Consider the following 57,671-nt stretch of genomic DNA (forward strand, 5'->3'; position numbering starts at 1 on the left):
CACCGTGCGGCATTGGCACGCCTCGCCTCGTTCAGCGGCTGGTTTTTTGGCACACGCTGCCACGCTAGACACCGACCGTTTAGAAAACCGGCGCGCGCTGAACCTGCCGGGAATCAGCTGTACCGTGGGCGAACAGATCGAAGCTTTGCGCGATGTGGCAGGCAACAACGTGGTGGCACTGATCAAGCCGCAACCGGACGAGGCGATCATGAAGATCGTCGCGGGCTGGCCGCGCAACTTTGCACCTGAACGTGCCACGGCATTGGGGTTCAAGGCCGAAACGTCCTTCCGCGAAATCGTAGACGTCTACGTAGAAGAAGAATTGCCGGGGCGGTAACCGTCAGGACGGGTTGCGGCGTATCCATTCCGCCGCGACCTCTCCCATCGTTTTTGGCTGACCGTCTTTGATCCAGGCCATGAACGCACGATCAAATTTGAACGCCGCGCCACATTCGGCGGACAAAAAACGGCGGACGTTTTGGGTGTTTTTGTACTGGAGATTAATGGGCGTGTCGTGGGTGATCGGGTCGGAATGCCAGTCAAAATCCATAGTTACCTCACACGAATTCCGGTTAGACCGTGGGCGTCATATGGCGCGCCAAATGGTCGTGTACTTTTTGGCGCGTCAGCGCTTCGTCCCCTGCCATGGCAGCATCTAGAATCTCTTGGTGATGTTGGATGTTGTCAGAGATAAAATCAAAAGCGCGATCCTCAACCATGAGTTGCTGGCGGAAGCGGCAATACAGCTGGTGGTGCGTTTCGCGAAGGGTGTCTGATTGGCAGGCGGAGATCAAAGTTTCGTGAAAATGTCGCTCTGCATCGAACCAAAGATCGACGAATGGGGCCGTTTCGTCGGCAGATTGCAGGCGTGTCTCAAGGTGACTGAGTTGATGATGCGCAGCCGTGAGGCGCGCCTCCCAAGCGACGCCTCCGAAGCGAATCGATAGCACCGTACCTTCGGCTTCTAACAGCACGCGCAGGTGGGTCAATTGGTTCAAAACTGCGCGCGATTTTTCAGGTACGCGAAAGCCGCGTTGTTCGCGAAACTCCACTAAACCGAGGGTCGAAAGGCGAAACAACACCTCGCGAATCGTGCTGGCAGAGCAGTAAAATTCTTGGCGCAAATGTTCTGCGCGCATCTTTTGACCGTGCTCAAACCCGCAGGTCATAAGACGATGGCGCAGGGTTTCGAAGATGTCTTTGTTTTGCATCATGAAGGGGCAAGACCAACTTGGGAACGTCCGTACGGTAAGCTAAAAAATTTGGAAATTCCACGAGAATCTCGAAATTTTCCGAAATTTCATTTTATTTGTTGTCGTCTGGAGAAACTCCGCTTAGCCTCGTCTTACAGTGCGCTATACGAGGCCTAAGAGTCTTGCAGTGCGCAATGCAAAATTGTCTGGGAGGATAACATGACATTCATCAAGAAGGCGGCAAGCGTCGCAGCAGTTGCAGCACTTGCAGCAACAACAGCGCTGACGGCGAACGCTCAGCAAACCAACCTGCGCATTCAAACGCACCACGCGCCTGAAACCACAGCCGGTAAATTGTACACGGGTCTGTTTGAAAACATCGAAGCAATGTCCGGTGGTCAAATCACCATCGAAGCATTCTATTCGTCTTCTGTTGTGAAGTCGGTTGAAACCTTTGACGCTGCTGCAACCGGTATTCTGGATTGCGACGCGACAGGTGGTGCTTACCAAACGGGTAAAAACCCTGCCTTCCAATTCGTTGGCGACATCATGGGCGGCTATGCCACACCAACGCAACAGCTGTCATGGTTGTACTTCGGTGGCGGTCTGGACGCAGCTCAAGAGCTTTACAACACCTATGACATGCAGCTGGTTGGCTGGATGGTTTATGGCCAAGAAAGCTTTGCCTCGACAAAACCAATCGCTGCGATCTCTGATCTGAAAGACTGGAAATTCCGTTCGCCTCCGGGCATGGAAACCAAAATCTTTGAAAAACTCGGCGCAAAGCCAGTTGTGATGGATTTTACCGAAATCTTTACAGCGCTTGAAACCGGCATCATCGATGGTGCCGATGCGTCCAACATCGCGACAAACAAAGGTCTTGGCCTTTATGACATCGCGAAATACGCAAACTTCCCCGGCTTCCACTCGATGCCATCTGACCACTTGGCTTGTAACAAAGCCGTTTGGGATGCAATGCCCGACCACCACCGCGCAATCATGGAAGGCGCAATGGCCGATGCGGCAATGAAAGCCGCATTGTTTGTTGAAAAGCAGAACTCTGAAGCTGTTGCTGCTCTGCGCGCCGAAGGCGTCACCATCAACGAATGGAGCGCAGATGATCTGCAAGCGTTCCGCAACGTTGCTCAGGAAACATGGCCTGAGTTCGCGACAACGCCAGAAGCCAAAGCACTTGTGGCAAGCCACATCACTTACCTGAAAGAGCTGGGTCTCGTTCAAGAGTAAGTTATTGCTCAGAACGCGGGGCCTTAACGTATAGGCCCCGCGTTTTTTTGACTTTGCTGTCAGGCGACACCCCCCCGAGTTGATGAAAATGACCCACTTCATGTGGTCAACCGGCCGACCTTTCCGGGGTCGTGCAAGGGTAACTTGTCGGACCGTGAATTGATCGAATTTATGGCCGTAGCTAGATGATGCAGCAATCGAGAGGAGACGACGTGGAACAGAAATCGGGAACGCTGATTGAGTGGCTCATGCCGTTGGCTTTCATCTTTTGTGCGGGCTGGGTCACTTGGCATATGCCTGCATTTATTCTGGACTGGGGTGGCGAAAGCCAACAGTTGTCAGAACAGTTTAAACGCCTTGATGTGGCGCCCAACCTGCCAGTGGTGATGGGCCAGTACATCGATATCTTAGACCTTCTTGCCCTGATTGGGGTTTTGGTTTTCGCTGTTTTCGGCGTCTTAACGGTGCGCCGCGCACCGATGGAATTTGAACGTTGGAGCAATCTGGACAAACTGTCGGTTTTTATTGGCCGGGTCACCATGTTGCTGGTTGTTCTGCTGACTTCTGTGATGCTGTACGAAGTGTTTGTGCGTTACCTGCTGAATGCGGGCACCCTTTGGGCGAATGAACTATCGCTTTGGCTGGCGAGCTTTGTGTTTTTGTGCGCCGGGCTTTACGCCATGCAACAACGCAGCCACATTCGCATCTTTCTGATCTATGATCTTATGCCACGGTTTTTCCAACGCGTGTGCGATTGCATTTCGACACTGTTGATCGTCTCGTTTGCCTTTTTCCTTGTCTATGGCGGATACGGCGAAGCCTTTGCCAAGTTCGGCCGTTGGGAGACATTCGGAACTGCGTTTGACCCCCCGATTCCGGCGACGATCAAGCCTATGGTTCTGTTCATTGTATCGCTTGTGGCGGCACAAGCCGTGTTGAACCTAATTACAGATTGGAATGACGAACCCGTTGTTCACTCCGCAGCGGACGACATCGACGCTGACGAAATCGAACGTTTGAAAAAAACGGTGGGGGCCGACTAAAATGGATATTGGAACGATCTCACTGGTCCTGCTTTTGGGCCTCATGGTGCTGCTTGTGATCGGCATGCCGCTTGGTTTTGCATCGGCAATTCTGGCTGTTCTTGTGCTGGTCATGAAATTCGAACCACAGTTGCTTTATGCGCCTTGGACCTTTGGGGATGGCATTTTGACCGGTAGGCCCGGATCGGGGCCGCTCAATATTTTAGCCCAGAAAATATACGGGCTCTTAACGGATTACGTCCTTATATCCATTCCGCTGTTCATCTTTATGGCGTCATTGCTGGAACGTTCCGGCATCGCCAAGGACATGTACACGTCGCTGAATATCTGGCTGAACCGAACCCGTGGCGGTATTGCCGTAGTGACCTCGATCATGGCCGTGATTATGGCCGCGATGTCGGGCATCATCGGGGGCGAAGTCGTTCTGTTGGGCCTGATTGCTTTGCCGCAAATGCTGCGCTTGGGATACAACCAGAACCTTGCCGTTGGGGTGATTTGTGCCTCTGGTTCTTTGGGGACGATGATTCCGCCGTCGATTGTTCTGATTATCTACGGTCTGATCACTGAAACCTCGATCAAGGCTTTGTTCACGGCATCATTCCTTCCGGGGTTCATGTTGGCGTCGTTCTTTATCATCTACATTTTGGTACGCACACGCTTGCGCCCCGAGGACGCGCCGCTTCCGGAACCGATTCCGGGTGAGCCCGAAGGCCGCGAGAAATGGATGCTCTTTGGTGGTTTCTTTTCCCTCGTGATCGCAGGCGCCTGGAGCTTCTTTGCTGCGCGTGTGCTGTTCTTTGAACTGTCCGGTCAAAATGCATCAAACACTGGTGATCCGATCCGTTTTGGGACGATAGATTACCTGCCTTGGTTTGTCGGTACGGTCGTGATTGCGTTGGCGCTGGTCTTCTTTGTCTTTGGCGTGGAGCGCACCAAAAAAGGCTGGGCGATGGGTAAGGGCCTTGTGCCACCAACCATTATTATCGGCGTTGTTCTGGGGTCCATTTACATGGGTATCACAGGCATCACCGAAGCTGCTGGTATGGGCGCTTTTGCCGTGTTGGTGATGGCGGCGATGCGGGGCGAAGCGTCCTTTGATCTGGTTTGGGATTCGCTGTTGCGGACGCTCAAGTCGACGGGCACGATTATTTGGGTGACCCTTGGTGCTGCGGCTTTAGCTGGTGCTTATACAATCGCGGGTGGTCCTGTGTTTGTCGCCGACTTGGTGGTTGGTCTTGATGTACCACCAATGGGGATCATTCTTGTTATGATGCTGATCCTGTTGTTCATGGGCGCGTTCATGGACTGGGTCGGTATCGTGTTGCTGATCATTCCGGTCTTCTTGCCAATCGTGTTGAAGCTACCAATCGATCAGATTGGCCTGTTCGGGGAACTTGACCCTCGCCATGTCGCGATCTGGTTCGGGGTGGTGTTCTGTATGAACATGCAGGTCAGCTTCCTGTCGCCACCCTTTGGGCCCGCCGCTTTCTATCTGAAATCAGTGGCCCCGGCGCACATCTCGTTGACAGATATCTTTAAGGGGTTCCTGCCCTTTATCGGTATCCAACTGGTCGCCTTGTCGGTGTTGTTGATTTACCCGCCGATCATCTCGTTGCTGCTGTAAGGGCATACCATGCTAACTGCCGCCCAAGTCGCACAGTTCAACACAGACGGCTATGTGGTTGTGGACGATATTCTGCCTGCGCTCGTTTTGGAAAACGTGCGGGCAGAATATGGCGATCTGATGGATTCGTTATACGCTGCTTGGCAGGCCGAAAGGCGCGTGCCGGACGGTGCGGGTATGGATTTTTGGGGCAAGTTGAGTGCTGCCTATGCCGCAGGTTGCGAATGGTTTCAGCCTATGGATATCAGCTTGCCCGGTGGGGAAATAACGCCAGATTGCCCGATGCACTTTGGGCCGGCGATCTTTGATCTGGTGATGCACGCGCGTATCCTTGATTTGGCCGAGGCATTGATTGGATCCGAGTTGACCCTCAATCCTATCCAGCACGTGCGCATCAAGCCGCCGACACCTGACTTGCACGCGGATGAGGTCCGCGCGCACATCACGCGCACCGATTGGCATCAGGACCGCGCTGTCGGTTTAGAAAAGGCGGACAGCACAGATATGGTGACGGTCTGGGTGGCTGTCACTGATGCCACTGTTGAAAACGGATGCCTGCAAGTCATCCCCGGCATCGACGCTGGTATTTTGCCACATTGCCCACAGGTGCAAACATCCATCGCGCCCAGTCACCTCGACACCAGCCGTGCTGTGCCATTGCCCGTCAAGGCGGGGGGCGTGGTGCTGTTTCATCCTTTGGTGCCACATGCTTCGTTGCCCAATACGTCGGATGGTTTTCGCTGGTCCTTTGATTTGCGGTTCTCCAAAACGGGTCAGAACACTGGACGCGACCACTTTCCTGACTTTGTCGCGCGCAGCCGTCACGCGCCCGAAACCGAATTGCGCGATTGGCACGTTTGGCGCGATGGGTGGTTTGACGCCCGCAAACGGCTTGCCACGACGCCGCACATTCCGATCCACCGGTGGGCCTCTGATGCGCCCTTTTGTGCCTAGAGGGCTTCATGAACTTCATCCGTCTTGATTCAACAGATTCCGTGGTTACGGCGACCCGCGCTCTCGAAGTGGGTGTTGCCATCGAACACGTGGCCACCCGCGTGCTGATCCCATCAGGGCACAAGATCGCTACGCGCGATTTGGCCAAAGGCGACGCGATCCGCAAATATGCCCAAGTGATCGGATACGCGGCGCAGGACATCCAAGCCGGTGATCATGTGCACACCCACAACGTCGAATTCCGCGCCACGGATGTGGATTATGAATTTGGTACCAACCTGCGCCCCGCAACACCCGCGACCGGCGATACGTTCATGGGGTACAAACGCGGCAATGGTCAGGTTGGCACGCGCAACTACATCGCCATTGTCACGTCTGTAAATTGCTCGGCCACCGCGGCGCGGATGATCGCCGCACATTTCACACCCGAGATCCTTGCAGACTATCCAAACGTTGATGGTGTCGTGGCCTTTGTGCATGGCACGGGGTGCGGCATGGCGGGCGATGGCGATGGGTTCGAAGCGTTGCAACGCGTCATGTGGGGCTATGCGGCCCATCCCAACCACGCGGCTGTGCTGATGGTGGGTTTGGGGTGCGAAATGAACCAAATCGATTGGTTGCTTGAGGCATGGGGTCTGAAACAAGGGCCAACCTTTCAGACAATGAACATCCAGTCCGTCGCGGGGCTGCGCCAGACCATCGAAAAGGGCATCGAAAAGGTAACCGCGATGCTGCCCATCGCCAATCAGGCGACGCGCACGCCCTGCCCGGTGTCTGAGTTGAAAGTTGCCCTGCAGTGTGGCGGTTCGGATGCGTGGTCTGGGATCACGGCCAATCCGGCGCTTGGCTATGCGACTGACCTGTTGGTTGCCCAAGGTGGTACTGGTGTATTGGCCGAGACGCCCGAAATCTATGGCGCCGAACATCTGTTGACGGCACGCGCCACCGACCGTGCAACTGGGGATCGCCTGATTGGTCTGATCAAATGGTGGGAGGATTACACCGCCCGCAACAAGGGCAGCATGGACAACAACCCAAGCCCTGGAAACAAGGCAGGCGGCTTGACCACGATCCTTGAAAAATCGCTGGGTGCGGCGGCCAAGGGCGGCACCACGCCTCTGACGGGCGTTTATAAATATGCCGAAATTGTACGTGCGCGCGGCTTTACCTTTATGGACAGCCCCGGTTATGACCCGGCCAGCGTGACTGGACAAATTGCAGGTGGTTGCAACCTTGTGTGCTTTACCACTGGTCGCGGGTCGGCGTTTGGGTCAAAACCTGCGCCGACAATCAAGGTGGCCACCAACACCGAGATGTTCGATCGCATGACTGAAGACATGGATGTGAACGCAGGCGCGATGCTTAGCGACGGCGTGTCGCTTGAGGACAAAGGACGCGAGATTTACGAACTGTTCTTGCGCGTGGCCTCGGGCGAGATGTCGAAATCCGAAGCCCAAGGGCTTGGTGACTACGAATTTGTGCCATGGCAGATCGGCGCGGTGATGTGACGCGCCATGCAGCCCCTTCCAAACCCGGACACACCAACCGGGATGAACAACAGATACAAGGCGCTAAAATTCAGCGCTTTTTAACATTCTACGAAACAGGAGACTTATTATGAGCAAACCAACAATTGGATTTATCGGTCTTGGCCTGATGGGCGGGGCTATGGTTGGTCGTTTGCAGGATCAAGGGTACGCCCTGACTGTGGTCGCAAACCGCACGCGCACCTATGTGGATCAGGCCATCGCCCGCGGCGCGACCGAGGTTTCCACCGCTAAAGATGTCGCTGCGGCGTCTGATATCGTGATGCTGTGTATGGACACGTCCGTAAATGTCGAAGCGCGCATGCGCGGCGCTGAAGGTGTCATCGCAGGGCTGAAACCGGGTGCGGTTGTGGTTGACTTTGGCACCTCGCTGCCGGGATCGACGCGGACTTTGGGCGACGAAGTCGCCGCAGCCGGTGGTCATTATCTTGACGCGCCATTGGGGCGCACACCGGCACACGCGGTTGATGGATTGCTAAACATCATGTGTGCAGGCGATCAGGCTGCGTTTGATAAGGTGCAGCCGGTGCTCAAGGAATTGGGCGAGAACGTTTTTCACCTTGGCGCATTGGGGTCGGGGCACACGATCAAACTGCTGAACAACTTCTTTGGTATGACTGTTGCGAACGCCATGTGCGAAGTCTTTGCGATGGCTGATGTCATGGGGGTCGAACGCCAAAGCGTCTATGACGTGATCGCGGCTGGGCCGCTGAAATCTGGCATGATGGATTTTGTCAAAGGGTATGCTGTCGACAGCGATCCGAACCAACTGGCCTTTGCGATTAAAAACGCAGCCAAGGATGTGGGGTACTACTCACAAATGGCATCGGATGCCGGCGCAGAATCGATCATGTCGAAATGCGCGCTTTCAGCACTGAATGACGCACGGGATTCCGGTCGCGGAGACGACATGGTGTCGCAAATGGTCGATTTTTACGCTGACCGTTTCAAAGGCTAAGGCTATGGCGATTGCGGCACGCGCCAACCAAGATCGCGCTGCCCTTGGCATCATGATGACGCTGGGGGCATATGCGTTCTTTTCGTTGATCGATACGTCGGTCAAGTGGTTGGTGCTGGCTGGATTGCCTGCGTTCCAGCTGGCGTTCATGCGCTATCTGCCGCATTTCATTATCTCGACGCTGTTGATTTTGCGGCAAGGGGCCAGTTGGTCTAATTTTCAAACAGACCACCTTGGCCTTGTGTTGTTGCGCGCCTTTTTGTTGGCTTCGGCCACTTTGTTCAACTTCATCACGCTGAAATACCTGTCATTGACGGTGACGGGTTCGATCATGTTTTCGGCACCCATCATCGTGTGCGCGCTGTCTTGGCCGTTGTTGGGTGAACGCGTCGGTCCGTGGCGCTGGGGTGCGATCACGTTGGGATTTGTCGGCGTTTTGGTGGTGATCCGCCCGTTTAACGCGGACTTTCACTGGATTGCGTTGCTGAACGTTTACAACGCCATTTCGTTGGCGCTGTATTCGATTATCACGCGCAAAATTTCCGGCGTGGTGGCGGCGGAAACGATGCAGTTCTATATGGGCGCATTCGGAGCGATCATACTAGCTCCGTTTGCCATTAATGTCTGGGTTAGTCCTGAAACACCTTTGCAATGGGCCTTGATGATCGGTTTAGGGCTGTGGGGCTGGGCGGGGCACGAGATCTTTTCTCGGGCGCATTCCTATGCACCGGCAAATACATTGATGCCATATACTTACAGCTTCTTGCTCTACCTCGCGCTGGCCAGCTATGTGGTGTTCAAAGATGTGCCAGACGGTTGGACCCTTTTGGGGGCAGCCATCATCGTATGTTCAGGATTTGTTGTCTGGTGGCGGACAGCGCGAAAGGAAAAACTATGAAGATCGCAGCGATTGGCGAGGCGATGATTGAATTGTCTATGGGCGGGAATACCGCGGCTGTTGGTGTGGCTGGGGACACGCTAAATACCGCGATTTATCTCAAGCGCAGCGCGCCGTCTTTGGAAGTGGACTACATCACGCGGGTGGGCACGGATGCCTTTTCGAACCGGATCGTAGACTTCATCGAAGCCGAAGATATCGGCACCAAACACATCGAACGTGACCCCAATGGCACGCCGGGCTTATATGCGATTACGACTGACGACACGGGCGAGCGGTCGTTCACGTATTGGCGCGATAGCGCGGCGGCCCGTTGGACTTTCATCACCGATCAGGGCCCGGATTTTACCCAACTTGCACGCTATGATGTGATCTATTTGTCGGGCATCACCATTGCGATCATGACGCCATCGGTGCGCAACGCGCTGTTGTTGTTTTTGCAGGGGTTCCGTCGTTCCGGTGGGTTGGTTTGCTATGACAGTAACTACCGTCCGCGCCTGTGGGCTGACGTTGAAACAGCACGCGCTGCGAACAATGCCATGTGGTCGATCACTGATATCGCCTTGCCATCAATTGATGACGAAATGGAAATGACCAGCGAAACCCCTGACACCATTGCAAAACGGTTTTTGGCTGCTGGGCGCACTGGCGCGCTGAAACGTGGCCATGAAGGGCCGCTCTGCCTCAAGACGGGTGCGACCTATGATTTTCCGCAGGCTACGACAGTGGTTGATACCACGGCGGCGGGCGACAGTTTCAATGGCGGGTATCTTGCATCTTCGTTAACGGGTGCGTCTCAGGCCAATGCGTTGCGAAGCGGTCATGACCTTGCCGCGCACGTCATTGGGCACAAAGGCGCGATCCTGCCCAAAGACGCCGGATGAACTTAAAGGCGTGCGTATGAAGGTTCTACTGATCGGTTCAGGCATGGTGGCAGACACGCATGTGCTGGCGCTGCGGGACAATACGGTGGGCGCGCGTTTGGTGGGCGTTCTGGGGCGCGACGACCGGCGAACAGCCGATTTTTGTGACCGCGCGTCTGGCACGCTTGGGTACCCCGTTTCTGCGTTCATAGACATTGACACGGCGCTTGCGGTGTCACCCGACATGGCCATCGTGATCACACCGCCCAACGCACGCGCACCTTTTGCATCGGCGCTCGCAAAGGCGTCCATCCCCACTTTGATGGAAAAGCCGATCGAACGCACGCTTGGCGCGGCGCGCGCTATTGTCGACACCTTTACGCGGGCCGAAACGCCACTTGGGCTGTGCTTTCAACATCGCATGCGAGATGCGGCGCAGGCGCTGAAAGCGCCGCTTTTGGCGGGTGATCTGGGTGACATTTTGCATGTCGAAATCCGTATCCCATGGTGGCGTGATCAGGCGTATTACGACGCACCGGGTCGCGGCAGCTATGACCGTGATGGCGGCGGCGTGATGATAAGCCAGGCGATCCATACGCTTGACCTTGCGCTTTGGCTGGCCGGACCTGTCGCCAACCTTCAGGCGCAGATGCAAACGACGTCGCTGCACCTGATGGAGGCCGAAGACATAGCTTCGGCTTTGTTGACGTTTCAGTCTGGCGCATCTGGCGTGCTAAGCGCCAGCACCGCGGCGTACCCCGGCACGACAGAAAGCATCGCGCTGACGACAACCCGTGCGCAAGTTCTGCTCGAGGGCGACACACTGCGCATCGATTGGCACGACGGCAGACAAGACCGCCATACGCCTGAAACCGAAACAGGCACTGGTGGTGGCGCGGATCCGATGGCCTTTTCGCACGGCTGGCATCAGTCGGTGATCGAGGATTTTGTAGATGCTGTGCGGGACAACAGACCCCCCGTCGCCCCACCGGATCAAGCGCTGCACGTTCATGCGGTGATTGACGCGATGGAACGCGCGGCCCGCAGTGGAACCGTGACAGAGGTCGCAGAATGACGTTCGTTTGCATCGCCTGTGGTCATCGCCCCTTACGCGACATGGCCGAAAGTTTGGCACATATTGATGCACGTTCGCTGTATGGCCGGGGGCACCCATGACCCGGATCGGAGTGGCAGGTGCCGGCCTTATCGGCAAGCAACACATCGCCGCGATTGAACGCACGCCGGGCGTGACCCTGTCAGCGATCTTTGACCCTGTTTTGACGGACAGCCCTTGGCCCTCGGCGCGTGACCTTGCCGACCTTGCCAAGCAGTCCGATGGCATTATCCTTGCTGTTCCCAACGCGCTACACGCCCCCATGGCGCAGGAATTGATCGCGTTGGGCTGCCCCGTGCTGATCGAAAAACCGCTGACGGGCACCGCAGTCGAAGGTGCCACTCTTGTCGCCGCTGCGATCGACGCCAACGTTCCGATCCTTGTCGGCCATCATCGCCGCCACAACCCGCTGGTTGCCAAAGCCAAAGAAGTGATCGAGGCAGGCACCCTTGGCACCCTCACAACTGTTCATGGGCAGTGCTGGTTGCCCAAACCCGACCATTATTACCAAGCGGCATGGCGGCAAGGCGCGGGCGCGGGGCCACTGTTTATCAACCTGATCCACGACGTGGATGTCTTGATGCACCTGTGCGGTCCGATTGTCGAAGTGCAAGCCTATCAAGCCAATACAATCCGGGGCGCGCAGGCCGAAGAAGTCAGCGTTGCAATTCTGCGTTTCGCCAATGGAGCGCTAGGCACGCTGAACCTGTCGGATGTTGCGCTGGGTCCGTGGAGCTGGGAATTGACTGCAGGCGAAAACCCCGCCTATCCCAAGACCGATCAATCGGCCTATCTTATCGGTGGCACGCAGGGGTCGCTTTCGCTGCCCAATCTAACAGTTTGGAGCCAGAAGGACGGCCCGGATTGGTGGGCCCCCATGGATCAGACAAAGTTGCCGATCCCATTGGCGGATTCCCTATCGACCCAAGTCGCACATTTTGCAGATGTCATCGCCGGGCGCGCAACACCGTTGGTAAGCGCAACAGATGGCCTGCGTGCTGTGCAGGTGATCGAAGCGATCAAACAAGCTGCAGATACGGGTGGGCCGATCAAGATCAATCACTAGCGTTTGTTTCGACATATTCCCGCGTAACGACGCGCAAACATGGGTCGTGATAGGGTCGGATCACATCAATCGTTCACCCCGACGATGTACTTCTTAGGTCGCACACGGCTCGCCGAAGCGGGTGATCGAACAGGCAGGCGGCGCTGGCATCACTTTGGTGATGGGAACCCGCAATGATAGTTTTGATGCGGGCTTTCACGCTTGTTCTGTCCAGTTCCAAGCGCTTTTTGTGTCGTGATGTTGCGTGCGGTTGCACCAAACAGCGCACCCCGCTAGGCAGAAGGTAGCAACCAAAAGGCATCGCCCATGACCCAAGCCGCCCTTCCGCAACTGTCTGATATCCGCGTGGCGGTGATTGGGCTTGGTTATGTTGGTTTGCCGCTGGCTGTCGCCTTTGGACAGCAACGCACGACTGTTGGCTATGATTTGAACGCCGCGCGTATCACCGCCTTGCAACAAGGGACTGACAGCACAGGCGAGGTTGATGATCTGGCAAGTGCCACCGATTTGACCTTTACCGCTGACATCAAAGACATCGCCGATTGTAATGTCTTTATTGTCGCCGTCCCGACCCCAATCGACAATCAACGTCAGCCCAACCTTGGGCCGTTGTTTGCGGCCTCTCGTGCCATTGGGTCGGTGATCAAGCGTGGCGACATCGTGATCTATGAAAGTACGGTCTATCCCGGTGCCACGGAAGACGACTGCCTGCCGCTGGTCGAGGAGCGATCGAACCTGACCCTCAACACAGATTTTTACGCAGGCTATAGCCCCGAGCGGATCAACCCCGGCGATAAAACGCGGCCCCTGACAAAAATCACCAAGGTCACATCCGGATCGACGCCACAAGCGGCCCAGTTGATCGATGCACTTTATGGCACAATCATTACGGCGGGCACCCATCTTGCGCCCAGTATCCGCGTGGCCGAGGCCTCAAAAGTGATCGAAAACACGCAACGCGATGTGTCGATTGCGCTGATCAATGAACTCTCGATTATCTTTTCGCATCTGGGTCTTGATACAGCGGCTGTGTTGGACGCGGCGGCGACTAAATGGAACTTTAACCGTCTGTCACCCGGGCTTGTGGGCGGACACTGTATTGGGGTCGATCCCTATTATCTTGTGCACAAATCCATCGCTGCGGGGCACATCCCAGACATCATCCGCATGGCACGCGAGATCAACGATGGCATGGCGCGCCATGCTGTCAGCCTGTTGATCAAAAGGATGATCCAACACGAGGCTCGCGTGCATGGCGGGCGTGTTCTGGTGCTTGGCATCACGTTCAAGGAAAACTGCGCCGACATGCGTAACACCAAAGTGGTCGATATGTTAAGCGAGCTGGAAAGCTATGGGCTGACTGTTGATTTGCATGACCCCTGGGCGGATGCAACCGAAGTGCACAGTTGTCACCGCATCGACATGTTGCCCAAGATGCCCGACGCAAAGGGGGTGTATGACGCGGTGATCCTTGCTGTGGCGCACGACAGCCTGACAACTCAAGGGCCGAAGGCCCTGCGTGCACAGCTGAAACCCAGTGGCGTGTTCTTTGATATGAAGTCAGTCTTTGATCAAAGCGATAGCGATTTGCGGCTTTAACCCAGTTTCGTCAGGGCCGTTGCCGCCAATGCAGCGGTGCGCGTGCCTGTTTCAATTGCGCCTTCGATCAAACCGCCATTGCGGACGGATACTTCAGCCCCGGCAAAGAACAATCGTTCGGCAATAGGTTGCGACAATTCCGGCGCGCCATAGGGCGGATGCCCAGCCGGAGGGACACGGTCCGCAGGGGTCGCGGTGTATGGTTCTTGGGCCCAATCCATGAGGTGAAAGGCTTTTGGTTCTGCAGCTTCTGCGCCGAATAAGCGGGTTAGCTGGGCCAACGCGGCTGCTTTTAATGCATCCGTGTCTTGGCGCGCGTCAAAGGGTACGCCGACAAAACCAAACAGGCCGAAAACCCCAGCCTCAGGGTCACTTTGATCTGCGATTTCAACCAAAGGACCGATATGGCTGACGGCACCGCCAGACAGGCCAGCTTCGCGCCAAAAGGGGCGATCATAGAATGCGACAACTTTTGCATGGGCCGCCATCCAAGTGGGCCAGCGAATTAGGGCGTCTGCGACCTTTGAGGGCCAAGTCGGCGTCAGTTTCCATTGGGCTGCAATGGGGCCGGGCACCGCGCAGATCACCGCATTTGCGGCCCATGTGGTGCCATCCGACGTGATCACCATTGGCGAACCTGTTAGGTCCACGGTCGAAACTTCCTGTTCGAACTGTACAATCCCTTCCGGAAGCAGGTTCGCCAATGCTTGCGCTAAGGCTTGCACGCCACCACGCACCCTTGCAGCATCGCCGTAGCGTTGGGGAAAGGCACCGCGTTGCGTCTGTGCGCCAGCTTCATAGATGAAATCGCCAGTTTCGAACTGCGGCAATGACTTCAGTCCCAGCTCGGCCAACAGGTCCACCACCTGTGGTTGCGTCGCAGGCCATATCCAAGCAGGCCCAAGGTCAATGCCACCTGTACCTTGCATCACACTCAAGGCGCGGCCTCCAACGCGGTTGCGGGCCTCAAGTACGCAGACCTTATGACCTGCTTGATGCAACCGATAAGCCGCAGTCAAGCCAGCCAAACCCGCCCCCAAAATAAGTACGCTTGGCTCACAATCCACGTCTTGTTCCATTGTCATTGTTACGTACCGCTTTGTCTTTTGGGGCCGACGGGGGGTGCATCAGGATGCACCTTACCAGTGTAAGGCGGAGGTGCCCTCCGCCATGCTTGCTTAAAAGGTTCAGCCCGTGCGCCCGTCAAACGCTCGTACAGCGATACCTGCATCCTCAAGCATGCGCCGCACGTTAGCTGCGATTTCGACGGCTTCTGGCGTGTCGCCGTGGCAACAAATACTGTCGATTGGCGTTGCGATGTGCGTTCCGTCATCGGTGATAATCGCTTGGGCCTTAACCATTTCGACCATGCGTTTCCCCGCAAGATCGGCATCGTGGATCACAGCACCCGGCTTGCGTCGGTCCACAAGTGTCGCATCCGCATTATAGGCCCGGTCCGCAAAAATCTCGCACGCAAAACGTGCACCCAATTTTCGTACTGCCCGTTCTTGTGCGGTGGCCGCCAGAACCATAACGATCGCATCCGGATGCGCCGACAATGCGGCTTCGTAGCAGCCAAGGGCCATTGCTTCATCTTCGGACGTCATGTTCCCAAGTGCGCCGTGCAATTTGATGTGGCGTACCTCTGCCCCAAGCGCACGTGCCATGCCAAGGCTTGCCCCAACTTGACAGCGGATCGAATTTTGCAGTGATGCCAGAGGCATATCAATGCGCCGCCGCCCAAATCCTTGAATGTCCGCAAAACCGGGATGTGATCCGATGCCAACGCCTTTTTCCAGCGCAATTCCCATAGTCGAGGCCATGACATCTGCGTCCCCCGCATGTGCGCCACAGGCGATATTGGCTGAGGTTACAGTGTTCAAAAGGGCTGAATCATCGCCCATGGTCCAAGGGCCAAAACTCTCGCCCATATCTGCGTTTAGGTCGACTTGCATATTCCGTTTATCCTTCATCCAATGGCGAATGCATGGCAGAGACCACGCCGCCAACCAGTTGATAGCTCAGTAAATCCTGTATGTCGGCCGGGTCACGCACCAATGGAGTGACTGCGCCAGACAGTTTTCGTAATTCTGTATTGGCGCGCGCCTGAATGGCGGCTCCGTCCTCAAGTGATACAAATTGAAACCGCAAAGCCGCGCCGGCAGGGGCCTGTGCAACACGTGGCAGATCGCAGGGTAAAACTGTCCCGATGCGTGGGTAGCCCCCGGTGGTCTGGCATTCGGCCAACAGCACAAAGGGCGTGCCGTCGCCCGTGACTTGGATGTCGCCAGGGACGATCACTTCGCTCACGATGCTAAGGGCCTTGGGGTTCGAAAACCCTTCTCCGTCACTGTCCATCCGCACGCCTTGTCGGTTGGCCCGGGGGTCGCGGCGAAAAGTTGTGTCTTCAAAGCGGTTGCGCACGTCAGCGTCAAAATCAAGCGTTTGCATACTGGGCACGATGCGCACCGTACCACCTGTCAGGCGGGCATCCGTCGCGATGGTCATGCCAACATCGGTCCCTTTGTCTTGTCCGACAGGCAGCACATCACCTTTTTGGAGCAACGCCCCTAGACCACAGGATAGGTGCGCCGCTCGTGAATTCAAAGCATTGTCTGTGTCAAACCCTCCGCCGACATGTAGGTATCCGTAGGTCCCTGATCGCGTCGGGCCAATTGTTAATGTCGACCCTTTGGGCAACGCGTGACTGGCGTTCCATGCCAAGGTGGCACCATCAATTTGCGCCGTCATTACAGCACCTGTTAGGGCAATGCGCAGGTCCTCGTTGGCCTCAAAGGTTCCGCCAGTTCCGACCATTTCCAACACGGCGTGATCGGCAGTTTGGCGCAACAACGCAGCGCCTTCATGCACCGCGCGCAGATCTGCGGCACCACCGCGCGTCAATCCCTTGGCCAGATAACCCGGCCGCCCTAGGTCCTGAACCGCAACGCCGGGCCCTGTCTGAAGGACGTGTAGCCCCCTCATTCCAACACCTCGCGCAGTGCGCCGCCTGAACCGTCACTGTTATGGGCCTCGATGCGCAGCAGCTCGCCTTCGGTGATGGCCGTGAATTGTACTTCGTCGCCGGGCGACAATGGAAACGGGGTATCACTGTGTGGACGAAAGCAGGCAAATGCCGACTGCCCTACGTGACGCCAGCCGGTGGGTGTATCTTTGGTAAACAGGCAAATTTGGCGCACGGCTGCGACCAGTGCACCGGCGGGAATGTTAGGCGTCAAACCGACCTGACGCGGGATGTTCCATGCCTCGCCCAAGGTGCCCAGATAGGGTTGCCCCGGTGCAAAGCCCAAGGTCAGAACGCGCAGGCGGGCGGATGTCAAATCTGCTTGGGCCTCGGCGACACTGCGCCCGGCGGCCTCTGCTGCTTCGGTCAATTGTGGGGCACGATCGCCACCAAACACCGCAGGAATGGTCCATAGCACGCGGCCGCTCGGCAACGCTGGGGCGCTCCAGTCACGCGAGGCCAACACGTGTTCCAACCGGTCCTTGAGATCGTCAAATCGATACTCGGACAGATCGACCCGAAAGAATGCGGACACTAGCGTGCTACTGCTTTCCGCGACCTCCGGCCAGCCAAGGGCGTCTACCTCGCTGCGAAAGGCAATTGCCGCGCGGTTGGCGACATCGGTGGCCTTGTTGTCGAACGTGACCAGTAAGCCGTTCAAACCAACAGATTGGACCTTAGGAACAAAGGAAGCATCTTGCATGCGAGCAACTCTAGCGACTGTGTTTGCGGCTGCAATTGCTTTAAAGGGGGTCGCGCAACCAATTGTCATCAAATGACAGCGCACTTACCCCGGCAAGGCGTAACATCCGGTCCAGTTCGCTTTCCAAAGCACGTTGTCGCCCCTTTCCCCAGCGCACGCCGGGTTCGGGCCACAGCGCACGCACGCGCAAGGTATCGTCGGCGCGGAAGGCTTTCATGTCGATACGGCCAACCAGCCTGTCCCCTTCGAGCAAAGGGAAAACGTAATAGCCATATTTGCGTTTGGGTTCGGGCACAAAGATCTCGATCCGGTATTCAAAGCCAAACAGGCGTTCGGCCCGTTTCCGGTCGCGCAACGCCGGGTCAAAGGGGCTGAGCACCCGCAACCGAGACGTCGGATCAATAGTTTGGGTTGGGCAGTCCGGCAAATCAGGCCAAGCATAGGCGGGGCGTTCGACGCCATCCACTCCGGTGATATTGACCTGAATGATCCGACCTGCCGCCAATGCTTCGGTGCACCACTGTTTTGCTTCTGCCGGGGTGATATGCGCCCAGAACGCGGCCAACTCACCATGGGTGGCAAAACCCAATCGATCCAGCGCTTCGCGGCAGCACCAATCAATCGTTTCTTCGGTGTCGGGGGCATTGCCCATCGCGGTTTGGTCAATCACCCTTTCGGTAAGGTCATAGTATTTTTGAAAACCCTTCCGCTTGACCACGGCCAATGCACCGGTGCGCCACAGATATTCGAGCGCGGTTTTGGAGGGGTGCCAGTCCCACCACCCGCCCGATCCGCGTTTTTCGCCCTCGCCCACTTGCGACGAAGAAACGGGTCCTCGTTCGCGGATCATGTCGAGAACTGTTTGAAATTGTGCCTCGAACCCTTCGCGCCGCCAATCTTTCCAACGGCTTTTCAAAAGGGCAGCGTCACGTTCGCGCCGCATGTGCCAATAGGGGTAAAACGCCATTGGCACCACAGCCGCGTCATGTGTCCAATGTTCGAACAAAGCGCGGTCGCGTTCATATAATTGCGTCAGTGATTTTGGGCGATACCGTGGCTTGCGTGAAAACAGGATCATGTCGTGGGCGCGGGCCACGGTGTTGATGCTGTCAAGTTGGACAAACCCCAACCGTTTGATCAACGCGAGCAACTCCGCGCCATGCGCTGCACCTTGCGGAGTTTCAACAAGCCCATGGCGGTCCATAAAGACACGCCGCGCGCCCGCATTGCTAAGGCTAAAGGGTGTCACGGACGCCTGTTGCGGCGCAAGGTATCACCAAAGGAAATCTTGGGATCAAGTGTGATGTGTTGCGGGTCCGTTTTGCCGGCCGCATGATCCAAAATGATGTTGGCCGCCGCGCGCCCGATCTCAAGGCGGCAAGCGTCCATCGTTGCCAGTTGACGGGGTAGCCCGTCTAGTAACTCGACCCCGTTAAAGCCAGCAAGGCCGATATGCCCCGGTACATCAATGCCCTGTTCCAAAAGGTACAGCAGGCCACCAGCCCCGATCATGTCGTTGGAATAATATAGAAAATCAAGGTTTGGATTTGAATCCAGCATCGCTTTGGTCATCTCGCGTCCTTTAGCGAGGGCCGAACCGCCAGAGTAAAAGTCGCGGGCTTCGATCTCAATGCCGGCCTTAGCCAAGCCTTCGGTCAGCCCTTCGAAACGTTTGCGCGCGCGGTGATCGCGGGGCATCGACGTGCCCATAAACCCAATGCGGCTATAGCCTTGTTTTAGGATGGCGCGGGCCATGTCCTGCCCGGCTGCGCGGTGCGAAATGCCGACCATGCTATCGACAGGGTCGCCGTCGGTATCCATGATCTCCACAACCGGGATTGCCGCACTTTCCAACATCGCGCGGGTCGCATCGGAATGTTCCAAACCGGCGATGATGATGCCAGACGGGCGCCAGCCCAGCATCTCGTATAGCACGCGTTCTTCCTTGTCTTGCATATAGTCGGTGACGCCGAAAACTGGTTGTAATGGGGTATTTTCAAGGACCTGATTGATACCGTTTAGCACCTCGGGAAAGACCATATTGCCCAAGGATGGGATAATGACAGCAACCAGATTGACGTGTTGCGACGCCAGCGATCCAGCGATCTGATTTGGCACATAGCCAAGCGTTTTCGCGGCTTCTAGGACTTTGACGCGGGTTGTTTCCGATACATCTCCGCGATTGCGCAGCACCCGACTGACGGTCATTTCAGACACGCCCGATGCGGCAGAGACATCACGCAAGGTAAGCGGTCGTTTGGCGCGATCGGTCACAGGCAATCCTTTTTTGGTTGGCGTATTTCGAGTTAGGGCGAAAAACGTTCCAACTGCAAGAGCACGCTGTTTTACACGGTGTCCAAAAAGGGTGACATCTGATGATTTATCCCCCTTGGGTCATCATTGCCGACATCTGGTGGGGTGACTCATGTTAAAATGTTCTGGCTTGAGATCTTCAATACCAGCCCACGTCGTTGAATATTTTCACGGCTTCGGGGATGTTCTTGGCAACGTTGCTAAGATCGACGGCATCGGCGCGAAATTCGCCCAGTTGTGCCACGCTCGGGCTGAGTTCGACACCGGGGACCGTGGGGAATTCGTCGTTGCCAGCACTAAAGTACTTTTGTGCAGAATCGCTGCTTAGGTATTCGAGAAATAGGATTGCGTTTTCACGGTTGGGTGCGTGCGCTGCGACACCGCCGCCGGATAGGTTCATGTGGGCGCCTTCTGCTTCTTGTGCGGGGAAAATCCAGCCGATGTTGTCCAGCGCTTCTTTTGGCAAACCGTCGACATCGGTGCGCAGGGCGCGCGCAAAGTAGTAAGTGTTCGAAATGGAGATATCGCATTCTCCTGACACGAGGGCGCGCAGTTGGTCAGTATCCCCACCAATGGGTTCGCGTGCAAAGTTCAACACAACGCCTTCGGCCCATTCTTTTGCCTTCTCAGGTCCGTGGTTTTCGATCACGGCCGACAGCAAAGTTTGCGAATAAACGTTTGAAGATGAACGATGGCAGACCATGCCCGCGTACTGTGGGTCAGCGAGGCTCAGGTAATCCAAAGGTGGATTTGGTACATCGGTTTTATCGTAAAATACAATCCGGGCGCGTTGGGAAAATCCGAACCATTGGTTTTCGTTGTCTTGCAGGTTTTCAGGAACGCGCGCATCCAGAATGTCGCTTTGGATCGATTGCAGGATGCCTTCGTTTTTGGCACGCTCTAATCGCGAGGTGTCGACAGTTAGAAATATATCTGCTGGGGAATTGCGCCCTTCGAGAGCGATCCGCGTGATCAGTTCGTCACCTTTGCCTTCAAGGCGATTGATGGTGATGCCTGTGGCCTCTTCAAAGTCTGAATACAGCCGTTCATCTGTGTCGTAATGACGCGAGGAATAGAGGTTCACCACACCATCAGCATAGGCCGCCGTGCTGGTAAGCGCGATGGCAGTTGCAAGAGCGAGTGAATGTGTAGGGTGCGTACAAGACATTTTCAAAACTCCTCAGAAGGGTGCATTTGGGCAGGTTGGTTTCACGATTCAAAGAGATGATCAAGGGAAGCTGACAAAATAAGTCAGGATTAGGTGGCAGTGCGGCCTTGCCTAAATTGAAATCTGACAGAGGGGGTGAAATCAAATCTTGACAAAACTTGTCGGATAATACGAAAAGGCACTGTAAGATTTCTGACTGAAATCATCGGAATTATTAAAACGAGGACGATCACGTGAAATTTGCCTTCAAACTCAGCGCAAACACATTGGCGATTTGCATCATGGGTGCCGCCGCATCAGCTGAAACATACGGCCCATACGCCATCACGGAAAAAAGCTATTCCGGCGACAAAACCAACTCGGTTTCCTATTCTGGTCAAGTGGCGCGCAGCGTATTGCTTGATAGTCTTAAGTCCCTAGCTGGTCAGGGCGACGGTGGTGCCAATGCCGCAGAGCTTAAGGCGACAATGATGAAATATTTCGCAGGTACAGAAGAAGACCTGCCTATCATTTCGCACAAGGACAAAGACGGCTTTGACATCAAGCAAAGCACGCTCAACGAGATTTCCAAAGGCAAGGATATCAAGGGCAAGACTTATCAAGGTTTGGTCCCCGGCTGGCCGGGCAACCTGACTGGGCCCGAGGTTCTGGAAGATATGATCGCCCGTGCGTCCGTGTCCAACGGTGGGTTTGACGCAGATACCGGTATGGACTGGGGTCAACTGATCCAAAAGTTCGGCATCGGCGCGATGGGTTTCAACCAAGCCGTTGATAACTACCTTGATGAAAACTTGGCGGCCGACAAGAAGCCCAACAACAGCCCCTACAGCGATGGTGCGGCCTATACCGGCAAAGAACACTCGTGGGACGAAGCCTTTGGTTACTTCGGTGCCGCTGCACATGCTTTGGAACTAAGTGCTGATCAAGCCTATGGAATCAGCAAAAAAGCAGATGCTGCTGTTGCAGATGCAAATGGTGACGGGGTCATCGACCTTAAAACGGAAATGGTATTTGGCAGCGCCTATTATGCAGCGGATGCCGACAAAAGCGGCAAGACGGATTACTTGCCCACAATCATGTCTGCCTTCGTGGAAGGTCGCAAGTTGATCGCATCGGCTGACGGTGCGGCACTGACAGATGCCCAGCGTACACAACTCAAAGCATATGCCGAAGTGATCGAGGCTGAATGGACGAAGGTGCTTGCCGAAGCGACGTTCAAATATGCCGGGAATGTCTTCAAGGACATCGAAAAGCTCCGTGCGGATGACAGTGATGACGACGCTGAAGCCTACCGCGACTACGTTAAGCACTGGGGTGAGATGAAGGGTTTTTCACTGGCATTGCAAACTGGTCGCGAGAACTTGGGCGGCACGGCCGTACGTCTTAACCGTCTGATCGGCTTTAGCCCTGTCACCTTGGACGAGAGCATCGTGACCAGCGTGGACGGCGATGGCAACTTTGTCAAAGACGCCAAGATGTCCTGGAATGCCTACCAGTTGAACATGCTTAAGGTGCAGGATGTTTTGATCAAGGAGTTCGGAATTGAGGGTCGTAAAAACGATGCGACCGAAGGTTTGGCTGAGCTGATCAAGCAGCTGGATTCTGACAGCGGTGGTGCAGAAACCGACTAAAGTATACTGTATCAAGGGGCGCTTTTCGGGCGCCCCTTTTTTTGACGAGGCTATACAATGGAACTTCTGACAGACATTGGCGCGGTTTTCGCTGATTTTGCGAACCCCAAGAAACGGGTGTTTGTCGGGTATCTTTTCCTATCCATCCTGATCGCGTTGATGTGGCTTGTTGTTCTGCGAAAGTCCTCGGTACGTTCTGCCTTGGCACAGGTCTTTGACCGCTCGATTTTCTTTTCTGGTTCCTCGCTTGCGGATTACAAAATCTTTGTGATCAATCGGCTTTTCACCTTTTTCATTTCACCACTTCTGTTGACACAAGTGGTGATTGCGACCGGCGTTTACATGCTTTTACTGCGTTGGGATGTCATCCCTTGGGGTGCACTGGAAGGTGCGCCGCACAGTGTCATCGTGATCGCGTTTTCGATGGTTATGTTCGTGGTTGATGATTTCACGAAATATCTGATGCACCGATGGATGCACCGTTGGCCGATGCTTTGGTCTATTCACAAGGTGCACCATTCTGCGACGACACTCACGCCCGTGACTGTTTACCGGGTGCATCCGTTCGAAGGCATTCTTTACGCATCCCGCAGCGCGATCGCGCAGGGCAGTGTGATTTCGGTCTTTTACTTTATGTTCGGCGACAGGGTCGATCTGGTGACTATTGTCGGGGTGAATATTCTTGTTTTCTTTTTCCATGTGACCGGGTCGAACCTGCGCCACTCGCACATCTCGATCCGGTATTGGCCGTGGTTAGAACGTATTTTAATTTCCCCGGCGCAACATCAGCTTCATCATTCCATCGCCAAGCGCCATTTCGACAAGAATTTCGGCGTCGCGTTAGCGATCTGGGATTGGGCTTTTGGTTCTCTCCATCTATCAGAGGACGGTGAGAGTGAAAAACTGACCTTTGGTTTGGACGACCATGAAGGGAGCAGTGATACGGACCTCAAGACGCTGTACCTTGGTCCGGTCTACGAAATTGCGCGACGCACGGCTGGGATTGTTTGGCCGTGGCGGCGACGCCCGGCGGGGCCTTCTGAAAAACCCGCTGACCCTTGATTGGCCTTTTGGGGAACTAACGTGTTGCCCCTTGCATGTGTGTGTTCGCTGCCCGGGTTGGGGCCGGAGTTCCAAGCCGTTCTGGTAAGCGCAGGTATACTCGCTTTTGGCTCAACCTTGAGAACACGTCTTAGTAGCTGCGCGCCAAGCCGAGAGTTGCAGTTCTTGAATTCCACTGTGCCAACTGAGTGGTTTCAGGGGAAAACCTTGCTGTGGTAGGGGAAGATGTATTTGGCTTTGGACTGGGTCAGGCAGTCCCAAAATGAACTGGAAGAAGCCCTGTTTTGCCGTGGCAATTGAGGTACCTGAAATCCGTTTCTTGATCTAAAATAAACACTTCATGATAGGTGCGCAGCTCTAGGTCGTCTTGGTACTTTGTCCGTTCCGCTAGCGCGCGTGTATAAATCGCAAGATGGGTTGGGTGTTCATGCGCCCATTTTTCGAGATGGGCGAGCGATTGGAAGTGACCCATGGAAAAGCCCTCAGGGGCACTATTCCCTTGATCATCAACGACATCAACTTGGCGTAAATTCAGACACCCTGATTCCTCAGGATTATCGCGTAAATAGTCCATTCCAAGATCAAGCTTGGGCTTGATATTGGCTTTGTAACTGTCGTGCTGTTCTGGGCCACAATCGGCCCATGAAACGCCGGATCTGATGATGCATGTGTTCTTGGGGAGTTTCAGATTGATCAGTTGACCACGCGTGTTGTCACGTGTGGCGTAAGCGATCGGCAGAGTTTTTTCGCCCTTAAGCGTATCGAAAGCGGACGCAGGAATACGGTCACGTGCTGCCCCCCAATACCCACTTTCGTCAACTGGATGTATTGTATGCATCGGGCAGGCCGACAGGCCGCGAATAGGGCGAGTAAATGCTATCGTTTCGCAGTGGTCCTTCGACACACAAAACGCTTCCCAAAAATACCCCAAAGGCCCGTTAAGATGGGCAGTATCCGTCCACCACGATGTGATTTGTTCGCACGACGCCCACGCCTGATATTGTGCTGGGTCTGTCCAATATGCCGTCGCGAAAAATGTTGGCACGCCCTGTGGGTCAACATATTGCGCGTAATCACAGTGGTTTGGCCCATCGGCTGTGGACAAGAGCGATTTGGCTAAGGCTTGAAAATTAATGAGGTCTTCTGCTGGCGCCTCGTTCGACTGTGCGCCGAGATAAAGCACTTGGACCTTCTGGGTGGAATCCGCGAGGCGGGCTGAATATCGCTGCGCACCCGCAATATGACCCTTTGGCTTCTTCATTGGGATCGTGCGTTTTCTTGCGTGATGTTCGGACAAGCCTAGTGCCTCAAATGATGGATTTGACCACCTTAGTCTGCATTGGGGACGTCGGTTCCGCAATGCGGAAGCATCATGACGCTGCGCATTTCATGGTGAAGTATCTATTCACAGCCTTTAGAATGCAGTTGTACACCTTATAGGTGGTAACCATGGCAATCGGTCGAAATGGAAGGGCCGTATTTTGAAATCAGTGACAACAACGATCAAGCGGCAACATTTACGCGACATTCGCAGCAGCAACCGGGCGCGTATCTTACAGGTTTTGCGCGAACCAAACCCGATTTCGCGGCAAGAACTGGCAGAACGTCTTGAACTTACTCCAGCCACGATGTCGCGTATTTCAAAGGAACTGATCGAAGACGGCATTTGCGAAGAAGCCCCCCTTGTTCGTAGTGAAACACAGCGTGGACGGCCGGGTGTTGCGCTGCGTATCAGCGCAAAGGGCGGATTCCTTGTCGCGATTAGTATCTCGTCCTTTTCGCGGATGATCACGGTCATTGATATCGCTGGGAACTTGCATCACCAGCAAGCAATTCCAAAACACGTAACGGCAACGGGCAAAGAGACCGTAGATTTTGTCGGGAAGTTCATTGACCAACTCATCTTTGATAACGTGTTGGATCGTCGGCTTATTTTGGGCGCTGTGATGACAATCCCGGGCTCGATCAACGTGCGGTCTGGCTTTCTGACAAAGTCCATTTTGTTGAATTGGCCAAACTTCGCCATTCAAGAACGGTTGTCCGAGCGGTTGAAGTGTCACGTGCGTGTCGAAAACAATGGTGATGCCTTGTGTCGCCATTTCATGGACATGAACCTTGCCCAAAGAGAACAACACTCCAGCGTGTTTCTTGCGCATATCTCTGAAGGTATGGGGGCAAGTATCGCGATCGGTGGGCGCATTGTGCGGCGTTTGGCAGACGAAGGTTGGATCAATGACATCAAGACTCCGCAAAATGAAACATGCGACCAACAAGACCGAAAACTCAGCGATCTGGCTTCAGGACGCGCGATCCTAAACAGCCTTGTTGGGTCACAAAACAATATCTCCAAAAATGGTGTCGAGTTCCCACAAATGCTTGAGGTAGCAGTTGAGGCCTCCAATCAAGGTTCCGATTCTACGAGGGCGCAATTCTTCAACGCGGGCTTCCAATTGGGCCGCAATCTGGTTCCACTGACGATCGCAATTGCGCCTGAGGTCATCGTTCTTGCCGGGCCAGTTTTGCAAGCACAGGCCTATGCAGAAGGGGCGAGTGCCGGTTATAATAAGGCGGCCAATGAGATGGATATTCTACCCAGTAGAATCACGGTAAGCAAAGCAAGCTACAGCGATGCATCAGGAAATTTAGCGCTTCATGATTTCTTGTTGACGGGTGCTTACGGGGTTTAACAAGCCGGAATATGAGAAAACGTTTGCGTCACCCTTTCGTACCTTTACGGACGCGAGGGCGCGAACTGACGGTCTAACACATTCAGTTTGAATGATTTTTCAGATGCCGTTTTGGCAGCCCTCAAGCCCTTTCAGGTCACGTTATTATCCCACTTGACAGATCGTCATTCCGAATTCTATCTTTTCTTACATCATGTTAATAATGTTAAATAGCATGAAAAAGATAATACAAAATTTGTTGTTGTGAGGCGGAGGAGGTCGCGCAGCAAACATTTCCTTGGGAGGGAAAAATGCTAACGAGAAGAAAACTACTGAAGTCCAGTTCAGCCTTTGCAGCAGCAGGTGTTGCATCACCTTTCATCATCACATCCGCCCGCGCGGCTGCTGATCACAAGTTAACATTCGGGCACACCTTTGGTGCGGCGACCGAAAACTATATGATCACTGGCCTGTCGCAGTTCAAAGCAGCCGCAGAAAAATATTCTAATGGCGCGCTCGAGGTTGATATCCACGAAGCAGGCAGCCTTGGCGGGCAGAACGTCTTGCCGCAAAAGGTTCTGACGGGCGCAATCCAAGGGTGCCAATTGTCCACGGGTAACTTCGTGAACTATTCAGATGTCTACAACATCATCGATCTGCCATTCTTGTTTGGCTCTAACGATGCCTTTGAAAACACGATCCAAACCGAACAATTCCGCAACTCAGAATTCCTGAGCCGCCCAGCAGACAGCGGGTTCCAAGTCGTTCCAGGCATGTGGGCGAACGCTGGTTTCCGCGTTTTGGGTATCTCGAACAAAGTTGACCGTGTTGTACGTCGCCCCAGCGACCTTGAAGGGTTGAAGGTTCGCACAAACGGCACACGCGTCGAAGACGTTATGTTTAAACTGACGTCTGCAAGCCCTGTGTCGATCGCTTGGGGTGAGGCCTATCAGGCCATGCAACAAGGTGCGGCAGATGCGTTGAGCGTTGGTTTGGGCCCACTCACGGCCACCAAAATCCACGAAACGCTAAGCAGTGCGACGATGTATGAGTTGAACTTCAACTGCCACATCACGGTTCTTGACCGTAATTGGTACGCGGGTTTGCCTGATGACATCCAAGAAGCGATCATGCGTGCCGGTGCGGAAAGTTACGAATTCCAACGCCAGCAGCAGCTTGCTGCGAACGATGAGATGGTGAAGCTTTGGACAGATGCAGGCATCGAAGTCGTCACGCTGACAGACGACGAAAAGGCTGAATGGGTGTCCTCGATGGGTCATCAGCGCAGCGAATATGACGAGTTGAAAGATGCGTTCGGTCGCGACGCGCTTGAGACCGTCTTGAGCTTACAAAGCTAATCCCTAGAGCGGCGGAGTGGGGCATCCCATTTCGCCGCTGTAAGCCACAGAATTTGCCTTTTCGCGAAAGTAACCGTCCATATGCAAACTGCAACCAGCAGCAACGGGATCATTCGATTTATCGATGGCCCGCTTGTTAAAATCGTTGTCTTTTCAGCCTACGCGTATTTCTTTCTGATCATCCTGACAGAAGTATTCATGCGCTACTTCTTTGCACATTCCACAACTTGGGGTGAGATGACCGCGCGCTATGCGTTTGTTTATTTCGCTTATATCGCCGCCGCTGAAGCGTTTCGTTATGACGAACATATTCGTATTGATCTGTTGCCCAATAAGATGGGCGAAATGGGTCGTAAGGTGCTGGAAACATACAGCGATTTCTTGTGTATCTTGATTTCGATCGCAGTGATTTATTACTCGATCAACCTGATGGAAATCCAGCAACGTGCCAATATTCGGATGCATGCGTTGCCGGTGAATATGTCCTGGGCACAGCTGGCGTTGCCGGTGGGCTGGGGGCTGATGATCATTCGTATCATGCAGCGCGGACGACGCCGCTTTTTCCCACAACTCAACGCAGTCGGGGAGGCATAAGGATGTTTGATCTCAGTACTATGCAGGTCGCATCGGTCGTCATTGTCTTGATGTTGGTTCACCTGGTCATCGGTTTGCCGCTTTTCATTGTCCTGGCGATGGGATCGCTGTCACTGATGATCCTTACGGGTGCGTACTCCCTCAGCAGTTTAAGCACGACTTTGTTTGCGTCCTTAGACAGCTGGGCATTACTCGCTTTGCCATTATTCATCCTTGCGGGGGAAATCATCTCTCGGGGGCGCATCGCTCGCGATTTGGTCGGCCTCGGTGAAGCGCTGGTCGGATGGTTAAAAGGTGGCATGGGTATGGCGACGATTTTTGGTTGCTTTTTCTTTGCTGGCACCAGCGGGTCTAGTTCTGCTGACACGGTGACCATCGGTAAGATCATGGTGCCCGCACTCACTGAACGAGGATACGACAGAAGCTATGCGGCATCACTTGCTGCATCAGGTGGTATTCTTGGTGTCATCGTACCACCAAGCCTGATCTTTATTATCTACGGCATTGCGACTGGTACATCGGTCGGGGATTTGTTCATAGCAGGTGTCGTTCCCGGATTTTTGGTCGCCATTAGCTTGTGCGTTGCAAACTACGTCGTCTGTTCCTTCTCGAGCTGGGGCGCAAATGAACGCACGCCATTCTCGGGATCCAAGGCATTGTCAGCGATTTGGCGGGCGCGGTACGGTTTTGGTGCTCCGTTTGTTATTCTTGGCGGCATCTATGGCGGGTTCTTTACCCCGACCGAGGCGGCGGCCGTGGCTGTGTTCTATGTGTTTGTCGTCGAACTGATCATCGTGCGCGAAGTGAAGTTCTCTGAGATCGGAAGCATCTTTTTGGCAGCCTCCAAAACGACAGGTATCCTTGCGCCGATCATCGCTTTTTCGATTTTGTTTGCCGAGGTTCTAGCCGTGTTGCGGGTGCCGGGTGCAATCGTCGAAGCGTTCACATCGTTTGGTACAGGGCCCTATATGTCCGTGGTTCTGATCGTGGCAATGTTGTTGATCGTCGGTTGTTTGCTGGAACCTATCGCGGCCATCCTTGTGATCATGCCGATCTTGTATCCCATCGGCGAGCAGCTTGGATTTGATCCGGTGCATTTCGGTGTCTTCGTGGTGACGACCTTGTCTGTTGGGTTCATTACGCCGCCGGTAGGGATCAATCTATTTGCGGCCGCCGCCGTTAGTGGAGAACCGTTCATGCGGATCGCACACAAGGCATTCCCGGCGTTTGGTGCGCTGATTGTCGTGTGTTTCATCATCGCGTTCTCACCTTCATTGATCTTGTGGTTCCGGTGATCCCGGACCTGCAACCCTCTTTCAATTCATCACGCAGTGACCCTGCGCATTTTACAAAATAGCCAACTAAAGGAGACATCCAATGGCCCCACCAAAGTCAATCAACCACCTAAAATACGCGGACTTGCCACAGGTTTCACGTGGCATTGGTATCGTAAATCAACCCATCGCAAGCAAAGAGATCGGAGCGCGGTCGCTGCATTCTGGGATCACTGTCATGCCTGCGCACAGCGCGGTGCCGCCCCATATCCACAATGCAGAAGAGCAAGTGACGGTTCTTGAAGGCACCATGCGGATCGTTCTGGACGGCGACAAGGAAGTGTTTTGCAGCAAATACGATTCCACCTTCATTTCGCCCGGTGTTCAGCACGAACTAATCAATGACACCGATGAACAGGTTATCGCGATGGTGATCTACGGCAGCGCCAACGTGAACCGAACCTTCTCTGAAACCGGGGAAACCGTGGAAATTGGGTCCGACAAAGACAAATTTCCAGCCAATTAAACACGTGATGCAGAGTGCGGGTTTCGCATCGTCCTGCGGCTCGCGTTCTGCAATCAAGGAGACAGACAGGTGACACGCGAAACTGTCGGCAAAAAAGGGGGGCTGTATTGCTATCTGATCACCCCGTTTGATGCTCAAGGACATGTCGATCATGCCGTTTTAGAGCGCTACACTGATGAGATCATCACGGGTGGCGCTGATGGTGTGACCTGCATAGCGAGTACAACAGAAGGTGTTTACCTGACGCAAGCTGAACGCTTCGCGGTCGTGAAAACGGTGTGCGATACAACTGCGGGCCGTGTGCCTGTGAATGTCGCAATCGGTGATATCTCGACCCGACAGGTCATGAATTGGGCAGAGAATGCGCAAAAGGCGGGTGCGTCTACCATGATGCTCGAGATGCAGACACATCTGCCAGATATTCGGTTCACAGATGTCGTGCAACATTACCACGACATCGCAGTTAACGTTGATGTCCCCATCCGACTTTACAACATTCCGCGCACCACGCGGTACGACATGACCCCGCAAATGATTGCGGAACTGGCCGCTGTGGACGGGATAGATTCCGTAAAAGATGCGACCGGCGATCCCCATCGTGTGCGCGATATCAGAGCATTAACCGGTGATCGTTTCGCGCTGTATACTGGCCTGCATTTTGTTGCGCGAGAAAGCTATCGGTATGGGGCCATCGGTTGGGAAGCTGCGTATCATCCGCTTTTCACCAAAGATATGGTGGCGCTTCATCGACTGCTTCGTGCGGGTGATCCGGCGGGTGCGGCGCTTTATAAGAAGATGGAACCGCTGTTTGTCTTCTTCCGACACTACGGTGTGCCGCAGTGCATTCGCGCGATGTCTGCTTGGTCTGACCTTAACCTGGGACAGCCACGCCCACCACTTCCGCGCCTTACCGATTTGCAGTCGGAGCAGCTAAAATCGCTCATGAAACAGAGCGGATACATTTAACCCAAAAAACAGGCCGCGGCCTGTTTCCATATCCCCCTAGAAAAGTCGGATAACGTTCCGGTGGAGAGAAAACCTATGCCTACTATCACCCATTTTGTGAATAACGCGACTTGGTCAGGGGCCAGCGACCGCACGACAGATATTATCAATCCGTCAACAGGGGCCGTTGCCGGATCTGTCAATCTTGCCTCTGCAAATGACGTCGATGTTGTCGTGCAAGCTGCCGCAAAAGCCTTGCCCGGTTGGGCGGCGACCCCCCCGGCGAAACGCGCAACTGTGATGTTTGAATTCCGTGATCTGCTGAAGAAAAACATCGAAGAATTGGCTGTTCTGTTGTCCGCTGAACACGGCAAGACCATCCCAGACGCCAAAGGCGAAATCGCGCGCGGGATCGAAGTTGTAGAATTTGTTTGCGGCATTCCGCAATTGCTCAAGGGTGAATATTCCGAAGCCGTAGCATCCAACGTAGACAGCTTTTCTGTGCGCCAGCCCGTTGGCGTTGTGGCGGGGATCACGCCTTTCAACTTCCCGGCGATGGTGCCGTTGTGGATGTACCCTGTGGCTATTGCTTGCGGGAATACGTTCATTTTGAAACCTTCCGAAAAAGACCCAAGCGTTGTGATGCGCATCGCAGAACTGTTTGCCGAAGCGGGCCTGCCAGAGGGCGTGTTCAACGTCGTGAATGGCGACAAAGAGGCGGTCGATGCGTTGCTAGATCATCCAACAGTCGAGGCGATCAGCTTTGTCGGGTCAACGGCGATTGGCGAATACATTTATGGGCGTGGCACAGGCAATGGCAAACGCGTGCAGGCGCTTTGTGGTGCGAAAAACCATCTTGTGGTGATGCCCGACGCGGATATGGAACAGGTTGTTGATGCTTTGATCGGATCTGCATACGGATCGGCCGGCGAACGCTGTATGGCGATTTCTGTGGCTGTGCCAGTTGGTGAAGAGACGGCAGATCGTTTGGTCGAGGCCCTGACACCGCGCATTCGTGCCCTCAAGGTCGCACCTTATACTGATCCGGAGTCAGAACTGGGGCCGGTGATCAGCAAGCAAAGTTTTGACAAGATTAACGACTACATTGATCAAGGCATCGCCAAGGGTGCCGAATTGGTCGTGGATGGGCGCGGTATTTCGCTGCAAGGTTATGAGGGCGGTTATTTCATTGGCGGTTGTCTATTTGACCGCGTGACCACCGATATGTCGATCTATACCGACGAAATCTTCGGTCCTGTGTTGTCGGTCGTGCGAGCCGAAACCTATGACGAAGCGGTCGATATGGTGAACGATCATGAATATGGAAACGGCACCGCGATCTTCACCCGTGACGGCGATGCGGCGCGTGATTTTTGGGCACGCGCTCGGATTGGTATGGTTGGCGTGAACGTCCCTATTCCCGTGCCTGTGGCCTACCATTCGTTTGGCGGGTGGAAGCGGTCGTTGTTCGGAGATCACCACATCCACGGCATGGAAGGCGTCCGGTTCTATACGCGCCTAAAAACCATGACGACCCGTTGGCCGTCTGGCATTCGGTCGGGCGCCGAATTCAACTTTACCGGCGGCAAAGACGTCTAAACTGATATGTTGTCAACGGGAGGATCGGAACACACGTTCCGGTCCTCTCTTCTCTTTGCGCCAACCTGAGCGCCCGTACAAAGAGTTTTCCCATGAATTATGCGACAACTGTAACAGGCTTTGCCGCACTCGCGCGTGAAAAGGTTGCGCATCTGCGCAACGACCCCACAGCATTTTTCGTCCTTGCGATGATGGCTGGGGCGTACGTTGGTTTTGGGATCTTGCTGATTTTCTCGGTTGGGCAGGGGGTTAACCCCGATATCCGGCCCGTCGTGATGGGAGCCAGCTTTGGCATAGCGCTGATGCTCGTCATATTCGCGGGGTCGGAACTGTTTACCGGCCACACGATGTATATGGCACAAGGGGTTCTGGTGCGGACAATCCGTCTGTCTGATTTAGGCCGCTGCTGGGGAATAAGTTGGGTCGCGAACCTGTGCGGCGCGTCGATCCTTGGAGCCATTTTCGTTTATGGCGGTGGCGGGGTGATCCTTGCTGCTGACACGAACAGTTTTCTTCACGTGGTGGCCGAGAAAAAGATGCAAAGCGGACCAGGTGCGTTGGTGCTAAACGGTATCCTTTGCAATTGGTTGGTGTGTCTTGCGATTTGGATGGCCGCACGCACCACCTCTGACATCGCAAAGATCGCACTGATTTGGTTCTGCCTTTACGCTTTTATCGCGGCCGGATTTGAACATTCAGTCGCGAATATGACGATCTTTAGTGTAGCGCTTTTGTCCGAGCATGGGGCTGGGATCAGCGTTAGCGGGGCTGCGTACAATCTGTTGTTCGTCACAATTGGCAATACCATCGCAGGCGCTGGGATCATGGGGACGGGGTACTGGGTCGCCGCAGGACGCCCCTCAAAATCCAGTAACAAGGTGGGCGAATGACATTCATCCAAGCGGGCATTCCAAGAGCGCGATTATTCTTCCCTGGGCTCTTTTTGTCCGCGTTAATTGCGTTGGCCGCGCAATTTATTTCCGAACACTATGGCGCATCTGCAATGTTGATGGCTCTTTTGTTTGGGATCGCATTGAACTTCTTATCCGAAGATACGAAATGCTAGGCGGGCATCGCGTTTTCGGCGCGAACAGTCTTGCGGTTTGGTGTTGTGTTGCTTGGTATGCGGGTCTGGCTTGTTCGCGTGTCCGATACTTGCGCCTTGTGATCTTCTCTCGCTTCAAGAGTTGAAAAAACTCTCGGCAACTGCGTTGTTATAGCAATGCTGCTGGCGATGTGCGCTGACAAACGCGTACCTCACTTTGCATCACTGGCGAAGTCCCCTCTCGGGCATTGCTACGCAATACCCCGCCGGGCAGCGCGACGGTGGCCATTTTTAACATATCATGCTCCTCAGTGACGCGCGCCAGCACTCTCTTGAGACGCCTGATTGCCGCCTCTTGATCTGTCTGTTGCTGTGGCTTCGAGAATTGTGCCATCCATGTATACTGCGACTTCGTACTGATCACGGGGCGCTCAGCCACATCCTTGACTGAATATTCACGCTCCGTGCCCTGCGCCACCGCGTCGATCTTGAACTCGTCGGAGTATCGAATTTTCCCTGATATTTGCGTCTTCCTTTGCTTCCAAAATTACCAGATATAGCGTCTACAAATTTAGGGGCACCTCAGTCAGGCGTTTTGGCGGCGAGCCCCTCTATGATCTGGGCAAATGCACCTATACCGTTCTACGGTCATCAACTGTTGTAGAGCGTCTTCACAAGATCGTACTCTTTGGGCGCACGACACCAACGTAAACCTTCGCGATTGATTAGGATAATACCACTCAACATACGTTAATCATCAACCCGAGGCATTTCGTGGCTTTTGGGGAATAGGGCCGAAGCCGCACCATTTGACCTTCGTTAGGTCAATAAAGAATGCTCATATAACCCCCACAGTTCAGGTGGTATGAATCATACCGGTCCGATAGCCCCATGTGGATCAATGGATTTTGAGTTTAGTTATCAATAATTAATGAGGGGTTTGTGTTCAATAGGTCTTCAATGGCTTGCCGTGCACCTTGGCTCTCTGAAATAGCCAAGGCCGATCGTTCGAGAATTCCATCAAGTTCGGTGGAGGTATCTAAGGCAACTTGCGAAACCCGCGCCGCCGCCCCAAAAATTGGAACTTCATCTTGGATAAGTGCCCCCCAATTGTTTGCGAGCCAAGCCGTTCGTTGACTATTCATTTCATCTCCAATATTTGAGTAAATAGAATATGCTTGGGAAAAATCTCCTAAGCTTGATTTCGCTCGAGCTCTGAGAAATTGCGCTCTCTTTGAAGTTTCGCCAAATAAATGTGCCAATGCTTCGTGGGGGCGAGATAATTCTATCGATATCTCCGCCTTAAGTAACGATGTTCTTGTATTTTTCGGGTATGTTGGATTGATAGAAAGGAGATATTCACCCTGTTCATAAAACCCGAGAGCAACAAGACGTTCTGCGGCGTGGATCCGGGTTTCGACTGATAAAATTTCAGGTGCAGATGCTATATGCAAAAAAGCATATTTTAAAAATTCATGATCCGCGGCATCTCGGATCAAAATATCAAGTATTGCAGAGAGTAGTGGATCTTCGCCCGTTTCTTTATGACGAGATCTTAAGTTAGAGAGAGAGGTGAAAGCCTCTGGAAATTGCCCGGATTGGCCGAGGGCTAGAACGTGTGTATGCGCTAATTGTTCGCCAATCGGACTATCACGTAACTCTTGTGCGTAAGCATCTATTAGAAGGGCGACGTCGTGACCAATTTCGTCGTTTGCATTCAGATGTGAAGTGACAAACTCTATTAATGCCTCTGCAGATTGTTCAGCGTTAGATGCAATAACTTCTGAGAGACGTCTTCGCCCTTCGTCGACTTCACCTTGAGCCAACTGGAGGCTTGCTTTAGCGAAGATAGCATTGGGAGAAAGAGGAACTGGAGACCGTTCCAAACTATGTAAAGCCGCCGCCGCGGCATCTTTATCGCCATAGTTAAGGAAGCGGCGGCTAAGATCGGGTGCGACAACTTTTCGCAAATGTATAGGTAACCCGCTAAGGTTTAACAAAGCTGCATCGACGTTTATTGCTTTAACTGGATCAATTCCCGGAGTGGACAAAATCGACCATAGTGCCACTGAACCATCACAATCTACAAAATTTTCCAGATAGGTAGGCCTACGACTATGTCCGTATTCCATGATCTCAGCGATACCGATTAATGAGGGGTTAGCCTTCACAAGAGAGTCGTCCAAATACAAAATTTGTCTAGCTTCAGCTCCGAAACCATAGTGTAGATATAGTTGAGCAAGCATTATTGCTGCTCTACGATCCAACTTGTCAAATTCTCGAAATAGTTTACTGCGCAACATTCCAACATCTGTCGAAAAATCGATTTCTGGCTGCCAATCTTGCACGGCTACTAACTCGGAATCAATGCATGGGCCTCCGATAGGCGCCTGCATATTAATCGAGCCTACTATTTTTTTTCGAGCTTCGGAACTGTTGGTGACTTCGATATTATCTAGTGTTGGTGTGGCGCTAGAAATTTGATGTTTATCTGTAAGAGGTGAGAAAAATGTACGGTAATTTATTTGTGAACTCGGAGGAAGTTGAGTTAATTCGACTTCCGAAAAAGAAGGGGTGAGCAACCCTTGTGTTGCGGCAGCTCCTATCTGTTTGGATAAGCTCGTTTGGAAGTTTTGGTACTGGTTGGCATCTGTTTTTAAATTTTGAACAAGTGTAGGTGACAAAAGCTGCGGGCGCATTGATTTGGGTCGAAATCCTAGACCGCCGAAATATTCAGTTTGTTGTTCTAACGGTTCGCTAATTTCGATAGTTTGCAAAAATTCGATACTCTGCCATTGATTTTTCATTGATGAAGTAAGGGGTAAATTGCGAATTTCGATGTTCTCTTTTTCGGGTTTCAATTTGATATCCAGAACGATCATACGTGTTCCTGCTGCAAACGTGTTCGCAATACATTGACAAGAAAATTCAACACTGATGCTTGAGTCGTTAGCAGTAACTTCCGAAACAAATGTTCTATCGATACGATCGAAAACTGCAGAAATATCAAAGCCGCCGGTATGTCCATTCAAAACAAGACGCGCACCGGTTGACAGCGGTTCGGACTTCCATGCAGTTCCTTCTGGTGCATCTAATACTAATCGTGTGAAACCTTCGTGTGCACCCGATCGAACACTGATTTGTTGTGCGAAGACTGGGTTGGATATGATCCAGCCCAGTAAAATAAACCACTTCATCATGCTGTGTTCTGCTTGGTGGATTTTAGAGCTTCTTCCAGATCGGAGAATGAGGGGCGACAGTGGGAAGGTGTGTTTTGGCGGCCAACCTCAATGCAAATATTTGTTGCGTGATTGTGCAGATTAGCGACCAACACTTCGCGAATGAGCTGGTAATAATGTCCGTCTTCTTCAACCACTGCTTTGACTTTCGTTGCAAATGGCCCCACCATTCCATAAGCGAGGAAAACGCCAAGAAATGTGCCGACCAATGCTCCACCAATCAATTTCCCCAAAACCTCAGGGGGTTGATCGATGGAAGCCATTGTTTTGATTACGCCCAAAACAGCAGCAACGATGCCTAAAGCGGGCAACCCATCAGCCACGGTTTGCAATGCGTGACTGGAATGCAATGCGTGGTGTAAGTTTGCATCAATCCGTTTCTCAAGTACTTCCTCGACTTGATGTGGGTCATCATAATTCATGGATGCTGACCGCAAAGTATCGCAGATTAGAGCAACGGCTTCGTGATCTTCGAGGATCTTTGGGTAGCGCGAAAAAATTGATGAATTGATTGGGTCTTCAATATGTTCTTCGATGGCGACGGGATTTTGCCGAACCAATCGTATTAATTCAAATAATAAGCATAGCAGGTCTTTATAATCTTCGTCGTTCCATTTCGGCCCTTTGAAAACTTTTCCCATATCTTTGACCGTGTGTTTAACTTCTGGCATCGAGTTGCTGATGAAAAATGCCCCAACAGCAGCTCCACATATCATTGTCATTTCGAAGGGGAGTGATTTTAAGATGATGCCCATCTTGCCACCTGCGGCTAGGTACCCGCCAAAAACCATGACGAAGATCGTGATGATACCGACAATTCCGATCATAATAAATTCCTTCAACGATTTCTCGAACAGTCTTACAGATTTTCGTTAACAAGAAATGCCACACGTTTAATTTTTTGGTACTTGTGCGTTACGACCCGCTAGAACTGCGCTGATTGAATAGGCGGATTGTGGTTCGAGACCTGACATGATTTTGGCTGCAACATCGGGACGCATCCGGGCTAAAAAACCTGCAGAAAACTCGGGTTCCATCGCCTCAAAAAGTGCTGCGGCTTCTTTGGGTTTCATGTTTTCATACACACTGGTCAATCGAGCTAGATCATCTTCAGCCGCAGTTTCCGCATGGGCGAGCGTTGCTCCAAGCCGTTCTTCGGCCAATTTCAATGCATCCAACCGGCGCTCAATTTCGACCAAGGCAACGTCTAATGCCTTTTTTCTAATATCTATTTGATTTTCGCGTTCTTCAACCCGCTTTTCTCGCTCTCTGACAGCGCTCAAAACAGTAGTAATGCGATCTTGATCCACTACGTCTTGAGCTAAATCCGATTTGGCAAGCGTGTTTGGGAGTATAAGTTGGTCCGGGAAATCGGTCTCTGCTACTGCGGTTCCGGCGCTCAATGCTATTCTGAGAATGGCAGATCCTAGTAACAGTGACGCGATTAGAAAGTTCGTACCACGTCCTGTAGATGGCATTTTGTTTTTCCTTCCACGCTTCATTATTTCGTTCCTATTGTTCGACGTGTAAATATCGGCTCACCGGGCGTCAGGGTTACTGATGACGACAGAGCGGCTTCGGGCTGTGAAACAGGTTCTGGAATGTCATGCAGTGAAGCCATTTGTAGCTCTAATTGTTGTGAGGCTTGTTCCGCACGGGCGGTAAGGTTGCTCAGTGTTTTCGTCGAAACTGATGCTGCTGTCTGAGCTGTCGCGAGCATTTTGGACAAATCATCTACCTGCGCAGACAATACTGCGACAGCCCCGCCAACGCCTTTCTCCAAATTATTGAAACGTTTCAGCCGACGGCCAAGCACAAAACAATAAAATCCAGCTCCAATGGCGCCCGCGGCCAAAAAAATATCAGCTATCAATTCCATACTGCCCCCTTAATTCACTACGAATTCCATAATTAGTAAGTCGCTCACACGACCTGGCCCGGCCACAATTTGAACCCGACGCAATAATTGTGATCGGATTCGAGGCAGCGCGGCGGCGTTTTCAATGTCTTTAGTTTCCAGCGCGCGCAAATACCCGTTCATCACATCCACCACACGCGGTAATAGTGTTTCAACGTCAGCTGCGTGCTCGTTTGGGACCTCCAACTGGGCGCGAAACCTGAGGTGACGCCCCTGAGAAATCGGGCTGATGGATATCGTCATGGGATCGACGGCCACAAAGGCGACATCCGGCATAGCGTCCGCTGCATGCTTTTCGTCCATCTCTTGGGCTGGGGATTTTGCTGCTAGAATGAAGCCGGAAAAGGTAGCGTAAAACCCACCTCCACCGCCAACGAGAGCGGCGAGAATGCCTAAGATCAAAGGCATTTTAGATGATTTTTTAACCTCTTGCGGGGCTTCGGTCACGGCGTCTGTCATTTTCAACCCATTTGCTGATGTCAAAACAACTAATGCCACAGATCAACTAACCGATTGTTAAGGCTGATCGGTCATTGCTTACGTAACGCCGGGCAGAACGCTCGGTAGGACGGAGGCGATTGTGCAGCAGTTACTGAATGTTTGGATGGGCTTAGATATCCGGCGACAAATCACGGTAGTGGCGGCTGCTGTTGTTGTGTTTTTGGCTGTGTTGGCGATGTCGCGAATCGCGACTGCACCATCCATGACACTTCTATACGCCGGGCTTGAGAGCGGAGCAGCAGGGGATGTTGTACGTACATTGGAGCAGCGCGGTGTTCAGTTTGAAGTCCGTGGTGGGTCGATTTTTGTAGATAATCAGGATCGCGACGAATTGCGTATGACCCTCGCTAGTGAGGGTCTGCCTGCCAACAGTACAAGCGGTTACGAACTACTGGATTCTTTGTCAGGTTTCGGCACTACGTCGCAAATGTTTGATGCTGCATATTGGCGCGCAAAGGAAGGTGAATTGGCGAGAACCATCGTCTCGAGCCAGCATGTAAGCATGGCGCGGGTTCACATTGCTTCGACCGGTTCGAATCCGTTTCAACGGAGTATTACACCAACAGCCTCTGTTTCAGTCACCCCCAATGGGGCCGATATTTCGACACAACAAGCTAAAGCAATTCGCTATCTTGTCGCATCTGCCGTTTCTGGGTTGTCTGTCGATGATGTTGCCGTGATCGATGCGAATGGCGCTCTGATTGGTGCCACCGATGAAGTGGCGCCATCTGTGGGCGGAGACGACAAAGCGCAGATTTTACGCCAACGCGTGGAGCGTTTGCTGGAAGCTCGCGTTGGGTATGGCAATGCCATTGTCGAAGTTAGCGTCGACACTGTGACTGAGACTGAAGAATTCAGAGAAAGACGCTTTGATCCAGAAGGGCGCGTGGCGATCAGCACTGATACCGAAGAGCGCACTAGTAATTCGAATGAAGCAGGGAATGGCGACGTCACAGTCGCGTCTAATTTGCCAGATGGTGATGGTGGGAACGGCGATAGCGCATCATCGCAAAACTCGGAAACTCGTGAACGGATCAATTATGAAGTCTCGGAAACGGAACGCGCGATCACGCGGTCGGCGGGTGCAATTAAACGGATCACAGTGGCAGTACTGGTGAACCAAGCGGTAGGATCTCCCGATGATGCAGAGGCGCCGTTGATTGATCGTCCGCCAGAAGAAATTGAAGCGCTCAAGGAACTGGTCGCTTCTGCCGTAGGGTTTGATGAAGACCGTGGCGATATCATCACGATAAAATCCATGGCACTGCAATCCATCGCTCCCGTCGGAACTGATGCCCAAACTACATTTCTTGATTTTCTTAAAGTTGACATAATGTCAGCCATCCAAATGGGCATTTTAGCCATTGTCGCATTGGTTTTAGGGTTGTTTGTTGTGCGTCCTGTTTTGTCTCGCCCGCCTACACCCCCAGCTTTACCAAGTAGCCCGCTAGCGCTTGAAGATACGCCGCAAGCATCATCGGAATCTGAAGCTCTGACCGGAGAAATTGATGATGGAGCGGGGGATTTCCCTGACATTTCGTTAAACTCGGATGAGGGTAATTTCCCTGACCTCGGGGAATTACCATCGATGTCATTTGCCGATGCTTCTGACGGTAAAATGGCGGGAACCGAAGATCCCGTGCATCGATTGCGCAATATGATAGGTGAACGCCAAGAGGAAACAGTCGAGATTTTGCGTAGCTGGCTGGAAGACAGTGAGGAACGTGTGTGATGGTTTCTTCACACTTATTCCAAGACTTCGGGACGATGAAGGCTGCCAAAGTTGGCAAAAGATCGATGTCTGCGGAAGAGATCGAAGAACTGAAGCTTCAGGCGTTTGAAAGCGGATATCAGGCGGGCTGGGATGATGCTGTTAAGGCTCAGGTTGCCTCCGTCACACATGTTTCATCTGAATTCGGGAACAGCTTACAAGCCGCTTCGTTCGAGTATCACGAGATGCGCACGACTTTGAATGCATCGGTTCAAAGCATAATGAACGAGGTTGTCACGGCTATTCTGCCGGTGGTCGCGCGGGAAAGTCTCGGAGTTCATATTCGGGATTATATCACTTCGGCGGTGCAAGATTCCCTAAACAGACCGATTCAAATCACCGTTGCCCCTGCAAGTGAAGAAGCTGTACGCGCAACGTTGACCTCTGATTTACCCGAGCCGTTTGAATTTTACTCAGATTCGACGATGTCCCCAAATCAAGTAATTCTCCGGTTGGGTGCTTCGGAGAAGGAGGTCAACTTGGACAAAACGGTAGCTGACATCGAGTCCGCAGTGACAAGTTTTTTTGAAATTCAGAATCCAGAGGTGACGAATGGCTGACCTACCCGATACCCAAACACTAGCATCCGACGCTCACAACCCTTTTACGGCGGTTCCTATCGAAATCACCGTTTCAGTTGGCAGGGCGCGCCCTTTGGTGCGTGATTTGGTTATGCTCGGAGCAAACGCGGTTCTAACACTGGATAAGCGCGTTGATGATCCTGTCGACCTGTTCGTCGGTGATAAACTTATTGCCCGTGGCACGTTGGAAGAGGCCGAGGGCAATGAAGATGGTCAGTTGGTCGTACGTTTAACTGAGATATTTGATCGTGGGCCCGGGATCTAATCGTATGAAGTTTTGGCTTATTGCCCTTTTAGTTATGTTCTTCCTGCCTCAGGGGGCGTTGGCGCAAGAAGTCGCAATTTCTTTCGGAGATGAAGGATCTTTAAGCGCCCGCACCCTTCAGTTATTGGCATTGATCACGATCCTTAGCTTGGCACCCGGCCTTGCTATCATGATAACCTGTTTTCCATTTTTGGTGACGGTACTATCTATATTGCGCCAAGCAATTGGCTTGCAGCAATCCCCACCAAACATGCTGATTGTCAGCCTTGCGTTGTTTTTGACGTACTTTGTTATGGAACCTGTTTTTATGCAGGCCTGGACAGAAGGCTTGCAGCCTTTAACAAACGACCAAATCGATCCGGAAACTGCATTTGTTCGGACTTTGAATCCTTTTCGTGACTTCATGTCTGCGCGTTTGGATGTGGATACCTTTTCCGCCATGGCCGATCTACGTCCAGACACTCAAGGTCTTGAACTAACTCCTGACGCGCCGTTGTCGGTGTTAATCCCAAGCTTTTTATTGTCCGAGATTACGCGTGCGTTCCAGGTTGGTTTTCTTATCTTCTTGCCATTTTTGATTATTGATCTCGTCGCAGCGGCAGTCCTGATGAGTATGGGCATGATGATGGTGCCACCGGCAATTGTCTCGTTGCCCTTCAAACTAGCGTTTTTTGTTGTGGCGGATGGCTGGAGTTTGATCGCGGGAAGTCTTGTAAGGAGTTACTTCTGATGAAGCGCTAAGGATATGTGCCGGTGTTCGAGGCGTTGCAGGATTGGGCCGAAAAGATCGAGCGGCCGTAGATCAACCTGTATTGGGTCTGATCAGTCACCCATGCCGCCCGCCGTCTTTCAACGCACTCAAAGCCCCCTTTAAATAGCCGACATTCTTGGCGCGTTTCCTTTTGAGCAGAAAAGTATCGGGCGCCATCAATCGCAGCAAGGCAGCCCCCAACGTGTTCAGCTTAGGGCGCGGATGCCCATATTTCGTTAGCGTGCAAATCCGCGAACGCGCGGACTAGTACGCCTTAAAGGCCGCAACCTGTGGCGATCGCGGTGAGCCGTGCCCGCTTAGGTGGACGACCTGTGCGTCATGGCAGTACATAAGCGGCCCATGTTCGTGCAGTCGCAAGGGCAGGTCGTCATCTTCGTGATACATAAATATGGCCGGATCAAACCCTCTTATCTTTTCGAACAAGGCCCGGCGACAAAAGATCGCCGACCCCGCAAGAATAGACACTTCGGAATCCCGTGTGGGTATCGGGCCTTTCAACCGTTCTTTGGGCCTGATTTTAGAACCACGTCGAAAGCTTTGGCGGGCTTTGCCGTCAAGAATTCTGGGATTAAATGCGCTGGCGTTCTGATGTCTTTGCACCGCCGCCGTGAGGGCCTCCAAGGCACCTGACTGTAGTTCCACATCGGGGTTGAGGAACAGTAGAAATTTGGTTTTAGCCTTCGCGGCACCCTGTTTGCAGGCGGGACCAAACCCGACATTATCTGTGTTCAGTTGCAGGGTTGCGCCACGTTCTTGCGCCAGTTTTTGCAACGCAGCGGTGTCAGACGATGCATTGTCCACCAGAACAACCGGCGTGCCAGTTGGGACGTTTGCCAACATGGCCGGAAGCACGGCTAAGCTGTTGTGTCAAACCGTAACGATTGTGACTGCGGTGTTGTTCAAACCAAGATCCTTCCCCAGAACTCAACAGGGCGTTTAGAACAGACGAGGGTCGGCGCGCTTATAAGCCCGCGCCATTCCCTTCGGATATGAGGCGCCGGTAGATTGCTGTGATGGCATCTGCCTCTTGTTCGATCTGATGTTGCTCAACCACTTTGTCTCTTGCCGCTTTTGCCATGGACGTGCGCAGGGTGGCGTCGCTCATCAACGTATCTGTTGCGGCGGTCAATTGGGCAAGGTCCTCGGGTGGCACCAAAAAACCGGTTTCATCAGGGACAACAAGATCTTCGAATGCCCCAACCCGGGTCGCGACGACAGCGACACCGCACGACATCGCCTCTAGCGGTGTCAGGCCGAAACCTTCCCAGCGTTGTGGCGCCACATAAATATCGCTGGCTTGAAACCACGGGGCAATTGTGAAACCCTTGTCTTCCGGCAGAATACGCAACCTATCGCCAAGGCCGGCGGCGTCTATCTTTGATCTCAAACCGTCAACAAAGGCCTGCTGATCACGCGTGACACCGCCCATGATGATCCCGTGCGCTGTGGGATGCCGTGGTAAAAGTTCGATCATGGCGTCCACAAACAGATCGGTTCCCTTTTGCTCTCGGATTCGGCCAAAGCACCCGACGATCAAGGCTTCAGGGTCCAGCCCGAGTTCCGCCCGCAACGCAGCGCGATCAGTGGTCGGCGCAAATGCTTGTGCATCGATCCCATGCAAGACCACGGTCGCAGGCACCCCAAGATAAGACTTTGCTTTGCCAGAGGCTGCGATAACTGCGTCCATCCGGCGGATAAGCCAACGCGAATATTCGCCTCTGCGCCGTTGAGCAGCCGATGTGAAAACAAGTTTCAAACGCTTGCGAAGTACAAACTTCAAAAGCACACCGGTCAACATTTCGATGTTCCGACGCGCGTGCCAGATGCGGTGCCCCGACGGGCCTGACCGCGATAAAAGCAGAAGTTTGGAAAGCGGGAATTGCGGTATGTCGCCTGGCAGTACCGGCCCCGTGGTCGCGATGGGGATTTTACGCGCCTGAAGCGGCACAAGCCGAAATACAGTCGATGAGACACCAGAATAACGGCGTTTCAAATTTGGTGCGATCACGTCAATCTTATCAGGGTCAACCTGCATGATAGAATCCTGTTTCCCCAATGCATAGAAAGTGGTCGCCATATAGCGGGTGGTTCCGCCGGATACCATGACAACAGCCTCTTTGGGAATACGGCCCTTGGATGTGCCAAACTTCAAGGCAATTTACGAGCGCCGCGTCACACCAAGTTCAATCCGCGCGCGCATACCCGCTGTCATATCCTGCAAGGAAATCAGCCCAATCTGTTTCGCGCCAATGCATGGCCAAAGGTCCTGCTGCTGTCTTGCGCAGAGAACGCAGCAATCGGTCCAGATTGGCCTGCGCCCACGTGCCGGGTTCACGCTTTTCGCATTTGTCAAAGTCGATGAACCAAACCTGATCGCTGGTATCCATCAAGATATTTCGGCAATTCAGATCCGAATGGTAAACTCCATGGTCATGCAAGTTTCGAACATTGGCGCCGATGGCATTCCATAACTGCGCAGAAAGCGCCCTGTCGCCTAAAACTTCTTGTAACGGTAGGGCGTTTGGTATGCGCTGCGTGATGATATCCGCGCGATAGCCGGGGCCAAAAGGGACGTATCGCGCAGCCACGGGCAAAGGGACCGGAAGCCCCTCGGAATGCATGTCACACAACAGGTCAAATTCGCGCAGGGCCCGGCTGTTCGTTGCCTTGACTCGTAGATAAAGATCACGGTTTACCCGTCCGATCAGACCCCCACGGTGAAAGTGGCGCAGGACCATATCATGGTCCGCATAACGGAAAAAATGCGCTTGGCTTCGGCCTTGTGTGCTGCCTTGCCAAAACCCATTCGCACGCAGCCACTGTGCATCAAAGAGATGGGGTTCCATTGTGGGCAACACAGTTGCATCAAAGCGGATGATAGTGCCGTCTTGGTGAAGGTCAGAGGGCGTCATACCTAGGGCTCCGGCATTGCGCAGCAGAAAAGCTGATGACGTTTGATAAGTTCGCTCAAGCTGCTTCGCAAGCCCATCAAAATCAGTATTCGCTAGCCGCCAAGCAATGAAGTGTATTTCATTCGCGGGGCGCAGATCGTAGTAGATGGGCATTTTAACAGTACAGAATGCGTCTTTACAACGTCATGGAACCAAAACGAACTCCGCCTTTGCTACGCGCATGGATGCTTTTTACGTGGTGTTTTGCCTTTCTCATTTCTGTTGTGTCTTGGGCGCTGCACCGCCGCATGGGCGCTGACCCCAAGCGGTTTTCCGAACGCCTTGGCCGTGGTGCGCCGCAAAGCAAAGACACGGTTGTTTGGTTCCATGCCGCTAGTTTGGGCGAAGTCATGCAGATTGCCCCTTTGGCGCAGCATTTGGCGCAGTCGGAGCAGACCCAAGTTCTGGTGACGACCACCACGGCCACAGGCGCCGATTGGGTCGCGAAACAGATGCCCTTTGCCACCCATCGATTTGCCCCCATCGATACACCCGCTGCCATCAGGCGCTTTCTGGATGGTTGGTCGATCTCGGCTGCGATTTTCGTAGAAGGGGACCTTTGGCCACGGCTGCTTGAGGGCCTGCGCAAACGCGACGTACCACGGGTTCTGCTGAATGCACGCCACTCCCGCACACGCGCGCGTTTCCCAGCGGTGTTTGGCGTATTGCTTAGTGGATTTTCTGTTGTCACCTGCCGGTCCGAACCCGTTGCTAAAGGTATGCTTGCGCTTGGTTTGTCCGCAGACAACGTGCATGTCATGCCGGATCTTAGATTGACGGTGCCAAAGCTCGCCGTGTCTAGCGACGCGTTGTCCACGCTGACCCGTGCCGTGGGAACGCGCCCCGTGTGGTTGGCTGCGTCGACGCATCCAGCGGACGAAGAGGCTGTTTTAACAGCGCAACAAACGGTTCTTGAGGTTTGCCCTGACGCATTGCTTATTCTCGCCCCGCGACATCCCAACCGCGCATTGCCTTTGTTAAAACAAGCGGAATCACTGGCATTCGGCACCGCTCAACGCAGCCTTGGGCAAGGTGTTTCAGATGCGACACAGATTTACATTGCGGATACATTTGGCGAACTTGGTACGTTTTTCAAACTCGCTCCGATTGCCTTTCTTGGGGGGTCGTTCGGGCAAGAAGGCGGGCACAACCCTTACGAGCCGGCCCATTTTGAAACGGCCATTGCCCATGGCCCTCATGTAAAAAATTTCGCCGATGCCTATGAGGCCCTGCGTCTACGCGAGGCAGCAGTGCAAGTCCAAGGCCCAGAAGGCCTTGGGCAAGTTATTGTGGGCCTGTTGCAAGACGATCAGGCCAAGGCCATGGGACAGGCCGGGCTGGCATTTGTGGAAAATGCAAAGCAGGGCACTTTGAGCTATGCTAATTTGATTGCAACTGTCCTGAAACGCACGTGAAGCGCGAGGCGCCTGGACTACGCCGTTATCGTTGGTGCAGGTCAACTAACATCGAACGGTGGCGGGATGATGAGATCGAATTCAGCAAACTGCTGCGAAACGGACCAGGTCGGTGAAAGACTGACCCGGTAGGTTGGACGAAGCGCCGCCGTGTTCATGCCGAAGGTAAGAAGGGGCGTCGGAAATCCTAGCAAGGTACTGCAAAGGTTAAGTGTTTTTTGGGATTTGGTGTGGGCGCCGCGCACGTTGCATATTCTAAAGTGTGTAAAAAATAGTTTAAAGTCTTTACGAATCATTAACCTTTCGTCCATGGTAGCACCGTATATTTGTTTATTTTTTTGATTTTTGTAGATTTTGGAGCTTATTTAGTGCCCGTCGTTTCTGACACCGGACCCTCAACTTCGAAGACAGGTCTGTCTTTGGTATGTGCAGTTTTCGCGAACGATTGCACGTGTGCTTTGCCACTTTTTGCGCAGGGGAGAGTGAACAATGCTTGACGGGAAATTTCACACGGATGGATCGCAGGCTGTTACCTTCATAAAACCGTCTCGCTACACAGTTTTAGTCCCGCTCACGAACGACCGCCATCTCGCTTACAATACGTCCAGTCAGGCATTTTCCATTTGGGATGCTGATGATTTGGCGTTGTGGAACGCCCTTGTTGATCATGGGGCACAAGAATTTTCTGCGAAGTACCGTGGGTTTGTTCAAGGCGGTTATTGCTTGAACGCTGACGCTGACGAGCTGGAAATCGTACGCGCCCGCTATGAGAACGTGCGTCACAATGACAGTCACCTGATGATGACAATCGCGCCAACGTTGTCATGCAATTTTGGATGCCACTATTGCTTCCAAGGGCTCGACAAACCTTTGACGAAGATGACGCTCAGTGTGCGCACTGCGACCAAAGCGTTTCTGTTGGAGCAACTAGAGGGGCGCAAAAGCTTTCACCTAACTTGGTATGGCGGTGAGCCGTTGATGGACCAAGACGCAATCTGGGATGTGTCCAAAGACGCGATCGCTTACTGTGAGGCAAACGGCATTAAATACACATCCATGATGATTTCAAATGGGTACAAAATGACGGTACCTGTTGCGGAAAAGTTGAAAAAAGCCCGTGTGTCGCGGGTGCAGATCACCATTGATGGTGATGCCGAGGCACATGATAGCCGTCGTCACCTGACAAGTGGGCGTGGAACGTTCGACAAAATCATCGAAAACATCCGCGAAGTGACCGCGCGTCGGCTTTTGACGGTATCGGTTCGCGTAAATATCGATGGGCAAAACGAGGCAAATGCTCGTGCCGTTTTAGATGAACTGCATGCCGAAGGGCTTGGATTGCACAACGGGGTATCCGTCTATTTTGCACCAGTGGAAAGCGTCGCTGAAAACGCGTCCGGATGTGACGGATGCTTGTCCAAAACAGATTATGCAGATGTCGAAAGCCGCTTGCAGCAACTGGCCTTTGAAAAGGGGCTGATGGCAACGCCGAAAATGCCCCGCTTCCTTGGGCTTTGCACTGCGGTGAAACCAAATTCTTATGTGATTGTACCCAACGGTGATCTGCACAAGTGCTGGGATACAGTAATGGAATCCAAGATGCGCGTTGGCAGCGTGATGAAAGGCAGCACACGCAAGACCGATGCCGGCATCGAGGCAATGTGGAACCAATGGTCCCCATTTGACAATGACGTTTGTTCAAGCTGCACCTTGTTGCCCACTTGTGGCGGCGCGTGCGCGTTCAAATTCGTACACAACGATTATGCTTCGGGCGAAGCAGGAAGACTGCCGTGTCCGAGCTTGAAATTTAATATGGCCGAGCAGCTGTTTCTACGTGCGAAAGCGCGTGGGTTCGTCACAGATGACGACTGGCATCAGAAAAACAGCCCAACGGTCAAAGAGAGTGGAATGCTTACAGGGAACACACATACGTTTAGTTCCATCCAGGCAATCCACAATGCCCTGCAAGGACCGCAGGAACTCTGAACTCAGGACGAAGATCTGGGCGGGTGTTTGTGACCCGCTTTCTCTGGAACGGCAATTATGCCAGACCAAAGCTAAAGGTGAATGTGTAATGCAATTTATCGATCAAGCCCCGGCCTACCGGGTAAAATCGATTTCACTTGATCAGGCGGTCCTTTCTGGACGCGCCACAGTTGACGCTGTTTCGGACAGCGCGAAACTTTCGCTGTGCTTTAAACCCAGGCTCGACGCTGCTCTTGCGTTCGATCGTGGCATTGATGCACGCGTCAACTTTGAAACCCTACCAACGCCGGAAAAACTGGATCTTATGATCGCAGAACTTTTGCCGTCGTTTTTCATTTCAGACTTGCTGACACTAACTGGTCGCGACCAGTGGATCGTACGTTTCGTGATTGACGCGAATGTTGTGCGGACGCTGCGCATTGATTCCGATGGAATTCGACCCGTGTCCGGCAAGGACTGGACCCCACATATAGAACTGGAAACTGATATCATGACCCTCATGTCCATTTTGCGCTCGACCATTGCAGCTTTTGAAACCGCTTCTAAAGCCTCTGAAGACATCGTGACGCTGACCCCCGAAGAAGCCACCGCCATTGTTGGCGGGATGCCCGACCCGGATCCAGAACAGTCCGAAAACTCGGGAAATGAAGGCGACGAAGCCAACGAGGGTAACGAAGACGACGAGGGTAACGAAGGCGACGAAGGCGACGAAGGTAACGAACCTTCCCTGACTGATGAGGGCGATGAAGGTAACGAAAACGTAGTCAATGACGAAGGTGACGAAGGCAACGAAGACTCGCTATTTGACGAAGGTGACGAGGGCGACGAAATCACGCTCGATGACGAAGGTAACGAAGGTAACGAAGCCTCGCCAGATGACGAAGGTAACGAAGGCAACGAAGGCACGCTCGATGACGAAGGTAATGAGGGCAACGAATTCACGCCAGATGACGAAGGTGACGAAGGCAACGAAGGCGAAGAAGGCAACGAGCTCCAATTTTCTGACGAAGGTGACGAGGGCAACGAAGCCTCGATAGATGACGAAGGTGACGAAGGTAACGAAGCCTCGCCAGATGACGAAGGTGACGAAGGCAACGAAGCGTTAATCGACATTCCCGGAACGGATGAAGGCAACGAGGGTAACGAAGCTTCGGTAAATGACGAAGGTAACGAAGGTAACGAATCCTCGCCGAGCGATGAAGGCAACGAAGGCAACGAAGGCGACATTGGCGGCGGTGGTCCGCTTGGCGTCTTTGACGAAGGCAACGAAGGCAACGAATCCACGCCGAACGATGAAGGTAACGAAGGTGACGAATCCTCGCCGCTTGATGAAGGCGACGAAGGCGACGAATCTACGCCGAACGATGAAGGTAATGAAGGCGACGAATTCACCGGCGACGAAGGTGACGAGGGCAACGAAGGTAATGAAAACGTAGCCGACGACGAAGGCGATGAAGGCAACGAGCCCTCGCCAGATGACGAAGGTAACGAAGGCAACGAAGCGTTCATCGACATCCCTGGCTTGGATGAAGGCAACGAGGGTAACGAAGCTTCGGTAAATGACGAAGGTGACGAAGGCAACGAGTCCACGCCGGGTGATGAAGGTGACGAAGGTAACGAACCCTTTGACGAAGGCGACGAAGGCAACGAAAACGTAGCCAATGATGAAGGTGACGAAGGTGACGAAGCCTCGCCAGATGACGAAGGTAATGAAGCCAACGAATCCACGCCAGACGATGAAGGCGACGAGGGCAACGAAGGCGACGAAGGTGATGAAGGTGATGAAGGCAACGAAGCCACGCCGAACGATGAAGGTAACGAAGGCAACGAAGCTGATGAAGGCAACGAAGGTAATGAAAACGTAGCCGACGACGAAGGCGACGAAGGCAACGAAGCCTCGCCAGATGACGAAGGTAACGAAGGCAACGAAGCGTTCATCGACATCCCCGGAACGGATGAAGGCAACGAGGGTAACGAAGCCTCGGTAGATGACGAAGGTAACGAAGGTAACGAGTCCACGCCGGGCGATGAAGGTGACGAAGGCAACGAACCAGCCGGCGACGAAGGCAACGAAGGTGACGAGAACGTTGCCAACGATGAAGGCGACGAAGGCGACGAAGGTGATGAAGGTGATGAAGGCAGTGAATCCACGCCAGACGACGAAGGCGATGAGGGCAACGAATTCACGCCAGACGACGAAGGCGACGAGGGCAACGAGGCTTCACTCAACGACGAAGGTAACGAAGGCGACGAAAACGTAGCCAACGATGAAGGCGACGAAGGCAACGAAAACGTAGCCAACGATGAAGGCGACGAAGGCAACGAGGTTTCGCCAGGCGATGAAGGCAACGAAGGCAACGAGCCTGTAGATCCTGACTTCGATGGCAACGAAGGCGACGAAAACGACGAAAAGGACGAAGGCGACGAAGATAACGAAGGCGACGAAGGTAACGAAGATACCACGCCAAACGATGAAGGCGACGAAGGCAACGAAAACGTCTCTGACGACCAAGGAAACGAAAACAACGAAGGCAACGAAGACGACGAAGGTAACGAAGCCGGTGCCGACGAAGGTAACGAAAACAACGAAGGCAACGAAAACGACGAAGGTAACGAAGCCGGTGCCGACGAAGGAAATGAAAACAACGAAGGCAACGAAGACGACGAAGGTAACGAAGCCGGTGCCGACGAAGGAAATGAAGGCAACGAAGATGCCGGTGTCGTTGATGACGAAGGCAACGAAGGTAACGAAGGAAATGAAGGAAACGAAAACGACGAAGTCGGTTTCGATGAAGGTAACGAAGGCGACGAAGGAAACGAAAACGACGAAGGCGACGAAGCCGGTGCCGACGAAGGCAACGAAGGTGACGAAGGCAACGAAAACGACGAAGGCGACGAAGCCGGTGTCGATGAAGGCAACGAAGGTGACGAAGGCAACGAAGGTGACGAAGGTGACGAAGTCGGTGTCGACGAAGGTGACGAAGGCAACGAAGACACGCCCAACGACGAAGGTGATGAAGGCGACGAAGTCGCGGCCTTTATCTCAGGTGGGTTTGCCTGCGGAGCTGACGGCGGATTGGATGACGGCGACGCCTGCGGTGCCGACGCCTGTGCCATCGATGCCGGAGGGGCCAATAGCAGCGATGATCTTGAAGATGTCATCGGTGCCGACCTCGGGGCTGGCGTGGACGATCTCGACGTCTAAGCCGCTGACCGCCTGACGGCATTGGGTAATGATCCGCAAGGGTTGTGCCCAAGCTAAGGCCTTTGAAACAACAAAGCCGCCCTTCGGGGCGGCTTTTTCATTTTGTTGTGAACGCGATGATGATGTGTTTCGGATGAGCTGAAATAAGCGGAAAACCGATCATTTTAGGCACGACCATCGGCGTCAAAAGGTGCGGGTCAATTGACCGAAGGGCCCAAAATGTTTAATGATTGCAACGTATTTATAGGGTTTTAGCTGATGAAGTTATTTTCACTTTCGGTCGGCCTTTTGCTTGCAGCTTTTGGTGTGCTGAATGTTCCTGTGTCTTTCGCAGTGGATGGTTTTGGCCTTGTCGTAAGTCCGGGCGGCGTGCGGACAATTCGCGCCGACGAGCAAGGCATGGTGATGCACTTTCCAGCCACCGATGGTGGGTTCCTGCCGGGTCAGTTGGTGTCCGCCGTGGTCGAGCCCTCTGGAGTTGCTGAAAACGCGTTGCTTCTAAGTAAAATGCGACGAGAGCTGAGCAAGGTTGAGTCTGATTATCTTGAGAAGAGTTCAAAAATTCAGCTGGATATTGAGCGTGATCAAGCCAAACAAATAGCCACTGTTGAGCAGTTGAAGGCCCGCGGCGTTCTCATGGCCGATACCGATGCAGTTTTGGATACGTTGCAGGAGTTTGCGGCGCAAAGCACTGTAGATATCTCGGATTTGAATGACGAACGCCTGTCCCAACTCGCCAAGCTTGAAGATCTTGTCAAGCGTTCGGGAGAGGTCGCCGCATTGCCAGCGCAAAGGCTTGCGACAATGATGGAAGAAATTCAGGCGGGTCGCCTGTCGGTCATTGCATCGGAGAACGCGACGTTTTCAACAGACCGTATGATCTTGGATATGACAAAGGGCCAAAACGACTTGGCTTTTTCGAATTCAATCGATTTGGCTGAAATCGACATTCTAGGTAAGGGCATTGCGGATCTGCAGTTGCAGCTTGAGGAATTGGCACGCCTGCGTGCCAGTCAGCGCGCAGAAGCAGAGGCGAGCTATTTGGCCAAGTCCGTGTTGCCGCAAGTTGCCGTTTCTAGTGGGTATGCAGCGGATATGCGCACATTGCAGGCCAGCCGAGCCGACGTCGCAAAAAGCGACCCTCTTCGGCTTCTTGCGACTGGGCTGCCGACAGCAGGTTTGTCGTTTGTTGCCTATGGTGCAGTAGAAACCGGGCAAATCGTTTTGGGGTATGATGGCACCCAGGTAAAGATCGATTTGCCAGCGCCGACTGACGCCATTGAGCAGACACTCCGATCCGCTGGATTGGATGTTCATCTTGTGCATCAGGATGAAAAGTCAGTTGGTGCAACTGTTATCAGGTCACTCTTTATTGAGCTATCTACTCCTCCGGAACACCCAGTTCGAATACTCAAAACGATGGCACGCAATGGCGAAAATGTGCCGTTGTTGGTGACCGGTGAAATTAACCTGCCGGATGCGAACATCACGGCTGACGCTAATGAAAGGAACCAGATTATTGGGTTTCTTGAAAACCGGCATGCTGTCGTTCTTGAACGCGGTCAATCCGTACGAGGATCTATCAACAATGCGCGTACAGGGACCGAAATCGTGTTTGATGCACGCGTTCTGAACCGGGACTTTTCGGCTGTGGATACCAAAGAACTGGGCATTCGCGTCGGGAACCAATCTTTGGCGGATAAGATCATTAAGCGCGGTGTCCTAAGTCAAGTTGTGGTCGAAGTTGATGCCGCATCGGCGCATCAAATCGAAAACCTGTCCGGCGCAGTTGTGCACCTGAGCTTTCCTTTAGGGCGACAAACTTTGTTTAGCTTTCTGATGGCGCGAAATGCTGCGATCTAGCTTTTTTTGGTCGAAAGCGGCCCGTTTATTACTCTCGAAACGTAAACGTTTTGTCATGCAAACGGCGAATACTGATTGTGGGGTCGCATGCGTACTGACGGTTTTGAACCTGTTCAACCGACCGGGCGATGCGGTTGATGCGGTCGATGAAATGGACGCTGATCGGACAGGCAGCAATCTTGAGGCGATGCGGCGATATATGGAAACGCGGCATGGCTTTGCTGCGCGGGCCCTTGCCGTACCAGCCAACAAGTTGGGTCAGATCGGCGGGAAAATCATCCTCCATATGCAGCAAATGCATTATGTCGTTTTGCTCCAACATGGGCGGGATGGTGTGTTGGTGTTCGACCCTGCAAAGGGTCCCGTTTACTATCCCATGGCCGATTTCGCTAAACTGTATTCGGGTTATTTGCTTGAGGTGAAACGCCCCGCACGCGGGACGACACTGCCGCAAAAGATGACCGCTTTGCCTGTGGTCGGTGGCCAAAGAAAAGGCTGGCTGTCTTCCATTTCTTTGTTCATTGTCGGGATCGCGTCGCGCATGTTGGAGTGCACAATTTTGCTGTGTATCGTGGCGGCCCTGTTCCTTGTGCTGAACCGAGCAAGCTTTTCTTCGGTCCTTATGGTTTTTGCTCTAATCGGAGTCTGCGGGGCAGCTTTGCTTGCCGCGCGATATGTGCGCCTTCAAGGGGAAGGTGATTGGGCACAGGATCGTCAAATTCAATTGTGGCGCGGCCTGTTGCGTACATTCTTGGGCGGTCGCGACCTGAACGGTTTTCGAGGACGCAAAGAAAGAGACGTCGCCGCAAACGTGCGGCAAGGCATGGATGTTTCGGTTTCACAACTTGCTCAGGTCCCTGCGGCGCTTGGATCTGTTGTCGGAATTGCTGGGATGCTGTTCATTCTTAACCCATGGCTGGCGCTTGTGCATCTGCTGCTTTTCGCAACCTTGCTTGTCATCATGCAGTTGGATGAAATTCAGGTTTGCCGACTGTCGATACGGCCCGGTGTTGGACGGTATTCCAAATTGGGGCTTGGACATGGCCCATTAAACGCGACAGTGGCATCCGACTTGTTCGGAGAAATTGCCAAATGGATCGTAATTGGGTTTGCCGGGTTGAGTGTTCTGTTGGCCGACTTGTCGCCGGTTGCTTTGATGTTTTGGATTCTGACAGGCATGCAAATTGTGCCGTTAGATTTTCGCCGCGCAAAGATCATCGCACCGGTTTTGAGGGGGCGCCAATCCGTGTCTCAATTAACTGCGACAGAGGTGCCGCTGCGACCCCAGACCGTAATTGGTTCTGTTGACCTAAAGACCTCGCACGCAAATGGCATGTTGCGTATCGACGGGATTGGTCCGCTGACTGCGACTTTGCAGCAGCCGGACCTGACCGTTCGCGAACAACGATTGATCTTGGGCGATGTCGTCCGGCACACGTTGTCCAACCTCGCCCAGTCTAAGCGCCCTGACACAGGGCCTGTCCGTATTTTTGCAGCAGGGCAAGAAGCCACGCAATCTGACTTTGAATATTTGATGATCTCGCGCGAAACCCGGTCGACTGACAATTTGCCAGCGCTCAGTGGGGGGCGAAAAACAATACTGGATGGAGAGGCGGACAGACTGGTCCGTGACCTTCATAGCTGTGATCCAGGTGATTTCCCTGTGTTCTGGGATTTTCGCAGTCAAATTAGGCTTGAGGACTTGCAAGCAAGGTTACGTGGCGCTGGGTTAACAAAGGTCGGGCATCTAACTATGAAGCGACTTACTGTGGTTGAGGTGGCTTAATCATGCCAAAACACTATCCAACAATTGGTGATATTTGGCCCTACAGCGAAGCCGCAGTGCCGCCAGAGTTGGCGTCAATTCCTGTTGATGTTTTTTTCAGTGATAGACGCGCCAGCTCGATTCAGGCGGCTGAGTGGATCAGCCCTGTGGACCCCGAAGCAGCGCCTCGGGCAAGTTATGCGTTGCGGCTGGTACGGGGCAATGGGCGCGGTGAATTGGCCTGTTGGGATTCGACCAAAGGCGTTTGGGTGACAAAAGAGACGTTTTTGATCCCAGACACTGGCACCGGGTGTTCGATCATTGAATTGCACGGCATTTTGTTGGGCAACGTCCAGTCGATCGAAGCCCTCAGCTTCCGCTTGCGCAGCTTGTTGCAAAGCGAGCTGTCAAAGATCAAGGCATACCGGCTGATCGCGCGCGTGCTGTCAGTGATGTCAATTATCGTTCTGTTTTATGCTGTTCGGTCCGGCGTCGAAAGCCACGCCCTTGAACCGTTTCTATTGATCTTCTCCGCTGCCGTAGTGATCGGGTTGTTGTCCAATGGGCTGCGCAACAGGTGCAAATCCTTGCACGAACTTGCTGTGATGCGTGTGAATGAACAGTTTCGCTTTGAGTACCGAAAAAGTTTACATGCACCGCTTACCATCAAAGACGTCGATCAAACCCTTCGCGATGGAAATCGAAAAGGCGAGGAAGAGGCGATCATTTTTGGTTTTCTGCTCTTGCTGTGTTTTGTTTATTTTATTTCGACCCTTGTTGTTGTCGGTGTCATTGTCGCCGTCATCGTCGTGACGCTTATCACCAGCGAGACAAGTCGATTGCGCGTTTTGAGCGTCGCACTAGAGCGAAGCAAGGGACGGTTGGAGCATTCACTTTTGTCGTTTCGCGCCTCGAATGATAGTTTGACGCCGACAGGCTTACGCAACGCCAAAAAACAGGTGTTGCGGGATCGGGCGCGTCGCTTTGCAGATGTGTTTGGGAAAATGCGACTGACGCAGTCACGATTTAGGCTGACGCACGATCTTGCCATCGCCGTGGCGTTTCTGATCATTTTCGCGTCTTACGCTTTTCCGATTGCCACGGGTTTTCAGAAGCTATCGGTGACCAAAGCGGATTCACTGGTCGTCACGTCTTTGTTTTCAGTCGCGCCGGTGATTATCCTGCTTAGTATTTCGAAGTCCACTGTCGCCTTGGCACAGATCATCAATCGAAAAATATTGGCTCTGTCTCGATAGATTAGTTTGCAGCATAGCCCGCCTGGCATCAGGGGGTTTGGGGCCGACAATGCCGACCCCAGAGTGTTCAGACTATTTCTTTTTCTGACGTTTACGTTGACTGATGTTAAAGCTGATGATGATGCGTTCGGCCTCATTACCTTCGCCTTGCGCAAGGTTGGGTGCTACGC

Annotated in this window: 53 protein-coding genes and 2 pseudogenes (2 of these 55 cut by a window edge); 33 read left to right on the forward strand and 22 right to left on the reverse strand. The window is 53.3% G+C overall.

Features of this window, described 5'->3' with window-relative positions:
* A protein-coding gene (denD, locus tag ABJF76_RS07830; RefSeq protein ID WP_413818842.1) for a D-erythronate dehydrogenase crosses the window boundary here: on the forward strand, positions 1-337 show its end. 635 nt of this gene lie to the left of the window's left edge; only the last 337 of its 972 coding nucleotides appear in the window; the start codon falls outside the window, past its left edge; the stop codon is at positions 335-337.
* A gap of 3 nt (positions 338-340) precedes the next feature.
* Here the strand turns inward: denD and ABJF76_RS07835 are convergent, their stop codons facing one another.
* Positions 341-550, reverse strand: coding sequence for a DUF6434 domain-containing protein (locus tag ABJF76_RS07835; RefSeq protein ID WP_413818841.1), 210 nt, complete (start codon positions 548-550; stop codon positions 341-343).
* Between the two features lie 22 nt (positions 551-572).
* Positions 573-1,214: a GntR family transcriptional regulator gene (locus tag ABJF76_RS07840; protein WP_413818840.1), complete on the reverse strand. Its 642-nt coding sequence runs from the start codon at positions 1,212-1,214 to the stop codon at positions 573-575.
* A gap of 198 nt (positions 1,215-1,412) precedes the next feature.
* Here ABJF76_RS07840 and ABJF76_RS07845 point away from each other — a divergent pair, with 198 nt between their 5' ends.
* The 11 genes from ABJF76_RS07845 to ABJF76_RS07895 all read left to right on the forward strand — a co-directional run bounded on the left by ABJF76_RS07845 (position 1,413) and on the right by ABJF76_RS07895 (position 14,104).
* On the forward strand, positions 1,413-2,438 hold the full coding sequence (locus ABJF76_RS07845; RefSeq protein ID WP_413818839.1) for a TRAP transporter substrate-binding protein: 1,026 nt from the start codon (positions 1,413-1,415) through the stop codon (positions 2,436-2,438).
* Between the two features lie 212 nt (positions 2,439-2,650).
* The gene (locus ABJF76_RS07850) at positions 2,651-3,481 is read left to right on the forward strand and encodes a TRAP transporter small permease subunit (protein WP_413818838.1); all 831 of its coding nucleotides are present in this window, start codon (positions 2,651-2,653) and stop codon (positions 3,479-3,481) included.
* Between the two features lies 1 nt (position 3,482).
* The gene (locus ABJF76_RS07855; RefSeq protein WP_413818837.1) at positions 3,483-5,105 is read left to right on the forward strand and encodes a TRAP transporter large permease; all 1,623 of its coding nucleotides are present in this window, start codon (positions 3,483-3,485) and stop codon (positions 5,103-5,105) included.
* A 9-nt stretch (positions 5,106-5,114) separates the two neighbouring features.
* Positions 5,115-6,059: a phytanoyl-CoA dioxygenase family protein gene (locus tag ABJF76_RS07860; protein WP_413818836.1), complete on the forward strand. Its 945-nt coding sequence runs from the start codon at positions 5,115-5,117 to the stop codon at positions 6,057-6,059.
* An 8-nt stretch (positions 6,060-6,067) separates the two neighbouring features.
* Positions 6,068-7,567 (forward strand): UxaA family hydrolase, encoded by a 1,500-nt coding sequence (locus ABJF76_RS07865; protein ID WP_413818835.1) that lies wholly within the window; start codon positions 6,068-6,070, stop codon positions 7,565-7,567.
* 109 nt (positions 7,568-7,676) lie between these two features.
* On the forward strand, positions 7,677-8,564 hold the full coding sequence (locus ABJF76_RS07870) for an NAD(P)-dependent oxidoreductase (protein WP_413818834.1): 888 nt from the start codon (positions 7,677-7,679) through the stop codon (positions 8,562-8,564).
* Positions 8,565-8,568: 4 nt separating this feature from the next.
* On the forward strand, positions 8,569-9,462 hold the full coding sequence (locus tag ABJF76_RS07875) for a DMT family transporter (protein WP_413818833.1): 894 nt from the start codon (positions 8,569-8,571) through the stop codon (positions 9,460-9,462).
* Entirely contained in the window at positions 9,459-10,346 is an 888-nt protein-coding gene (locus ABJF76_RS07880) for a sugar kinase (RefSeq protein WP_413818832.1), read from the forward strand. Before ABJF76_RS07875 ends, ABJF76_RS07880 begins: the two co-directional genes overlap by 4 nt.
* Positions 10,347-10,362: 16 nt before the next feature.
* Positions 10,363-11,400: a Gfo/Idh/MocA family protein gene (locus tag ABJF76_RS07885; protein ID WP_413818831.1), complete on the forward strand. Its 1,038-nt coding sequence runs from the start codon at positions 10,363-10,365 to the stop codon at positions 11,398-11,400.
* A 97-nt stretch (positions 11,401-11,497) separates the two neighbouring features.
* Positions 11,498-12,505 carry a Gfo/Idh/MocA family protein gene (locus ABJF76_RS07890; protein WP_413818830.1) on the forward strand — a complete coding sequence of 336 codons (1,008 nt, stop codon included), beginning with the start codon at positions 11,498-11,500 and terminating at the stop codon, positions 12,503-12,505.
* Positions 12,506-12,811: 306 nt separating this feature from the next.
* Positions 12,812-14,104, forward strand: coding sequence for a nucleotide sugar dehydrogenase (locus ABJF76_RS07895; protein ID WP_413818829.1), 1,293 nt, complete (start codon positions 12,812-12,814; stop codon positions 14,102-14,104).
* Here ABJF76_RS07895 and ABJF76_RS07900 read toward each other — a convergent pair.
* The 7 genes from ABJF76_RS07900 to ABJF76_RS07930 form a co-directional block, all read right to left on the reverse strand.
* A complete protein-coding gene (locus ABJF76_RS07900; RefSeq protein WP_413818828.1) occupies positions 14,101-15,189 on the reverse strand; it encodes a flavin monoamine oxidase family protein in 1,089 nt (362 codons plus the stop codon). The genes ABJF76_RS07895 and ABJF76_RS07900 overlap by 4 nt on opposite strands.
* Before the next feature lie 102 nt (positions 15,190-15,291).
* Entirely contained in the window at positions 15,292-16,059 is a 768-nt protein-coding gene (locus tag ABJF76_RS07905; protein WP_413818827.1) for a LamB/YcsF family protein, read from the reverse strand.
* Positions 16,060-16,066: 7 nt separating this feature from the next.
* The gene (locus ABJF76_RS07910) at positions 16,067-17,089 is read right to left on the reverse strand and encodes a biotin-dependent carboxyltransferase family protein (RefSeq protein ID WP_413818826.1); all 1,023 of its coding nucleotides are present in this window, start codon (positions 17,087-17,089) and stop codon (positions 16,067-16,069) included.
* Positions 17,086-17,832: a 5-oxoprolinase subunit B family protein gene (locus tag ABJF76_RS07915; RefSeq protein WP_413818825.1), complete on the reverse strand. Its 747-nt coding sequence runs from the start codon at positions 17,830-17,832 to the stop codon at positions 17,086-17,088. The genes ABJF76_RS07910 and ABJF76_RS07915 overlap by 4 nt, the downstream gene beginning before the upstream one ends.
* A 40-nt stretch (positions 17,833-17,872) precedes the next feature.
* Positions 17,873-19,081 (reverse strand): winged helix-turn-helix domain-containing protein, encoded by a 1,209-nt coding sequence (locus ABJF76_RS07920; protein WP_413818824.1) that lies wholly within the window; start codon positions 19,079-19,081, stop codon positions 17,873-17,875.
* The gene (locus tag ABJF76_RS07925; protein ID WP_413818823.1) at positions 19,078-20,106 is read right to left on the reverse strand and encodes a LacI family DNA-binding transcriptional regulator; all 1,029 of its coding nucleotides are present in this window, start codon (positions 20,104-20,106) and stop codon (positions 19,078-19,080) included. The genes ABJF76_RS07920 and ABJF76_RS07925 overlap by 4 nt, the downstream gene beginning before the upstream one ends.
* A gap of 178 nt (positions 20,107-20,284) precedes the next feature.
* Positions 20,285-21,313 (reverse strand): extracellular solute-binding protein, encoded by a 1,029-nt coding sequence (locus ABJF76_RS07930; protein WP_413818822.1) that lies wholly within the window; start codon positions 21,311-21,313, stop codon positions 20,285-20,287.
* Positions 21,314-21,546: 233 nt separating this feature from the next.
* Between ABJF76_RS07930 and ABJF76_RS07935 the strand changes: the two genes are divergently transcribed.
* Positions 21,547-22,944 (forward strand): DUF4856 domain-containing protein, encoded by a 1,398-nt coding sequence (locus tag ABJF76_RS07935; RefSeq protein WP_413818821.1) that lies wholly within the window; start codon positions 21,547-21,549, stop codon positions 22,942-22,944.
* A 57-nt stretch (positions 22,945-23,001) separates the two neighbouring features.
* Positions 23,002-24,006 carry a sterol desaturase family protein gene (locus tag ABJF76_RS07940; protein WP_413818820.1) on the forward strand — a complete coding sequence of 335 codons (1,005 nt, stop codon included), beginning with the start codon at positions 23,002-23,004 and terminating at the stop codon, positions 24,004-24,006.
* Between the two features lie 247 nt (positions 24,007-24,253).
* Here the strand turns inward: ABJF76_RS07940 and ABJF76_RS07945 are convergent, their stop codons facing one another.
* The gene (locus tag ABJF76_RS07945) at positions 24,254-25,267 is read right to left on the reverse strand and encodes a phenylacetaldoxime dehydratase family protein (RefSeq protein ID WP_413818819.1); all 1,014 of its coding nucleotides are present in this window, start codon (positions 25,265-25,267) and stop codon (positions 24,254-24,256) included.
* A 229-nt stretch (positions 25,268-25,496) separates the two neighbouring features.
* Between ABJF76_RS07945 and ABJF76_RS07950 the strand changes: the two genes are divergently transcribed.
* From ABJF76_RS07950 to ABJF76_RS07990, 9 genes and pseudogenes are all read left to right on the forward strand, one after another.
* Positions 25,497-26,693, forward strand: coding sequence for an ROK family protein (locus ABJF76_RS07950; protein WP_413819238.1), 1,197 nt, complete (start codon positions 25,497-25,499; stop codon positions 26,691-26,693).
* Positions 26,694-26,983: 290 nt separating this feature from the next.
* On the forward strand, positions 26,984-28,030 hold the full coding sequence (locus ABJF76_RS07955; RefSeq protein WP_413818818.1) for a TRAP transporter substrate-binding protein: 1,047 nt from the start codon (positions 26,984-26,986) through the stop codon (positions 28,028-28,030).
* Between the two features lie 81 nt (positions 28,031-28,111).
* Complete coding sequence (locus tag ABJF76_RS07960; protein WP_413818817.1) at positions 28,112-28,624, forward strand: TRAP transporter small permease; 513 nt, start codon at positions 28,112-28,114, stop codon at positions 28,622-28,624.
* A 2-nt stretch (positions 28,625-28,626) separates the two neighbouring features.
* The gene (locus tag ABJF76_RS07965) at positions 28,627-29,919 is read left to right on the forward strand and encodes a TRAP transporter large permease (RefSeq protein WP_413818816.1); all 1,293 of its coding nucleotides are present in this window, start codon (positions 28,627-28,629) and stop codon (positions 29,917-29,919) included.
* Between the two features lie 82 nt (positions 29,920-30,001).
* A complete protein-coding gene (locus ABJF76_RS07970; protein WP_413818815.1) occupies positions 30,002-30,424 on the forward strand; it encodes a cupin domain-containing protein in 423 nt (140 codons plus the stop codon).
* A gap of 69 nt (positions 30,425-30,493) precedes the next feature.
* Positions 30,494-31,390 carry a dihydrodipicolinate synthase family protein gene (locus tag ABJF76_RS07975; RefSeq protein ID WP_413818814.1) on the forward strand — a complete coding sequence of 299 codons (897 nt, stop codon included), beginning with the start codon at positions 30,494-30,496 and terminating at the stop codon, positions 31,388-31,390.
* Positions 31,391-31,465: 75 nt separating this feature from the next.
* The gene (locus tag ABJF76_RS07980; RefSeq protein WP_413818813.1) at positions 31,466-32,968 is read left to right on the forward strand and encodes a CoA-acylating methylmalonate-semialdehyde dehydrogenase; all 1,503 of its coding nucleotides are present in this window, start codon (positions 31,466-31,468) and stop codon (positions 32,966-32,968) included.
* A gap of 92 nt (positions 32,969-33,060) precedes the next feature.
* Positions 33,061-33,858 (forward strand): formate/nitrite transporter family protein, encoded by a 798-nt coding sequence (locus tag ABJF76_RS07985; protein ID WP_413818812.1) that lies wholly within the window; start codon positions 33,061-33,063, stop codon positions 33,856-33,858.
* Positions 33,855-34,100, forward strand: a pseudogene (locus ABJF76_RS07990) (putative sulfate exporter family transporter); the annotation flags it as partial. The gene ABJF76_RS07985 and the pseudogene ABJF76_RS07990, both read left to right, overlap by 4 nt.
* Before the next feature lie 82 nt (positions 34,101-34,182).
* On the opposite strand, the gene ABJF76_RS07995 reads toward ABJF76_RS07990, so the two are convergent.
* From ABJF76_RS07995 to fliL, 7 genes and pseudogenes are all read right to left on the reverse strand, one after another.
* Entirely contained in the window at positions 34,183-34,536 is a 354-nt protein-coding gene (locus tag ABJF76_RS07995) for a transposase (protein ID WP_413822549.1), read from the reverse strand.
* 134 nt (positions 34,537-34,670) lie between these two features.
* A pseudogene (locus ABJF76_RS08000) lies at positions 34,671-34,822 on the reverse strand (IS5/IS1182 family transposase); the annotation flags it as partial.
* Between the two features lie 105 nt (positions 34,823-34,927).
* Positions 34,928-37,213, reverse strand: a complete 2,286-nt coding sequence (locus tag ABJF76_RS08005; protein WP_413818811.1) for a tetratricopeptide repeat protein — start codon at positions 37,211-37,213, stop codon at positions 34,928-34,930.
* Positions 37,210-38,079: a flagellar motor stator protein MotA gene (motA, locus tag ABJF76_RS08010; RefSeq protein WP_413818810.1), complete on the reverse strand. Its 870-nt coding sequence runs from the start codon at positions 38,077-38,079 to the stop codon at positions 37,210-37,212. Before motA ends, ABJF76_RS08005 begins: the two co-directional genes overlap by 4 nt.
* A gap of 66 nt (positions 38,080-38,145) precedes the next feature.
* The gene (locus ABJF76_RS08015) at positions 38,146-38,730 is read right to left on the reverse strand and encodes a MotE family protein (RefSeq protein WP_413822547.1); all 585 of its coding nucleotides are present in this window, start codon (positions 38,728-38,730) and stop codon (positions 38,146-38,148) included.
* 23 nt (positions 38,731-38,753) lie between these two features.
* Positions 38,754-39,131: a hypothetical protein gene (locus ABJF76_RS08020; RefSeq protein WP_413818808.1), complete on the reverse strand. Its 378-nt coding sequence runs from the start codon at positions 39,129-39,131 to the stop codon at positions 38,754-38,756.
* A 9-nt stretch (positions 39,132-39,140) separates the two neighbouring features.
* Entirely contained in the window at positions 39,141-39,629 is a 489-nt protein-coding gene (fliL, locus tag ABJF76_RS08025) for a flagellar basal body-associated protein FliL (protein WP_413818807.1), read from the reverse strand.
* A 121-nt stretch (positions 39,630-39,750) separates the two neighbouring features.
* On the opposite strand from fliL, the gene fliF reads away from it, so the two are divergent.
* From fliF to fliP, 4 genes are read left to right on the forward strand one after another with little or no spacing between them, the layout of a single operon-like run.
* Positions 39,751-41,403, forward strand: coding sequence for a flagellar basal-body MS-ring/collar protein FliF (gene fliF, locus ABJF76_RS08030; RefSeq protein WP_413818806.1), 1,653 nt, complete (start codon positions 39,751-39,753; stop codon positions 41,401-41,403).
* Positions 41,400-42,002: a hypothetical protein gene (locus tag ABJF76_RS08035; protein ID WP_413818805.1), complete on the forward strand. Its 603-nt coding sequence runs from the start codon at positions 41,400-41,402 to the stop codon at positions 42,000-42,002. The genes fliF and ABJF76_RS08035 overlap by 4 nt, the downstream gene beginning before the upstream one ends.
* Positions 41,995-42,288 (forward strand): FliM/FliN family flagellar motor switch protein, encoded by a 294-nt coding sequence (locus ABJF76_RS08040; RefSeq protein WP_413818804.1) that lies wholly within the window; start codon positions 41,995-41,997, stop codon positions 42,286-42,288. The genes ABJF76_RS08035 and ABJF76_RS08040 overlap by 8 nt, the downstream gene beginning before the upstream one ends.
* A gap of 4 nt (positions 42,289-42,292) precedes the next feature.
* On the forward strand, positions 42,293-43,018 hold the full coding sequence (gene fliP, locus ABJF76_RS08045; RefSeq protein WP_413818803.1) for a flagellar type III secretion system pore protein FliP: 726 nt from the start codon (positions 42,293-42,295) through the stop codon (positions 43,016-43,018).
* 285 nt (positions 43,019-43,303) lie between these two features.
* Here the strand turns inward: fliP and ABJF76_RS08050 are convergent, their stop codons facing one another.
* The 3 genes from ABJF76_RS08050 to ABJF76_RS08060 form a co-directional block, all read right to left on the reverse strand.
* On the reverse strand, positions 43,304-43,900 hold the full coding sequence (locus ABJF76_RS08050) for a glycosyltransferase (RefSeq protein ID WP_413818802.1): 597 nt from the start codon (positions 43,898-43,900) through the stop codon (positions 43,304-43,306).
* Positions 43,901-44,021: 121 nt separating this feature from the next.
* Positions 44,022-45,095, reverse strand: a complete 1,074-nt coding sequence (locus tag ABJF76_RS08055; protein WP_413819236.1) for a glycosyltransferase family 4 protein — start codon at positions 45,093-45,095, stop codon at positions 44,022-44,024.
* A gap of 148 nt (positions 45,096-45,243) precedes the next feature.
* Complete coding sequence (locus ABJF76_RS08060) at positions 45,244-45,972, reverse strand: 3-deoxy-D-manno-octulosonic acid kinase (RefSeq protein WP_413818801.1); 729 nt, start codon at positions 45,970-45,972, stop codon at positions 45,244-45,246.
* Positions 45,973-46,139: 167 nt separating this feature from the next.
* On the opposite strand from ABJF76_RS08060, the gene ABJF76_RS08065 reads away from it, so the two are divergent.
* Complete coding sequence (locus ABJF76_RS08065) at positions 46,140-47,426, forward strand: 3-deoxy-D-manno-octulosonic acid transferase (protein WP_413818800.1); 1,287 nt, start codon at positions 46,140-46,142, stop codon at positions 47,424-47,426.
* Between the two features lie 41 nt (positions 47,427-47,467).
* On the opposite strand, the gene ABJF76_RS08070 is transcribed toward ABJF76_RS08065, so the two are convergent.
* On the reverse strand, positions 47,468-47,722 hold the full coding sequence (locus ABJF76_RS08070) for a hypothetical protein (RefSeq protein ID WP_413818799.1): 255 nt from the start codon (positions 47,720-47,722) through the stop codon (positions 47,468-47,470).
* A gap of 193 nt (positions 47,723-47,915) precedes the next feature.
* On the opposite strand from ABJF76_RS08070, the gene ABJF76_RS08075 reads away from it, so the two are divergent.
* The 5 genes from ABJF76_RS08075 (at position 47,916) to ABJF76_RS08095 (ending at position 57,501) form a co-directional block, all read left to right on the forward strand.
* A complete protein-coding gene (locus ABJF76_RS08075) occupies positions 47,916-49,412 on the forward strand; it encodes a radical SAM protein (protein ID WP_413818798.1) in 1,497 nt (498 codons plus the stop codon).
* A gap of 88 nt (positions 49,413-49,500) precedes the next feature.
* A complete protein-coding gene (locus tag ABJF76_RS08080; protein ID WP_413822548.1) occupies positions 49,501-52,617 on the forward strand; it encodes a hypothetical protein in 3,117 nt (1,038 codons plus the stop codon).
* A 258-nt stretch (positions 52,618-52,875) separates the two neighbouring features.
* Complete coding sequence (locus ABJF76_RS08085; protein WP_413821956.1) at positions 52,876-54,480, forward strand: hypothetical protein; 1,605 nt, start codon at positions 52,876-52,878, stop codon at positions 54,478-54,480.
* A gap of 55 nt (positions 54,481-54,535) precedes the next feature.
* Positions 54,536-56,266 (forward strand): cysteine peptidase family C39 domain-containing protein, encoded by a 1,731-nt coding sequence (locus ABJF76_RS08090; protein WP_413821957.1) that lies wholly within the window; start codon positions 54,536-54,538, stop codon positions 56,264-56,266.
* A 2-nt stretch (positions 56,267-56,268) separates the two neighbouring features.
* Positions 56,269-57,501, forward strand: a complete 1,233-nt coding sequence (locus tag ABJF76_RS08095) for a hypothetical protein (RefSeq protein WP_413821958.1) — start codon at positions 56,269-56,271, stop codon at positions 57,499-57,501.
* A 72-nt stretch (positions 57,502-57,573) separates the two neighbouring features.
* Here ABJF76_RS08095 and ABJF76_RS08100 read toward each other — a convergent pair whose 3' ends face one another.
* A protein-coding gene (locus ABJF76_RS08100) for a TIGR02466 family protein (protein ID WP_413821959.1) crosses the window boundary here: on the reverse strand, positions 57,574-57,671 show its end. Its footprint extends 586 nt past the window's final position; 98 of the gene's 684 nt are visible here — the last part of the coding sequence; its start codon lies off the right edge, out of view; its stop codon occupies positions 57,574-57,576.

Origin of the sequence: Tateyamaria sp., assembly GCF_039940735.1 — a bacterium.
GTDB lineage: Bacteria > Pseudomonadota > Alphaproteobacteria > Rhodobacterales > Rhodobacteraceae > Tateyamaria.

Excerpts from the sequence above, each read along its gene's own strand:
- ABJF76_RS07835 (WP_413818841.1), bottom strand. The coding sequence starts at position 550 with ATGGATTTTGACTGGCATTCCGACCCGATCACCCACGACACGCCCATT.
- ABJF76_RS07840 (WP_413818840.1), bottom strand. The coding sequence starts at position 1,214 with ATGATGCAAAACAAAGACATCTTCGAAACCCTGCGCCATCGTCTTATG.
- ABJF76_RS07845 (WP_413818839.1), top strand. The coding sequence starts at position 1,413 with ATGACATTCATCAAGAAGGCGGCAAGCGTCGCAGCAGTTGCAGCACTT.
- ABJF76_RS07855 (WP_413818837.1), top strand. The coding sequence starts at position 3,483 with ATGGATATTGGAACGATCTCACTGGTCCTGCTTTTGGGCCTCATGGTG.
- ABJF76_RS07860 (WP_413818836.1), top strand. The coding sequence starts at position 5,115 with ATGCTAACTGCCGCCCAAGTCGCACAGTTCAACACAGACGGCTATGTG.
- ABJF76_RS07865 (WP_413818835.1), top strand. The coding sequence starts at position 6,068 with ATGAACTTCATCCGTCTTGATTCAACAGATTCCGTGGTTACGGCGACC.
- ABJF76_RS07870 (WP_413818834.1), top strand. The coding sequence starts at position 7,677 with ATGAGCAAACCAACAATTGGATTTATCGGTCTTGGCCTGATGGGCGGG.
- ABJF76_RS07875 (WP_413818833.1), top strand. The coding sequence starts at position 8,569 with ATGGCGATTGCGGCACGCGCCAACCAAGATCGCGCTGCCCTTGGCATC.
- ABJF76_RS07880 (WP_413818832.1), top strand. The coding sequence starts at position 9,459 with ATGAAGATCGCAGCGATTGGCGAGGCGATGATTGAATTGTCTATGGGC.
- ABJF76_RS07885 (WP_413818831.1), top strand. The coding sequence starts at position 10,363 with ATGAAGGTTCTACTGATCGGTTCAGGCATGGTGGCAGACACGCATGTG.
- ABJF76_RS07890 (WP_413818830.1), top strand. The coding sequence starts at position 11,498 with ATGACCCGGATCGGAGTGGCAGGTGCCGGCCTTATCGGCAAGCAACAC.
- ABJF76_RS07895 (WP_413818829.1), top strand. The coding sequence starts at position 12,812 with ATGACCCAAGCCGCCCTTCCGCAACTGTCTGATATCCGCGTGGCGGTG.
- ABJF76_RS07900 (WP_413818828.1), bottom strand. The coding sequence starts at position 15,189 with ATGACAATGGAACAAGACGTGGATTGTGAGCCAAGCGTACTTATTTTG.
- ABJF76_RS07905 (WP_413818827.1), bottom strand. The coding sequence starts at position 16,059 with ATGCAAGTCGACCTAAACGCAGATATGGGCGAGAGTTTTGGCCCTTGG.
- ABJF76_RS07910 (WP_413818826.1), bottom strand. The coding sequence starts at position 17,089 with ATGAGGGGGCTACACGTCCTTCAGACAGGGCCCGGCGTTGCGGTTCAG.
- ABJF76_RS07915 (WP_413818825.1), bottom strand. The coding sequence starts at position 17,832 with ATGCAAGATGCTTCCTTTGTTCCTAAGGTCCAATCTGTTGGTTTGAAC.
- ABJF76_RS07930 (WP_413818822.1), bottom strand. The coding sequence starts at position 21,313 with ATGTCTTGTACGCACCCTACACATTCACTCGCTCTTGCAACTGCCATC.
- ABJF76_RS07940 (WP_413818820.1), top strand. The coding sequence starts at position 23,002 with ATGGAACTTCTGACAGACATTGGCGCGGTTTTCGCTGATTTTGCGAAC.
- ABJF76_RS07945 (WP_413818819.1), bottom strand. The coding sequence starts at position 25,267 with ATGAAGAAGCCAAAGGGTCATATTGCGGGTGCGCAGCGATATTCAGCC.
- ABJF76_RS07955 (WP_413818818.1), top strand. The coding sequence starts at position 26,984 with ATGCTAACGAGAAGAAAACTACTGAAGTCCAGTTCAGCCTTTGCAGCA.
- ABJF76_RS07960 (WP_413818817.1), top strand. The coding sequence starts at position 28,112 with ATGCAAACTGCAACCAGCAGCAACGGGATCATTCGATTTATCGATGGC.
- ABJF76_RS07965 (WP_413818816.1), top strand. The coding sequence starts at position 28,627 with ATGTTTGATCTCAGTACTATGCAGGTCGCATCGGTCGTCATTGTCTTG.
- ABJF76_RS07970 (WP_413818815.1), top strand. The coding sequence starts at position 30,002 with ATGGCCCCACCAAAGTCAATCAACCACCTAAAATACGCGGACTTGCCA.
- ABJF76_RS07980 (WP_413818813.1), top strand. The coding sequence starts at position 31,466 with ATGCCTACTATCACCCATTTTGTGAATAACGCGACTTGGTCAGGGGCC.
- ABJF76_RS07985 (WP_413818812.1), top strand. The coding sequence starts at position 33,061 with ATGAATTATGCGACAACTGTAACAGGCTTTGCCGCACTCGCGCGTGAA.
- ABJF76_RS08005 (WP_413818811.1), bottom strand. The coding sequence starts at position 37,213 with ATGATGAAGTGGTTTATTTTACTGGGCTGGATCATATCCAACCCAGTC.
- motA (WP_413818810.1), bottom strand. The coding sequence starts at position 38,079 with ATGATCGGAATTGTCGGTATCATCACGATCTTCGTCATGGTTTTTGGC.
- ABJF76_RS08015 (WP_413822547.1), bottom strand. The coding sequence starts at position 38,730 with ATGCCATCTACAGGACGTGGTACGAACTTTCTAATCGCGTCACTGTTA.
- ABJF76_RS08020 (WP_413818808.1), bottom strand. The coding sequence starts at position 39,131 with ATGGAATTGATAGCTGATATTTTTTTGGCCGCGGGCGCCATTGGAGCT.
- fliL (WP_413818807.1), bottom strand. The coding sequence starts at position 39,629 with ATGACAGACGCCGTGACCGAAGCCCCGCAAGAGGTTAAAAAATCATCT.
- ABJF76_RS08040 (WP_413818804.1), top strand. The coding sequence starts at position 41,995 with ATGGCTGACCTACCCGATACCCAAACACTAGCATCCGACGCTCACAAC.
- fliP (WP_413818803.1), top strand. The coding sequence starts at position 42,293 with ATGAAGTTTTGGCTTATTGCCCTTTTAGTTATGTTCTTCCTGCCTCAG.
- ABJF76_RS08050 (WP_413818802.1), bottom strand. The coding sequence starts at position 43,900 with ATGTTGGCAAACGTCCCAACTGGCACGCCGGTTGTTCTGGTGGACAAT.
- ABJF76_RS08055 (WP_413819236.1), bottom strand. The coding sequence starts at position 45,095 with ATGCAGGTTGACCCTGATAAGATTGACGTGATCGCACCAAATTTGAAA.
- ABJF76_RS08060 (WP_413818801.1), bottom strand. The coding sequence starts at position 45,972 with ATGACGCCCTCTGACCTTCACCAAGACGGCACTATCATCCGCTTTGAT.
- ABJF76_RS08065 (WP_413818800.1), top strand. The coding sequence starts at position 46,140 with ATGCGTCTTTACAACGTCATGGAACCAAAACGAACTCCGCCTTTGCTA.
- ABJF76_RS08070 (WP_413818799.1), bottom strand. The coding sequence starts at position 47,722 with ATGATTCGTAAAGACTTTAAACTATTTTTTACACACTTTAGAATATGC.
- ABJF76_RS08075 (WP_413818798.1), top strand. The coding sequence starts at position 47,916 with ATGCTTGACGGGAAATTTCACACGGATGGATCGCAGGCTGTTACCTTC.
- ABJF76_RS08080 (WP_413822548.1), top strand. The coding sequence starts at position 49,501 with ATGCAATTTATCGATCAAGCCCCGGCCTACCGGGTAAAATCGATTTCA.
- ABJF76_RS08085 (WP_413821956.1), top strand. The coding sequence starts at position 52,876 with ATGAAGTTATTTTCACTTTCGGTCGGCCTTTTGCTTGCAGCTTTTGGT.
- ABJF76_RS08090 (WP_413821957.1), top strand. The coding sequence starts at position 54,536 with ATGCAAACGGCGAATACTGATTGTGGGGTCGCATGCGTACTGACGGTT.
- ABJF76_RS08095 (WP_413821958.1), top strand. The coding sequence starts at position 56,269 with ATGCCAAAACACTATCCAACAATTGGTGATATTTGGCCCTACAGCGAA.